Consider the following 57,671-nt stretch of genomic DNA (forward strand, 5'->3'; position numbering starts at 1 on the left):
AATGGGCGACTTCAATAACCTTATAGGCGATGCTCCTTTGAACTTATTGGAGCAAAATGGAATGCAAAATATATGGAACGATTTGAATATAAATGTGCAACATAGGAGTACGCATCAACATATTGAAACTGGGATTGAAAGTGGAGTAATTGATCATATCTATTACAATACAAAGATTAAGGCAAAGGTTTACGACGGTGGAATTATTATGGATGCTAAAAATCCGAAGGATGAGGATAAATCAATGCCGAGATATAAGTTAGAATGGGAAAAATATGGTAAGCCTCTTTCCGATCATCGACCAATTTGGGCTGCTATAAAGTGGTGATTTAACTTTATCAAAAACAAGCAATTTTACAGGCTCTGTTTCATGCGACTGGATTAGGAGAGATGATATTAGCGTACTGCAATAGTATTTGAGACAAAAGATTACGGCAATACATTTGACCAAATAAAACAAAAATTAGATAGTAACAATGGTAAAGCAAAAGCTCAACAAATTGCATTTGAAGTAAGCTATTCAGACTTTGAAAAATACATAAAGCGTATTGACTTTGTAGTTGCAACGAAATTAACTGAACATATAAGCGAACTAAGAATAAAAGAAATCCAATAATTAATTCTAAAATAATTCAAGAGCAAGTATCTGATGTCACAAAAACTTGAAGTCAAATAATTTTCAAGAAATCTAAAGGATTTCAAAAAAAGTAAGTTGACTATTTTAATACCCTAAACATATTTAAAAGAAAAAGCAAGTGGTAAAGGTGTCATTTTAAATAGGCTATAAACGAACCGAAGTATCCATCACAAAAGCACAATGCGCCCTAATTCGATTTTATATAACGCTTATCCGCCCGAACACTATAAAATCGAATCAGGATCCATGCGCAGTTAAGTTATGGTAAGATTTGGGATCTTTTGATCTTACTCCTTGCCTCCCTTTTCTCTCTTTCTTTTCAAAAGCTCTGTGATTCTCCCTTTCCTTAAACCTTAGCAAAAGGTTACCGATATCCTCGCTTATCTTGGTTTCCACTACCCTAGCATATATCTGGGTGGTCGATAATTTGGTATGGCCCAAAAGTTTTGAGACCGTTTCAATGGGTACCCCGTTGGACAACATGACAGTCGTGGCAAAGGTATGCCGGGCCACATGGAAGGTAATGTTCTTATGGACCCCGCATGCCCCTGCTATTTCCTTGAGATACGTATTCACCTTCTGGTTGGAACAAATGGGCAGCAATCCGTTATGGGTAGGGTAATCCCTGTACTTTTCCAAAATCTCCCAAGCCTGGGGAAGAATAGGAATTTTGACCAGCTCGTCCGTTTTTTCCCGTTTGGTATAGATCCAATTCCTATCGTCTATCCCCTTGGTGATCTTATCCCAAGTAAGTTCCTTCACATCCACATAGGAAAGTCCGGTATAACAGGAAAATACAAAACAGTCCTTTACATGTTGCAATCTGTCCTGTTTAAATTCCGTTTCCTCTACAAGCCTTAATTCCCTTTGGGTCAGGAACACGCGATCGAATTTGTGGAACTTCAATTGGAATCTATCAAAAGGGTTTTTATTTACCCATTCCAGTTTCACGGCAAGGTTTACCATCTTTTTGAACCGTTCCAAATGTTTCATAACTCCATTATTGTTGAGGCACAGCTGTTTCTTTTTGTCCGTGCACTTCCTTAAATAATGTTCCAGGTCCAGTATAAAACGATAGTTGAGCTGCTTTAGATGGATATCCTTTTGTTTGAACTTCTCCTTTAAAAATCGTTTAAGATATTTTTCCGTGGTATAATAGTTCTTCATAGTACCGGGCTTGAGGACATGGACCATATTCCCGTTGTGGTATTCGATAAGGTCCAGCAAGGTCCTGCTTACCTTATCTTCCCCAAGGAAACGCATTTTTATGGCGTTGGAGGACACTACCCTGTCCTCTTGGACAAGTTGGGCGTGACACTGTAGAAGTTTGGCCTGTACCTGGTCCAGATAGGCATTTAGGTTCCGGATCTCTTCCGACCTGCCCTTGCCCCTGCCTTTGACACAGTCCCATTGCCCTGCATCGATCTTTCGCTTTAAACTGATTTCCGCACGTTTGCCCAAAATGGTGATACGGACATAAATGGATAGGAGGTTTTTTACGCTCCTGGATTTTCTTGTAAAAAAGATTACCGTAAAGGTCTGGTTTGTTTTCATTTGAAACGGCTTTAGTTAGACAATGATCACTAAGGAAAAAAGTCAAATACTACCCTAAAGTTCTTTCAATTTACTACAATTCCAGTGAACCGTTGCACACCGATTTGCACACCGAATTAGGTGTGCACAAATGATATCAATTGATATCAAAAAAAATGTGTAAAAACAAAAAACACTGAAAATCAATTGATTAACAGTGTTTTTGTCGTTACCTATTTCTAGGTTCGTCGGGGTGGCAGGATTATACCCTTTCCCCATAATATTATATATATCAACCAGTTACAGATTCCGAAACTTTACTGTTAGCCGATTTGTTGACGATATTATAAATGAAATTAAAGTAAAATGCTTTACTTTCTGATGGTGCAAATATATAATTTGTATTAATTCAAACCAATATAAAAAGTCATTTATTTTATGACAATAAATACTTCTTCAAATTACGTTTTTTTTAACCTTATTATCCTCATAATATCTTTTCAGATTTGCATTAGTAATACACCAAAGACCAAGTAATTAACTATTAATCATAGGTCTATTTCACGGCTAACTTCTATACATATTTAGAGGAAGAGAGTATTCATACAATATTACCGAAATATAAACGTCGCAAAATATTTTTCGGAAAAGGGACGGCATAAAGCCAACGCTTCTTCCCAGGCTCATTTATTCCGTTTCCTTTCCACTCTAAAATTTTGTCTTCCGTTTGGGTTGTGCTCAAATATTGTTTAATCTAAAATCATTTAATTATGGAAACAAAAGTAAAATCGAACGGAACAGCAAAAAAAGTAAATGCAACCGTTAAAAAGGAAGTTCAAAAAAAGTTAACTGAAGAAGCTATCGGAAAGACCGTAGTACCTGAAAAGACTAAAACGGTTGAGAAACCTACAATTAATTTGGATGACAGAATTCAAAAGTTTGAAAAATTGAGAGGTCTGGCCAATCAACGTGAAAGGCTGACTGAAACATTGAACGAGCTTACCAAGTTCAATTATAATCAGGATGGTTCGAGTTCATTTCAAATTAGGGACTCACGTAATCTGGAATTCAAGACGACCAATACGAATTTAATCAAGTTAGTCACTACACATTTACAGTCCACTTTGGAACAACGTAAATCAGAGATTGAAGAACAGATTGTACAATTTGAACTTTAAAGAAGCCAATGTCTTCAAATGTGAAAGCCTGCTCGCAAGAGTAGGCTTTCTTTTATTAATCATATCTGTCATTCGACAGGTCTAAAATCAAATATTATGTATTTAAATCGTTTACACCAAGATGAAATTTTCGTTTCAAACGAAATGAAATCGTTAAAAAACATTACCGGAATGGATTCTCGAAGAGGACTTGAAAACGCTATTATTTCAAATGGAAAAATTGTGAATGTGGTCTCGAACAGTTATGGCCATATTCCAAATGAACTGTTTTTCAAAAAAGCCGAACAGCTATTACTGGATGCCAATCTGAAATATCATAAACGCACGATTAACAGAAATGACAGGTCTTTCATTACCGACTTTATAATCGAGGACCATAATCAGTTTTCGTTGAAGAATGAACAGGATAAGATATTACCGATGTTGCGTTTCAAAAATTCCTATGACGGAAGCGAAAAGACTTCCGGGCATTTTGGATTTTATAGAGAAGTATGCACCAATGGCTTGCACGTTGCTCAATCAGAAATAGCATTTTCAATAAAGCACAGCAAAAACAATACAAATTTAATAATGCCGAAATTGAATTTTCTATTCGAGAAGTTCTTGGATAACGAATACTACGAAATCACAAGAAAATTCAGGGAAATGGAAGAAATCGTACTTATCGATACCAAAGCATTCGTAAAGGAAATATTGGAAAAAACGAAACTGTTCCGATATGAATGTAGCGACAAAAACGATAATCCTTCAAAGAAATCCAGGGAATTATTGGATATGATAGCCGAAGAAGGACACGATTATTATACAACGCCCACATTATGGGATGGGTATAACGCCTTTAATTGGATGCTTCACAATACCTTGAAAAAAACTTTTTCACAACAGGAAAAGTTGGACAAGGTATTGTTTGATGAAATTTATGCAATGGCTTAAAGAATCATTGTAATAGGTTTATCCAGTACCTCAAACTGGATTTATTTACTTACTAAAAGAGATTGAAGTATTATAAATTTTCCTAGACAAGAAATATTGCTATCTTTGCCAGCGATGCAAAAATCAAAAAAAATATCGGCATTTTTCTTTTTGGGCTTATTTAGCCTAATGATGCTGCATCAGGTTTTTCCGCATTTACACCATCAGCACGAGGATTCTCATTCACATTTAGATATTGCCCATACTGGCGAGGACAATCATCACGATGATAGTTCCCAAGAGAAAGAAGATTCACCTTACGGGTTTTTTGGGTTCGTTATGGATATGCATACCCATTCCACGGTGTCCAGCGATATAGTCTTACTTGAAAGAAATACAATCGAGAAAAAGACCGTTGTTGACAAGGATGTTCTAAAGAGTGTTGTTGAAACTAAAGGATTTTTTTCAGTTGAATATAGGCAAAATAGTAAACAGCCTGTTTATTATCCGCCCAGTAATTATTTCAATTCTTATCTCTCATCCCTCGACTCACGAGGCCCACCTACCTGTTAACTCCACTTTAGTTTAATAAAATTAGACAGATACATTAATAGTATCTGCAAATTTATTATGCTTTGGTAATAGTAAGCTTCGCTTTAATTACCATTTTACCATATTTATTTTTTAAGAATTAATCCTTGGTTTGTATAGCTCAAATCCATAGATAACCTGTATGGTATTTTCATTTTTATTATTTACGACTTAAAAATATTTTAAACATAATGTTAGACAAAATCATTGCATTTTCGATAAACAATAAACTTGTTATCGGATTATTTACGCTGGCTCTAATTGGATGGGGCACATATTCGCTAACACAGCTACCCATTGATGCAGTTCCAGACATCACAGACAATCAAGTTATGGTTATTACCATATCACCCACTTTAGCGGCACAAGAAGTAGAACAATTAGTTACGTTTCCAGTAGAACAAACAATGGTTAGTATTCCTGGTATTAAGGATATGCGTTCCTTTTCTCGATTCGGGCTTTCTATAGTAACTATTGTTTTTGAGGAAAGTGTCGATTTATATTGGGCAAGGCAACAAGTTCAAGAGCGATTAACGCAGGCTGCCAAAGATATTCCTGAAGGCATCGGAAAACCAGAAATGGGACCCGTAACTACTGGATTGGGTGAAATTTATCAATATGTAATTCACACCGAAAAAGGATATGAAGATAAATATGATGCCACCGAATTAAGAACTATACAGGATTGGATTATCAAAAGACAACTATTAGGAACACCAGGTGTTGCAGAAGTGAGTGGTTTTGGTGGTTTGGTCAAACAATATGAAATTGCCATAGACCCAGATAAACTTCAAAGTATGAATGTTACTATTGAAGATATTTTTACCGCTCTGGAAAAAAACAATCAAAACACGGGTGGCGCTTATATAGATAAAGGTCCTAATGCCTATTTTATTCGGAGCGAAGGACTTGTGAACAATTTACAAGAATTGGAAAAAATAGCTGTTAAAGTTAATAACGGAACACCAGTACTTGTAAGGGATGTTGCCAAAGTACAATTTGGTCACGGCGTGCGCTATGGAGCGGCTACGCGAAATGGAGAAGGCGAAGTTGTTACAGGAATTGTAATGATGCTAAAGGGAGCAAACTCTTCCGCAGTTATCAATGATGTAAAAGCTAAAATTGAACAGATTAAAGAAACTTTACCCGAAGGCGTAACCATTGAGCCCTATCTGGATAGGAAAGGTTTGGTGGACCGTGCAATAGGGACTGTAACAACTAATCTTACGGAAGGTGCTTTGATAGTAATTTTTGTACTAATCCTCTTTCTTGGAAATTTAAGAGGTGGTTTGATAGTGGCTTCGGTCATTCCGCTCTCAATGCTTTTCGCAATCGCGATGATGAACCTCTTTGGGGTATCTGGAAACCTAATGAGTTTGGGTGCCATAGATTTTGGTCTTATTGTAGATGGGGCGGTAATAGTTGTTGAATCTGTAATGTTTGGAATTCATACCAGTAAAAAGAAGTACGCAGGCGTTGAAAAGCTAACATCTAAACAAATGGATTCCGAGGTAAAATTATCTGCTGGGAAAATGATGAATTCCGCTGCTTTTGGACAAATCATTATATTAATTGTTTACGTGCCTATTTTGGCTTTGAGCGGGGTTGCAGGAAAAATGTTCCATCCAATGGCACAAACGGTAATGTTCGCTATTCTTGGAGCATTGATATTATCGCTTACCTATGTTCCAATGATGTCTGCCCTTGCACTGGGTCGCAAAACGGAACATAAACGGAATTTTTCCGATAAAATGATGGATTTCTTTCAGCGTATGTACCAACCTATTTTAGAAGCTGCCTTGCGCACAAAACTATTGGTACTTGGATTGGCAATAGGATTTTTTGTTATAACACTAATAGTTTTTGCCAATATGGGTGGTGAGTTTATTCCCCAATTAGACGAAGGGGATTTTGCGGTTGAAACACGAGTCCCTGTAGGAAGTTCCATCGACCAGATGATTGATGTTTCTCAAAAGGCGCAGACCATATTATTACGTGAATATCCAGATGAAGTGAAGCAAGTTGTAAACAAGATTGGTTCAGGGGAAATACCAACAGACCCTATGCCTATTGAAGCAGGAGATATGATGGTTATTTTAAGTCCAAAAGCGGAATGGACAAAAGCTAGCGGAAGAGAAGAACTGGCAGCAGTGATGAAAGAATCCCTTTCCATTATCCCGAATGCTACTTTTAGTTTTCAACAACCCATACAAATGCGTTTCAACGAGCTTTTGACAGGAGCAAAACAAGATGTTGTAATAAAAATTTATGGCGAAGACCTCAATGTACTTTCAGATTTGGCTGGTAATGTTGGGAGCAAAATAAAATCGGTAGAAGGAGTTGAAGATTTATATGTTGAAGAAGTGACTGGACTACCACAGATTAATATCCAAATGAACCGTGATAAGATTTCTCAATACGGAATGAACATCGAGGATGTAAACAATGCTATCGAAACTGCGTTTGCGGGTACTTCGGCAGGACTTGTTTATGAAGGGGAACGTAGATTTGACCTTGTTGTGCGGTTGGACAAGAACTATCGAACCGATATTACCGATGTACAAAATTTGTATGTGAGTACACCACAGGGAAATCAAATTCCATTAAGTCAGGTGGCGAACATTTCATTTGAACCAGGTCCTGTGCAAATTCAGCGTGACAATGCAAAGCGTCGAATTATTGTTGGCTTCAATGTACGTGACAGGGATGTACAAAGTATTATTGAGGACATTAAGCAAATTATGAATTCGAAGGTCTATATGCCAGCAGGTTACTATGTAACTTATGGCGGTCAATTTCAGAACTTGCAAGAAGCTAATCAACGTTTAATGATTGCTTTACCTGTCGCTTTGTTGCTGATTTTGGTGCTGCTTTATTTCACTTTTGGTTCAATGAAACAAAGTTTGCTCATTTTTACGGCAATCCCTTTATCAGCCATTGGTGGTGTTTTTGCACTAATCATAAGAGACTTACCTTTCAGTATTTCAGCTGGAATTGGATTTATTGCCCTATTTGGTGTGGCCGTTCTAAATGGAATCGTACTGGTGGCAGAATTCAACAGGCTTGATAAAGAAGGTGTAAGCGATATTTATGAACGCGTCATTAAAGGAACTCGTGTGAGATTGAGACCTGTGTTAATGACAGCTACCGTAGCTGCTTTAGGTTTTTTACCTATGGCATTGTCAAATTCATCAGGTGCAGAGGTACAGCGACCATTGGCTACCGTTGTTATTGGAGGATTGATTACGGCGACTGCATTAACACTTATTGTCTTGCCAGTCTTGTATATCTATTTTACTGAAGGAAAAGTAAAATTGAATTTAGGAAGAAAAAAAATAGCTACTACTTTAATCGTGATTGGCGGTCTATTCTTTCCAGCAATGCAGCTACAAGCACAAGAAACAAGTATGGTGCAAGAACGTGAAGTTACTTTGCAGCAGGCTATTGAAATGGCACTTCAGAACAATAACCGTATTAAGATTGCTCAATATGAAATAGAGGTTGAAGAAAAAGGGAAATACGGTGCTATAACTATTCCGAGAACTGAATTTACATATCAAAATGGCGAATTTAATACGCCTACGGTAAAGGATAACCAATACGGAGTTACACAGCGAATCAATTTTCCAACAGTTTATACCAGTCAGTTTAAACTCGCAAAAGCAAGAGTTAGTAGCAGTGAGCAACTAAAGGTTATAGAAGAAAATGACCTGATTGCGGATGTTAAAGCTGCCTATTTCAGAGTTGTGTTTTTAATGCAGAATAAACAATTGTTGCAGCGTCAAGATAGTCTATATGGCAATCTCAACCGTTCAAGTTCGATGCGTTATGAATCTGGCGAATCCACAAAATTGGAAAGTGTAACCTCGGCAACGCAATCGATGCAAATAAAAAACAAGCTTCAACAAAACGAAGCCGATATGAGAATCGCTAAAAAGCGGCTTCAGGTAGTTTTGAACACAAACGATGACATTCGCATTACAGATAGTGAACTGGTTCGTCGTGAGATAGATTTAGATATTGAAAACCAGTCTGTGGAGCAAAGTCCGTTTTACGTTTATTTAAAACAACAGTTGGAATTAAGGAAAAGGGAGACCAATGTAGAAAGGAATAAAGTGTTACCCGATATTATGTTCGGTTATAATAGCCAAACATTTATTGGGGCTCAAAATAGCGGTATAGCAAACCAAAATTTTAGTGACAATGACCGATTTTCATTCTTTCAGTTAGGTATTTCAATTCCTCTTTTTCCTGGTGGACATCGTGCCAAAATTCAAACTGCCAAAATCGAAGAGTACATCGTCCAATCTCAAATTGAGTTAAATAAGACGCAATTACAAGGGGAACTACAAAATTTATTGCAAGAATATTACAAACTTCAAGGTACTTTAGATTACTATCAAAATGAAGCTCTGCCACAAGCGGAACTTATCATTGATAATTCAGAAAAGAGCTTTAAAAGCGGTGATGTTTCCTATACGCAATACTTGCAAAACCTCACTTTGGCGAACAGTATTCAAACAGAGTATCTAAACACACTATATCAATATAACCAGTCCATCATAGTAATCGAAGCCTTATTGGGCTTGTAAAAAACTTGTGATATCACATTAAAACATAAAAAAGATGAAAATTAAATTCAATACAAAAATTTCGCTGCTCATTTTATCCACCCTATTTATGGTGGCTTGTGGCAATAAGGATTCCGAAAAAATGGAATCTTCCGAAGAATCTTCGATGAAAGAAGAACAACCAGTTTCAACTGGAATCAAACAAATCACTTTTACCAAAGACCAATACAATCTCGCCGGAATTGAAACCGGTGCGATTGAAATGCGGAATTTAAGTAATATCATAAAACTAAATGGAACCATAGATGTTGAGCCTGAAAGTATGGCTTCTGTATCTGCACCTTTAGGAGGTTATTTAAAAACGGCTGGCAGGTTGCCCGGTGAAGCAATTCAAAAAGGGCAAGTCTTGGCAACCATTGAGAATCCTGAATTTATCCAAATCCAACAGGGCTATTTGGAAAGTTTAAGCAGACTTCAATTTCTTGAAGAGGAATTTAATCGACAAAAAAAATTGAGAGAGGAGGACATCAATTCTGCAAAAACATTTCAGCAGGTTTCTTCGGATTATAAAATAACACAAGGAAGAGTGAAGGCATACGAACAGCAGCTTGCGCTTGCGGGAATAAGTAGAAGTTCTGTCCAAAATGGCAATATAACACGAACCGCAAATCTTTATGCACCAATTTCAGGTTTTATAAAAGCGAGTAATGTAAATATCGGTGATTATGTTTCCCCACAGGATGTGCTATTTGAACTGGTCGATTTAAACGATATTCATTTGGCATTGAATGCCTTTGAGAGAGATTTAGAAAAGTTAGAGATTGGCCAAACCGTTAAATTTTCGCTTTCTGATGACAATACCTTCAATCGTACTGCCGAGATTTTCTTAATTGGAAAAGCGACTGGTAATGACCGTATGACGCCAGTTTATAGCCATTTAAACAAAGAAGACAAAAAAGGATTATTACCAGGAATGTACGTAAAGGCTTGGGTAGAAAGCGGCACAAATAAGCAAAATGCAATCCCTTCAGAAGCTTTAGTTCAATATGAAGGAAAAGATTTTGTAGTTCTTCAAACCGAAGAAACCGAAGGTGGTTATACATTCAAATTAGAACAGGTTAAAAAAGGAATTGAGCAGGAAGGGTACACGGCTATAACATTTGCTGATGGTGCTACTGTTCAAAATTTTAAACCTGTTGTTAAAAACGCATATTCCATCTTGTCTGCATTAAGAAATTCTGAAGAGGAAGAATAATTTAAAAATCAATAACAATATAAATTAAACATTATGAAAAAAGTACTTTTTATCGCAATCATTAGCTTAACGCTATTAGCATCTTGCAGAGAAACCAATAAAAATAAGGACGTAGAAACTCAAAATACTGAAATAACCTTAAGCCCAGAAGAAATGAGCCAAAGAGAAGATAGCTTGAAAATGGTAAGGGAAGAAAATCGCAGATTGGACAGCATCCAACAAGTCAAATCCCACGGGCACGCCCATTAATAATCAAAGTCCCATTGTGCTGCAATGTGCAATGGGATTTAAATAAGTAAACTATGAAAATCAAAAAAATATATGCCTTTCTCATTCTTTTTCTATGTGGAGCATTTGGTTCAATGGCGTATGCTCACGGAGTAGATGAAGACACACAAACATTTTTATTAGGAAACAGTGGCGTGGCATTCGGCCCCTTTCTTTATATAGGAGCTAAACATATGATTACAGGTTATGACCATCTGTTATTTTTGGTCGGCGTTATTTTCTTCCTGTATAAACCGAAAGAAGTGCTTTTATATGTTAGCTTTTTTACCATTGGCCATAGTACAACGTTACTGTTAGGTGTTTTAGCCGATATAAATATTAATGCATATTTAATAGATGCTATCATTGCGCTATCCATTGTTTATAAAGGATTCGACAATTTGGGTGGCTTTAAACGTTTCTTTGGCAAACAACCTAACACGAAAGCAGCAGTTTTGATATTCGGTCTGTTTCACGGTTTTGGTCTTGCCAGTAAACTGCAAGAATTTAAATTTGATAAAGACGGCCTTTTTACTAATCTAATTGGTTTCAATATAGGTGTAGAAATAGGACAATTTATTGCTTTGGCAGTTGTGTTAATCCTTATTACAATTTGGAGAAGACAACCCAGTTTTATGAAATTTTCAACAATTACAAATACAGCACTTATGGCAGCAGGGTTTTTATTGCTCGGCTTCCAATTAACAGGCTATTTTACATCTTAAAAAAAAATTATTATGTCAGAAATGAAACATCCAATCTTGGAAAAAAGTAAAATTATAAAGGCAACCGTCATAGCATTAGTTGTTGGAGCACTTCTTTTGGTTGTAGCAGTATTACCTGCGGAATATGGTATAGACCCAACAGGAGCAGGTAAAGTTTTAGGGTTTAGCAAACTCTATATGCCTGAAAGCAATCAAACTGATGATTTGGGAATGATGGTCTCAACATCAAATCTTCCATTAATAAAACTCGAAAAAGCTGGGTCGGGACCCGATGTCGCTCGACCCGTTGAGGCAGATTTTCCAGCACCCGAAGAGCAATTAGCTGCACGCGAGGATGAAACTACAGTGATAGTTCCGGCAGGAAAAGGCATTGAATTTAAAATAAATATGCTCAAATACGGAACAATGAAATATGAATGGACAACAACCAATAACGAAGTTCTTTACTTTGATTTTCACGGCGAGGTAAAACAAAAAGAGGAGGTTAAAGAAGTTTATTTTGAAAGTTATACGATTTCAAATTCCCATAATATGGTTGGCACTTTTTTAGCCCCTTATGAAGGCAAACACGGTTGGTTTTTCAGAAATACGAGTAATGAAGATGTAACAGTAAACTTGAGGCTCAAAGGTCAGTATACATTATAACCTAAAGTCCTGCAATGGAAGGTCAATTTCTACGCCCAATTGAAATACCCTTCCATTCAGCAGGCACAAATTAAACTTTTGAACTCAATTAATATTTAGAGAATTAATGAAACTGTCAAAACTATTAGAGCCATTCCAAGCTTTAAGTAATCGTTTATTCGCAAAACTTTATTTGGCACAGACCATCAGTTTATTGGGCGATGCCTTTACGTGGGTCGGATTGGCTCTTTTGGCATATCAGTTTGGCGAAGAAAGGGCTGCGGTCATATTGGCAACAGCTCTTACTTTACGAGTTACTGCATTCATTATATTTTCGCCTTTTGCAGGTGTATTGGCAGATAGGGTAAGCCGAAAGAAAATTCTTTACATTACACACTTCATCAGAATGGCCATCGTAGGCTGCTTGCCTTTTGTAACTGAAGAATGGCAAATTTATGTGCTTATTTTTTTGATGAATATTTTCAATGCGTTTTTTAGCCCCACATACAGGTCTATCATTCCACAAATCGTTGATAAATCAATTTATAGACAAGCCATAGGCTTGTCGGCAGCCACGTATCAGCTTTTAGGTGTGTTGGGTCCCGGATTGGCAGGAATTTTAGCCATTTGGTTAGGTGCAAGGGAAATATTTTTTGTTGATGCTGCCACATTTGTTATCGCAGGTATTTTATTGTTAAGCCTTCCAAAAAGTAAGTTGGATGTTGTTCCAGACGAAATCGAGGGTAAGATAAAGCCAACCACTTGGCAAGATGTTTTAAAGGGAATGAAGTTATTATTTTCCAATCAATATGTGCGTTTCGCACTATTTATAGAATTGGTTTCTGCGGTTGCAGGTGCTCTTATTCTGGTCAACACTATAGTATTGGTAAAAGGCGGTTTGCAACTAACAGATAAGGATTACGGAATCATTATGGCAGCTTTCGGAATAGGTGCAACCGTAGCGGCATTTGTTTCCGGAGCAATTGATAAATCCAAATCAAGACGCATCTCACTTATTATTGGCGCACTTGTATTAGGAGTTGCTATTAGTGCTGCCAACTATTTGAATTTTTCAATGCTCTTCATAGTGTGGATTGTCGCAGGACTTGGTCAAAGCCTCGCAGAAATACCGTCCGAAACACTTATAGGCGAAACAGTTCCAGTTGAAGAACAAGGCAAGGTTTATGGTTCTCATTTTGCATTTTCCCATCTATGGTGGGCGTTTGCATATCCACTTGCAGGATTTTTAGGAACTACATTTCCCAATCAAAGTTTTTTATATGGTGGTATAATTACATTAGCAATATTAGTGCTGGTGGTTATTTTTTTAAGACCTAAAAACATTCATCGTAAACAATAAAATTATGGCAGATTCTAAAAATAACAAAATCATCATATATCGATGTGACGGCGTAAATTGCCGAAAGAAAAAAGGAAAGCTTTTAGATTATTATATAAAGAAATACAAGTTAAAAAATAAAATTGAGGTTGACGATATGGACTGCAACAACAAGTGCGAACAAGCACCCGTTATGCACCTTCATCCAGAGAATATATGGTTTTCGGAGAAAGATTTAGGAACAATAGTTAAAAGGCATATTTTAAATAAATAATCGGTTTAAATTCTGGAGCAAAAACATCTTCTTACTCTGGTAGGGAGGTTTTTTTTATGCTATCAAATTCAAAAACCCATTCAGCCCATTCCCCTGCATTTCGCGAAAAAGCTTCATTTCGGAAAATGAGCTGCTCTCAAAAAAGGTCTTGGACACAACTTCAAAGATTCCGATTTCCATTCCACTTGCCCACTCATTCCCGAGAAAATTCGGGAAGTGGTCAAACTCTATTCCAATCTACATCTTTAAAGTCAAGTCCGCTTTAAATCCTACTTCAAAAGAATAATTTGGTTCTATAAACCGTTCAGCACTTTACCGCTACATTTCGCGAAAAGCTACATTTCGGGCAAAGAGCTTCTCTATAAAAAATCTTGGACCCAATCCACGGTTTTGGTTTTTCATTCCGCTTCCCCTTCCCGCTTCGCTGGGAAGGAACGCTACATTCCCAAACCAAAACCGTGAATCCAGTCCGCTTGTAATCGGAAAGTCAAAGCATCAATTTTCTTAACAGAATTAACGGCAAAGCCTACTTTGGTCTTTGCTCGATAATTCTTAAAAACCGAACCTTTGCCTTACACATTTTAAGGGGTTTATAATAGATGAAGCCTTTATTGTTTTTCGGGACAGCGAAAAACAGGTATGGCATAACCAATTCTAAAATAAAGCCATTTGCTCTGTTCGCTTAACTGTCGGTACGCTCTCGCCACAAATGGCTTTATAAGAATTGCTAATACCATTATGGAACTTGTCAAGACTGTACAAGTTTTAGGCAAAAATAAGGTTTCTACTTCCTTGAAAATCCAAGGATTTTACTACGTCGCAAACACACCAGATTTATTCCCTAAAAGTCTTGACAAAACCCACTTCATCCATTGTGCGGAGCACGAAAGAAATCATACAAACACCCCTTAAAATTTAATTAAGTTTAAATCCAAAAGGGAAATATTAATCTTTTAAATCTTTTATTATGAGTACTATTAAAAATCACGTACAGTTAATCGGAAATGTTGGGCAAGAACCAACTATTACGAACCTTGAAAGCGGTAAGAAAGTAGCACGTTTATCATTGGCAACCAATGAATACTACAAAAACGGCAAGGGCGAAAAGCAAACGGACACCAATTGGCACACCGTTGTCGCTTGGGGAAAGACTGCTGAAATTATCGAAAAGTATGCCGAAAAGGGAAAAGAAATCGGAGTTGTTGGAAAACTAAAGACCCGAACCTATACCACGGACGATGGCAACCAACGCTATGTTACCGAAGTGGTAGCCGATGAAATCCTATTGATGGGTAGTAAGTAAAAAGTAAAGAGGGCACTAATACCAGTTTTCAATTAGTTTGTGCCCTCTTCTTTTCATCATTAAATCTAAAAAAGACATTACAATGAAAGCACAAGTTAACGAAATAAAAGAAGGATTGCAACATTTTCAAGGTTCTGAAATGTTATATCAAATCCCATTGATACGCACCCGATTTACAAACGGATTGAAATATTTAGCCAATGTGGCGGAATGCTTTTGGTTGATTACCGATACTTCTGTAATTGCCAAAAGTTTGCTGAACCGAAGCCATTTTATCACAATAGATTTTAAAAGGCTATCGGAAGATGAACAAGATTATACAGGCTATGAAGCTGAAATAATTTACAGCGATGGAAATGGAAATGTTTTTGAAACGCATCAATACAACTTTACTGATTTTCCTTTAGATGAATTGCGTTTATATTTTGTGGATAATACGCTGATGTTACCAAGTGAATACTAAAAACAAAGGCGATGATTTATCTAAATTATAACAATCTCGATGACGAAACCCAACAGCATCTACTTTCCGTTTCAAAAGAAGATATAGAAAGTAAATTTGGGAACGACCTTAAAGCCTACGCCAATAAACACCACATAGATTATGATAAAATATTGGACGAAGAAGCGATAAAAAACCTATACACTTATACCTATGTTTTTAATATCTAAATTGAAAACAAGAAATTGGACCTTTGAACTTTCAGAGGTCTATTTTTGTGCCTTATTTTTTCAAAATTTCAAGAGCCAATATTCCAAAACTCGACGTCCTAAATTTACATTTTCATAAAAATCCTATTTTTTGGTATCAAAACCTACCATTTGAAAACAATCCGTATTTGAATATTATTTGCAAATAGAATATCTTTAAAAGGCTTTTAAGCAGTACCATTTTAAGTATCGTTATCCCATTTTGATTTGACTTTCGCAGATAATGATACCCATCAAAAATTAAACATATCGGAATTTTTTATTCCGAAAAAAAGCAACTGACTTTTTAGTCAGGTTGTTTGAAAAATTTTGTCCCTGCGGGATGAATTTGGAGAAGCAAGAGGGTAACACGCCAAGGCGGTGTTAACGATTGGTTTTTAGTTGTAATTATTTGATATTCAAATAATTACTGTTTATATGAAATAGAGAAACAATAAAGTTTTACAGTAAATCCTTTTGAAACCCCTATAAAACGGCAATTTTTTACAGTAAATGAGTTCAAACCATCAAAAGAAATACAGTTTTTCTGCCATTAGTATCAAACCTAATGTGGCAACTCGTTTTCGGAAATTTTCCAAAAGAATTTCACGTTCGCATACCGATACGCTGGAAACAATGATGAACTTTTTTGATGTGAACGAGCTATCCCCAAATGAATCTTTGGGTGCGAATATGAGAACTTTGGAGAATAGCTTAAAAAAACGAATCAATGCCCTTGTAGCCATTATTAGGGATATTGAAAAAAACCAGACCAAGCCCACCAATGCAATGTTGGAATTGCTTTTCCAAGAAAACCCAAATGAGGAAGAACCCCAAGAAGAACTATATGAATTTGAGCAACAGGAACTGATTACGGAAAACGAGGAACTGAACCATTACCGAAATCGGTACGAAGAAGTTCGGCAACAATTCCATTCGGTAAAATATGATTTAGAAAAAATCATCAGTAAGACCACTTATGTAAAAGGCAGTTTTGGAGGAGGCTATTTAAAAGTGGATTTGAGCAAAGATGAATTTGAAAACATTAAACAAAAAATATAAAATGTATATCACGGTAACCAAACAGACATTAGACGGTAATTATGCACAGAGCGCTTCCGATTTTGTCGCATATCTCGAAAAAGAGAATGACGGAAAATCCATTGATGAAATGGAACATTTTTTCAATCAATATGGCGAAGAAATATCAGGAAAGGAAGTCGTCAAAGAAATCGACGGAAATACCGCTAAACTCAAAAAGACCGAACCCAAGTTTTATTCCATCACGGTTAATCCAAGTGCTTATGAATTGAAGCGATTGCAAAATCATTCCGAAGAACTAAAACAGTACACCCGAGAATTGATGAAAGAGTACGCTAAATCTTTTAATCGGGAAATAAACGGACGAGCTGTAACCGTAGATGACATTAAATATTACGCGAAGATTGAACATCAACGCACCTATAAAGGAACGGACAAGAAAATTCAGGAGAACCAACCTTATGCCACCAAGATACTTCAAATTAAGAACGATATCCGAAAAATTGAAAGTGGCGAATTAGAGGGAAATATTAAAAAATTACAGCAAACGATGTCCCGATTGGAGAAAGAAGCACCACATCAACAAGACGGAAAACGCATTGTTAGAGGGATGCCAAAAGATGGCTCTCAAAGCCATATTCATATTATTGTGAGCAGAAAGGATATGTCTAATAAATACAGTTTATCCCCAGGAAGCAGGTACAAGGCTTCGGAAACAGTTTTTAATGGCAAACCTGTAAAACGTGGTTTTGATAGGGACAAATTCTTTAAGGCATCCGAAAAGACCTTTGACACTTTATTTCAATACAAAAGAAATTATGTTGAAACCTATAAGGCACGCAAAACATTCCTTAAAAATCCAAAATTGTATTTCTCAATTCTTTCGGGATTGCCAACAAATGAAAAAGCTACAGCCTATAAAATACTTGCTAAAGCAGGTGTGCCCATAATGAATATTCCAACGAACAAAGTACAGTTAGCATTGAAGATAATTAACAAGTTTAAAAAAGGGATTGACCGAGCCATACAGTCGGGTTCTATTGGGATATGAGTATGTCAATACCACATATCATCCTTTTTATTGTTGTTCCGGTATTGTTTATCAGTACGGTTTTATATGTGTTTCTTCATCAAGAAGAGCCCAAAAACGGAGATAAGAAATATCAGGTACGCTTTAAACTTCGTCGTGGAAAATTTCAAATCGAAAATATCAAGCGAGGTGCATCGATTATTGGCTCTGCGGGAAGCGGTAAAACAGAAAGTGTTATCTATAATTTTTTACAGCATTTTAGTACCCATCAATTTTGTGGTATCATACACGATTACAAGGATTTTGAGCTTACGGAAATTGCCTATCCATTATTTAAAGAAAAGGATATTAAATTCTACACCATTGCCTTTGACCAAATCCATTATCGTGTAAACCCAATTGCCCCAAGATATTTGCCCAATGAGGAAAGTGTGAATGAATTATCCAAGGTACTCATTGAAAATCTTTTGGAGTTTAACGAATCCGATACAAACAGTACCACAAAATTCTTTAGTGATGCTGTTGAAGGTTTGATGGGTGGAATGATTTGGAAACTTAAAACGTCCTATCCTCAATATTGCACTCTGCCCCATTTGATTGCTATTTTTCAATCGATGACCACCAAGCAATTGATTTCTTTTTTGAGCTCAAATATCACATCCAAAAGTATGGCAAGTGCTTTTATCAATGGAATGGACTCTGACAAGCAAACAGCAGGTGTAAAAAGCACATTGGCCAATGCTTTTAAAAAAATAAGTTCACAGCAGTTGTTTATGGCGTTGTCAAAAGATGAAGTACCATTAAATATAAATAATCAGGAAAATTCAGCGGTAATTTCGATTGTAAATCATCCCAAATATGAATCGGCTTATTCGCCTATAATCGCAGCAATTATGCACACAGTCATCAAACAAATGAGCGTCAGAGATCAGCAGTCGTCATTTTTAATGATGGAAGAAGCCCCAACCATTAAACTACTCAATATGCATCGCATTCCAGCAACTTTACGAAGCTATGATATTGCCACAATTTACGTGATGCAAGATAAAATCCAGAATGATATGCTATATGGCGATAAAGCGAGTAAGGCTATTTTAAGCAATCTTTCCTATCAGTTTTTTGGTAAAGTTAATGACCCAGATACCGCCAAATACTATGAACGATTTTTTGAGATTGTCCGCAAGGAAACAACAAGTATCAACCGTGGCCATAACCTGAATTTTGATACAAGGATTACTACAGGCGAAAAAGAGGTTTCCAAACGTAGAGCAGATGTATTTTTCCGTTTAAAACAGGGCGAATTTATCACTTTTGCAGATGGTAAGGATAAAAGAGTTCAATTTAAACTACAGTATATTAAAAGGGAGATTCCTAAAATACAGCAACAATACACAGAGAATGAATTGAAACTGAACTTTGAAAGAATCTATCGAGAAGTTAAATCCCATTTCAAACTGAACTAAATTTCGATTTAACAAATTTTTTAACATAAATTATTTGAATTTATTTAACTTTGCAAAATTGATGAAACAAGCATTTTATAAAATATCATCCTTTTTAATGGCGATTGTAGTCCTGTTTTCTACGTTGTCATTTACTGTTGATATGCATTATTGTGGAGACACTTTAGTTGATACTTCAATTTTCCATAAAACAAAAGGTTGTGGAATGGAAATGCAAAACCCTTCCACCGAAGATTGTTCAGTTAAGGTAAAAGATTGTTGTTCGGATGAACAGCTTGTTGTTCAAGGTCAGGACGATTTGAAACTATCTTTTGACAAACTTACGTTTGACCAACAATTGTTTGTTGCATCATTTGTTTACACTTATATTAACCTTTTTGAAGGTTTAGAAGAAAATGTAACTTCATACAGAGATTACGTCCCCCCACTCGTCATAAGGCAAATCTACAAACTTGACGAGAGTTATTTAATTTGATTTTTAAACAGTAAAATTTTTGCCCTGCGGTACTTCCGTGTTGGGCTTGTTTTGTTGTGTTCAATTTCTTGAATTCAAGCTAAACAATCATTTTCATAACTGTTTAATTATCATAGTTTATGCTAAATAAAAGCATCAAATTTCTTATAGAGAACAAACTCGTTGCCGTTATATTGCTCGTCGTATTTGTGGGTTTTGGAACGGTGTACGCACCTTTTAAATGGGACACTGGATTTTTACCGACGGACCCCGTGGCAGTTGATGCCATTCCCGATATTGGCGAGAACCAACAAATCGTTTTTACCAAATGGGACGGTAGGTCGCCACAGGATATTGAGGACCAAATAACATATCCGCTAACTACGACCTTATTAGGTATTCCAGGAGTTAAAACTATCCGCAGTTCTTCAATGTTTGGCTTTTCGAGCATTTACATCATTTTTGATGAGGATATTGAATTTTACTGGAGCCGAAGTCGGATTCTGGAAAAACTCAATTCCTTGCCAAGTGGTCTTTTACCTGAAGGTGTTAACCCAGCTTTGGGTCCCGATGCTACGGGATTGGGTCAAATATTTTGGTACACGCTTGAAGGTCGCGATAAGGACGGCAACGTCACGGGCGGATGGGATTTGCAAGAACTACGAAGCATTCAGGATTATTACGTGAAATATGCCCTTGCTTCTGCGAGTGGCGTTTCCGAGGTGGCATCGATTGGTGGTTATGTAAAGGAATATCAAATAGATGTAAATCCAGAATTGATGCGCCAGTACAACATAGGTCTCAATCAAGTTGTAAAGGCGGTTAAGGAAAGTAATAAGGATATTGGTGCACAGACTTTGGAAATCAACCAAGCGGAATATCTCGTGCGTGGCTTGGGTTACGTAAAGTCCATTGAAGATATTGAAAATGCCGTAGTTACTTCCGAAAATTATACATCCATTAGATTAAAGGACATAGGAAAAGTGTCTTTGGGCCCAGCCACACGCAGGGGAATTTTGGACAAGGAAGGTGCGGAAGTAGTGGGCGCAGTTGTGGTCGCCCGATATGGCGCAAATCCATTAGAGGTCATAAATAATGTGAAGGAAAAAATTGCCGAGTTGAGCAAAGGGCTACCTTCCAAAGTGTTGAGTGATGGCAGGACTTCGCAATTGACAATCGTCCCTTTTTATGACCGAACAGAACTGATACAAGAAACCTTGGGAACGCTCAACGAGGCGTTAACCTTGGAAATCCTTATTACCATTTTGGTCATTATCGTAATGGTATTTAATCTTCGGGCATCCATACTTATATCTGGGTTATTGCCAGTTGCGGTGCTGATGGTCTTTATTGCAATGAAATTTTTTGGTGTGGATGCCAACATCGTGGCACTTTCGGGAATTGCAATTGCCATTGGTACTATGGTAGATGTGGGTATCATACTTGCCGAGAACATCATCAGGCATTTGGACGAAGACGATAAAAAAACACCAATAAATACCGTAGTGTACAATGCCACTGCGGAAGTTTCGGGGGCAATTGTTACCGCAGTAATGACCACCATCATCAGCTTTATACCTGTATTTACAATGATAGGTGCAGAAGGCAAATTGTTCAGACCCTTGGCGTTTACAAAAACCTTCGCATTGACGGCATCCATAATTATAGCTCTTTTCTTAATTCCACCGTTTGCGGCATTTTTCTTTAAAAACAGAAATATCCGAAAATCCACAAATTATGGTATCAGCAGTTTGTTGATTTTAGCTGGTTTTATTGCAGTCATTTTTGGCCATTGGATTGGTCTTATCCTTATTGGCTTTGGTTTTGTGGCTTTGGCGGTACTTAAGGAAAAACTTTCAAAAGAAAGGTCAAACAAATTCAATATTTATCTTTCCGCAGCTGCCATTGTCTTTCTATTAGCAGAATATTGGCGACCATTAGGTGTTGATAAAAGCGTTATCTGGAACCTTATTTTTGTGGGCATAATCTGTTTTGGCTTATTGGCAAGTTTTTCTCTTTTCAAAAACTATTACACCCAAATATTAAAATGGGCATTGGCAAATAAACTTCTGTTTTTGACCATTCCCACAGCCTTGCTAATTTCAGGTTTCATCATCTATAAAAATACCGGCAAGGAATTTATGCCTTCGTTGAATGAAGGCTCATTCCTCTTGATGCCCACTTCAATGCCACACGCTGGTATTGAGGAAAACAAAAGAGTGTTGCAACAGCTGGATATGGCCGTGGCAAGTATTCCCGAAATAGAAACTGTAGTCGGAAAATCAGGTAGAACGGAATCTGCCTTGGACCCAGCGCCACTTTCAATGTATGAAAATGTCATTCAGTATAAATCTGAATATATGTTGAACAGCGATGGAAAACGGCAACGCTTTCAAGTTGATGACAATGGATTTTTTATTCGGAAGGATAGCACGTATATCGCTAATCCAAGTACAGAAATAAGTTCAAGCACCATCGAGAACTACCGTGAAGATGGTAAAAAAGTTGTAGAAACCGTGGATGTTCCTTCCGAAAAATTAATTCCCAATGATGATGGCGAATTTTTTAGGAACTGGCGACCCGAAGTCAATTCGCCCGACGATATTTGGAACGAAATCGTAAAGGTTACCAAATTGCCTGGCGTTACCTCTGCCCCAAAATTGCAGCCCATTGAAACCCGTTTGGTTATGTTACAAACCGGAATGCGCGCACCAATGGGCATCAAGGTCAAAGGTCAGGATTTAAAACAGATTGAGGCGTTTGGCGTAGAATTGGAAACCATTCTAAAACAAGCGGAAGGCGTAAAACAGGAAGCCGTTTTTGCTGACCGAATTGTGGGAAAACCTTATTTGCTTATTGATATCAATAGGGAAAAATTGGCACGTTATGGCGTGACCATTGAGGAAGTTCAAAATGTACTGAAAGTGGCCGTGGGCGGAATGGTGTTGACCCAAACCGTTGAAGGTAGGGAACGTTATGGCGTTCGGGTACGCTATCCAAGGGAATTGCGGGGCGACCCATCCGATTTACAGAATATTTATGTTCCAGTTGAAAAAGGCAGTCCTGTACCATTGAGCGAGCTGGCAACCATTCGTTACGAACAAGGCCCGCAAGTGATAAAAAGCGAGGACACCTTTTTGGTGGGCTATGTATTGTTCGATAAGCTTGACGGTTTTGCAGAAGTGAATGTGGTGGAAAACGCACAAGCACTGATTCAACAAAAAATAGACAATGGCGAATTGGCAGTTCCCAAAGGTATCAGCTACAAATTTACGGGAACCTATGAAAATCAATTACGTGCTGAAAAAACGCTATCCATCATTGTCCCTTTGGCTTTGTTGGTCATTTTCCTGATTCTATACTTCCAGTTCCGTTCTGTGTCCACAACGTTTATGGTATTTACGGGAATTGCCGTTGCCTTTGCAGGTGGTTTTGTAATGATTTGGCTGTATGGCCAAGATTGGTTCTTGAATTTCAGCTTCTTTGGCGAAAACCTGCGAGACCTATTTAATATGCGGACGGTCAATTTGAGCGTTGCGGTTTGGGTGGGTTTCATCGCACTCTTTGGTATTGCAACGGACGATGGCGTTGTAATGGCAACCTATCTCACACAAACATTCGATAAAAATGACCCAACGGATATAAAGGAAATCCGCAAATCAACTTTAGAAGCTGCATCCAAAAGAATCCGTCCTTGTTTGATGACTACGGTTACGACTATTTTGGCATTGTTGCCAGTATTGACATCCACTGGAAAAGGAAGTGATATTATGATACCAATGTCCATTCCAATCTTTGGAGGAATGTTGCTCGATACAACTTCCTATTTCCTCGTTCCCGTGCTTTACAGTTGGCGAAAAGAACGACTTGCAAAAAGAAGGTTAAAGCAAAAATCACAAACCAAAACTATTGAGCAATGAAAAAACAAAAATCAGTTATAAAATATATCGTTTTTGTTGGGATTTACATCTTAAGTGTCAGCAGTTATGGCCAGGATTTACAGACCTATATTGACGAAGCCATTTCCAATAGTCCTGAAATACAGAAATTTCAATTGCGATATGATATTTCTTCTGAAAAGGTCAATGAAGCCAATTGGATTCCCAACACAGAAATCAGCGCAGGTTACTTTGTGAGCGAAACCGAAACCCGTGTTGGGGCACAAAGAGCTCGGTTTTCAGTAAAACAAATGTTGCCTTGGTTTGGCACCATCACGGCAAGGGAAAATTATGCAAGTTCAATGGCGGAAGCGGACTATGTTGAAGTTACCATCGCAAAGCGCAAACTTGCACTTTCAGTTTCACAATTCTATTATCAACTATATGAAATCAACGCAAAACAACTCGTGCTTGACCAAAACATTGAGTTGTTGAAAACCTACGAACGTCTTGCCCTCACTTCCGTGGAAGTTGGTAAGGCATCAGCTGTGGATGTGCTTCGGTTGCAGATTAGACAGAATGAATTGCAACAGGAAAAAGAAGTATTGACACAACAATCAAAGGGTTTCCAAGCTGCCGTGAACAGTTTATTGAATCGTGATTATGATAATGACATTGTAGTGGTTGACACTTTGGAAATGCCCATTGAAGATATTCAGTTTTCTTATGATGCGCTTTCACTAAATCCTGAATTGTTGAAATATGATAAGCTCTACGAATCGGTAACGCAATCTGAACTGCTAAATCTTCGCGAAGCCCAGCCAATGTTTGGCTTTGGTTTGGATTATATTCCCGTTTCCGCACGAACCGATATGAATGTTTTAGACAGTGGCAAGGATATTTTAATGCCGATGGTTTCAATCTCAATACCAATTTTTAACAACCGCTATAAGTCCATTACCAAACAGAACGATTTGCGTCAACAGGAAATCCAATCCCAAAAAGACGAACGCTTGAATTTTTTGGAATCAGAATTGGCAAAAGCCATTTCACAACGTAACCAAGCACGAATCAAATTCAATACGCAACAGAAAAATCTTGAACAGGCCGAAGATGCCGAGGAAATCCTGATAAAAAATTACGAAACGGGAACGATTGATTTCAATGATGTGCTGGACATTCAGGAACTGCAATTAAAATTCCAGATGAGCCAAATAGAATCGGTCAAAAGTTATTATGTACAATCGGCATTAATCAATTATCTAATCAATTAACGATGGAAAAAACTTTCTTCATAAAAAATATGGTCTGTGATAGGTGTATCAAAGTAGTGACGGACGAATTAAAAGATAAGAATATCGATTTGTTCGAAATTGAATTGGGTAGAATAAAACTGAATATTCAAGATACCGACTACCGAGAAACCTTGGTTTCGATTTTAGAGAAAAACGGATTTTCCGTGATAGAAAGCCCTGAAAAACAATTGGTGGAACAAGTAAAAATTGAGTTGATTAAGCTTTTGAAAAATCTACCGTTGGATATAAACAGGAAACTTTCCAAGTATCTCGAAGAAAAACTAAATAGGGAATATTCCAAAACGAGCAAATTGTTCTCAATAATGGAAGGTATTACAATAGAAAAATATTTTATCAAATTGAAAATCGAAAAAGTAAAAGAGCTCATTCAAAATCAAGAATTCAATTTCACTGAAATTGGCCAGATTCTTAATTATAGCAACATAAACCATTTAAGCAGGCAATTTAAAACCGAAACAGGAATGAGCCTTACCATTTATAAATCACAACAAATAAATGACCGCACATCGTTAGACCGAATTATATAACTATAAACCAAGATTATGACACAAGCTGCTGAATATCAATATTAATTTTGAAAGAAATGAATAATCCAATGAAGAAAATATGTTATGCTTTTATGCTCGTATTATTTTACGTCAATACAGCATTTACACAAAATGAAGGAAATACAAATAATTTGCCAGTTCACGAATACACATTGACCATCAAGGAAGAAATGGTCAATAAGGCTGGTAAAGAGGTTGAGGGAATGACCGTAAACGGAACGATTCCAGGACCAACTCTGGAATTTACCGAAGGCGAATATGCCGTCATTTACGTAAAAAATGAAATGAGCGTTGAGACTTCCGTCCATTGGCACGGAATCTTATTGCCCAATTTTCAGGATGGCGTTCCTTATTTATCCACGCCACCCATTAAGCCAGGAACCACTTTCAAATATGAATTCCCCATCAGGCAATCTGGAACTTATTGGTACCATTCCCATACAATGTTACAAGAGCAAAGCGGTGTTTTTGGCTCAATTGTTATAAATCCAAAAGAAAAAACCTTGGATTATGATACAGATTTGGTTTTGATGCTTTCCGATTGGACAAACGAAAAACCGATGAATGTATTACGCAATCTAAAGCGAGGTAACGAATGGTATGGAATAAAAAAAGGAACATCCACACCATTAAACCAAGTGATTGCACGCGGCGCATTTGGCGCACAGCTCGATTTTTGGCGGCAACGGATGGAAGGTGCCGATATAGCCGACATCTATTATCCCGCGTTTTTGGTAAACGGTCAGCAAAATCCCGAATATCCCAATTTTAAGGCAGGCGAAAAAGTGAGGTTACGCATCATTAATGGTTCAGCCTCTACCCAATTTTGGATGACTTTTGGTGGCGAAATGCCCACCTTGGTAGCTGCGGATGGACTGGATGTGACACCTGTCCAAAAAAACAAAACCTTCATTGCCATCGCCGAAACCTATGATTTTATAGTAACCATCCCCGAAAACGGCAAAATTGAGTTCCGCGCAATGGCACAGGATGGGTCGGGCACGGCAACTGCCTTTATTGGAAATGGTAAAGTGATACCTGCGGAAGTAGTTTCAAGGCCCGATAAAATCAAGATGATGCAGCAAATGGCAAAAATGGATATGAAAATGGGAGCTCACGCCTTAAAATTCCAGCCTAAAAAAGATGAACGTTTTGAGATGAAAGAGGAATACGGGATGCAAATGGATGCAATGAAAATGGACCATTCCAAAATGGACCACTCAAAAATGGAAATGAAAGATGAAAATATGAATATGTCCATAGATTCCACAATGAAGGATAAAATGGACCATTCCAAAATGGATATGGGTGGAAAGAAAATAGACAATATGCAAATGGCCGATATGGATGGAATGCAAATGTTTTCGGAGTACAATTATAATTACCTCAAATCACCAGCAAAAACTAATTATTCCAAAGATATTCCAGTAAAGGAAATCCTTCTGAACCTTACCGGAAATATGAACCGCTATATCTGGAGTATGAACGGTGTGCCACTTTCGGAAACTGACCAAATTAAGATAAACCATAAAGAAGTGACCCGAATTACCCTAAACAACCTCACGATGATGCACCACCCGATGCACCTTCACGGTCACTTTTTTAGGGTTATCAATGAGAATGGCGAATATTCGCCCTTGAAGCATTCCGTCAATGTACCGCCAATGGGAGAAGTGACGATAGAGTTTTATGGTAATGAGTATGGCGATTGGTTTTTTCACTGCCACATCCTATACCATATGATGAGCGGAATGGCAAGGGTTATGAGCTATGATACTACAAGGGATGACCGCTTAAAAGGATATCCCATAAGTGGCTTGATTTCCGAAGCCGATAAATACTATACGTTGGCAATGGTAGATGCCGCTTCGCATATGACGGAATTTAATTTTATAACCTCAAACATTCGCAATCAATTTAATGTGATGGCAGAATACGGCTGGAACAAGAACCTTGAAGCCGAAGTTACCTACGAACGCTACCTGCACGATTATTTAAGGGTTTTTGGTGGTGTAAATATCGAAAATGAAATGGAAGATAGTTTGGATGAAATTTCTACCACAGCCATTGCGGGTGTACGATTCTTAACCCCATATTTATTCAATCTCGATGTGCGAATGGATAGCAAATTACGGCCGCAAATAAGTTTGAGCCGTGAAATCCTGATTTTCCCAAGAACGGCAATTTTCGGGATGTACGAGTACCAAGCAGATTTCGGGTGGGTAGATGACCTTCCAATGGGAGATAATTTCAGCAAGGAAGTCACTTGGAACGCAGGAATCGAATATTTTTTATCAAGAAACTTCTCATTGATGGCAAGCTACGACAACCGTTTTGGTGCAGGTGGTGGGCTTTCTGTGAGATTTTAAAAATAAATTAAACACAAATATTAATCTTAAATGTAAATCAAAATGAAAAAAGCACGAGTAACCACAGCAATTATGGCAATGGCTTTGGTGAGCCTAACAGCAATGTCCTGCAAGGACAGTAAAAACGAGGAATCGGCAGCACCGATGTCCAGTGAAATGCACCAAGAAAACGTTTCGGATAAATCTGACGAAACGGCAATGAACGATGAACAAAATTCTGATGCAAAACAAGTATTGGCAGATTATATGGCACTTAAAAATGCATTAGTGGCAACCAATAAGGAAGATGCGGCAAAAGCCGGAAAGAAATTGGAAAGTTCTTTAAACAGTTTTGATGTAAGCAGCTATACTTCCGAAGAGCAAACCGAACTGAAAGATATTATCGCAGATGCAAAGGAGCACGCAGAACACATAGGCAAAAGCGAAATGGACCACCAGCGCGAACATTTCAAAACCTTGAGCAAGGATATTCTGGATATGGTGGCCATTACTGGAACAGAAACTACTTTGTACCAACAATTTTGCCCAATGTACGATGGCGGCAGTGCGTGGTTAAGTATGGAAAAAGAAATCAAAAATCCTTATTATGGAAGCAAAATGATGGCTTGCGGAAAAGTGCAAAAGGAAATCAACTAAATGAAAATTGTGAAAATCATAGCATTGATTTTATTGGTGGTCTTTGTGGTCATACAATTTGTGCCCACAGAGCGCAACCAAAGTGATGTCATACCAAAATCAGATTTTGTGATGGTCAACAAACCACCAAAAAATGTCAGTATGATATTGCAAGAATCCTGTTATGATTGCCACAGTAACAATACAGATTATCCTTGGTACAATAAAATTCAACCTGTTGCTTGGTTTTTGGAAGACCACATTAAAGAAGGCAAGGCCGAACTTAATTTTAACGAATGGGACTCGCTTTCAAGCCGAAGAAAATCAAGTAAACTTCGTTCAATTATCAAACAGATAGAAAGCGGAGAAATGCCTTTGTATTCTTACACTTTGATTCACAGGGATGCCATTTTATCAACATCTGAAAAAGAATTGGTTATAAACTATATGAAGCAAATAAAAGACAGTTTACAATAAAGTCCTGATGTGGGAAGGGAATGATTTTTTTTTCATTGATTGGTTAGTTAAAACCCTTCCCAAGTCAGGCACAAATAAATATAACGATATGGACAATTTTCTCAAACAATGGGCAGAAGCTGCATTTACCACCACAGGCTTTTTTTGGATGGCACTTTGGGCATTTGCACTTGGTTACATTATTAGTAGTATGATTCAGGTTTTTGTAATCGAAAAAAAGATGCAGGAAACAATGGGAGAAAATGAAGGCAAGGGTGTTTTGCTCGGTACATTTTTTGGCTTTATAAGCAGTTCGTGCAGTTTTGCTGCACTGGCATCCACAAAATCCCTATTTAAAAAAGGAGCAAGCTTTGTATCTTCCATTGCCTTTCTTTTGGCGTCAACAAATTTGGTCATCGAACTCGGAATTATCATTTCAATTTTCCTCGGATGGCAGTTTGTGGTTGGCGAATACGTTGGTGGCATTTTGTTGATACTGTTTTCTTGGCTATTGATACGGTTGATAAATCCAAAAAAACTCATAGAAAAAGCAAGAAAGAATTTAAAGGACAAGGATGATGATGAAATGGACGATTCCAAATCGTGGAAAAAGAAAATCCAATCTGAAAAAGGCTGGGCAAAGGTTTCCAAACAATACGGTATGGAATGGAAAATGGTGTGGAAGGACGTAACGGTAGGTTTTACAATTGCCGGAATTGTGGCAGCGTTTGTGCCAGATTCCTTCTTTCAAACCTTGTTCATCAATAGCGGTAACGGCAATACAGATTTCACTTTTTTTGAAATCCTCGAACATATAATCGTTGGACCTATCGCAGCATTTTTGACCTTTATTGGCTCAATGGGTAACATCCCGTTGGCAGCTTTGCTTTTTGGGAAAGGCGTAAGTTTTGCAGGTGTAATGGCATTTATCTTTAGCGATTTGGTCGTCTTTCCAATCCTACGTATCAATGCAAAATATTACGGCTGGAAAATGTCACTATTTATCCTCTTTTTGCTTTTTACGGCACTTATAGGAGCATCCTTGATTTTGCATTATTCTTTTGATTTGTTGAGCATTCTGCCAGACCCATCACAGGTAAAAATTCAGGATAGCGAATACTTTAAGTTGGACTATACATTCTATTTGAACATTGCCTTTTTAGCACTTTCTGGGTTTTTGATTTACCTCGGATTTTTCAAAAGAAAGGATGTAAAACAAATGAAGGAAATGGCACCAAAAAGCCAACTGTTGGAAAACATTTTAAAATACGCTGCATTGACGTGTTATGTTTGGCTTGCTGGCGGATTGATTGTTAAATTTTTTGTGAATTAATAACATAAAAAATGAAAAATTATGATACGCTTTCAGAAGCAATCACAGGATTACAGGCTGATGGCTACGTTTACGATTTTAACCTAAAATCGCATTGTTTGGAATGTGCAACATTAAAGCTGGAATTGAATCCAGAAGATTTTGAGGTCGATGGTATGTTTCGTTTTGAAGGAATGAGTAGCACAGATGACAATAGTGTACTATATGCCATTTCTTCCAAAAACGGAATAAAAGGTTTATTGGTGGATGCTTACGGAGTTTACGCCGAAAATATTTCTGAAGCAATGCGAAAAAAATTAAGATAAAATGAAACACACATATCATATTCACGGAATGACCTGCAACGGATGTCGCAGTCACGTAGAAGCCACACTTTCTAAAGTTGAAGGTGTACAGAATGCATCTGTAGATTTGGAAAAAGCCAACGCAGCTATTGAGATGAAAACCCATATTCCCATAGAAAAATTTCAAGAAGCCTTAAAAAAGGATGGTGGAAATTATAGCATCCACAATATGGGCGAACATCATCACGATTCAGAGGTAAAAGTAAAAGAAAAGCCTAAAGGGAAAGGAACTGGCACTTTCTATTGCCCAATGCACTGTGAAGGCGACAAGACCTACGACAAACCCGGCGATTGCCCAGTTTGCGGTATGGATTTGGTTGAGGAACAAAGTATTTCTTCGGGAGCATCACACCAATGGACTTGCCCAATGCACCCAGAAATTGTTCGCGATGAAGCTGGAAGCTGTCCCATCTGCGGAATGGATTTGGTGCCTATGCAACCAGACCTATCCGCAGAGGAAAAAACATATAAAAAACTATTAAAGAAGTTTTGGATAGCGGTTGCCTTTACCTTGCCCATTTTCCTGATGGCAATGAGCGAGATGATTCCGAACAATCCGTTGTACACTTTGATGGAACAAAAATATTGGAATTGGGTACAGTTTGCACTTTCAATTCCCGTTGTTTTTTATGCTACTTGGATGTTTTTTGAACGTGCCTACCGTAGCATCAAAACTTGGAACCTTAATATGTTCACACTTATCGGAATAGGTGCAGGTGCAGCGTGGCTTTTCAGTGTATTTGGAATGTTTTTCCCTGATTTTTTTCCACAGCAGTTTAAAACAGAATCAGGTGCTGTGCACGTTTATTTTGAAGCTGCCACAGTAATCCTAACTTTGGTTTTATTGGGACAAGTATTGGAAGCGCGTGCCCACAGCAAAACAAATTCCGCAGTTAAGGAATTGTTGAAGCTCGCACCCAATAAAGCAATTCTTGTAAAGGATGGCAAAGAGGAAGAAGTAATGATTGATACAATTCAAAAAGGCGATATACTTCGTGTAAAACCCGGCGATAAAATTCCCGTCGATGGAATAATAACCGACGGCCAAACTACTGTTGATGAATCGATGATTACTGGAGAACCCATTCCTGTAAATAAAAGTATGAATGACAAAGTAAGCAGCGGAACAATCAACGGCAATCAATCCTTTTTAATGAAAGCCGAAAAGGTAGGTTCAGACACCTTGCTGTCGCAAATCATCCAAATGGTCAACAATGCGAGCCGCAGTCGTGCGCCAATTCAAAAGTTGGCCGATACTGTTTCGGGTTATTTCGTTCCCATTGTAGTGCTTGTTTCTGTAATCACATTTATTGTATGGGCTATTTTTGGCCCAGAACCCGTTTATGTATATGCCTTTGTAAACGCCATTGCAGTCTTGATTATCGCCTGTCCGTGCGCCTTGGGATTGGCAACGCCAATGTCCGTGATGGTAGGTGTTGGCAAAGGCGCGCAAAATGGTGTGCTAATCAAAAATGCAGAGGCTTTGGAAAAAATGGATAAAGTGGACACACTTATTATTGATAAGACAGGTACAATAACCGAAGGAAAACCAACGGTTGAAAAAGTTGGTGCTTTTGGTACTGATTTTTCTGAAAATGAGGTTCTGCAATATATAGTGTCCCTAAACAAATCAAGCGAGCATCCACTTGCCGAAGCGACCGTTAAATATGGTAAAGAGCAAAAAGCAGATTTTTTGGATACTAAAAATTTTAGTGCCGTAACAGGAAAGGGTGTTGAAGGAACTATCAACGGAAAAAAAGTGGATTTGGGTAACGCCAAAATGATGGAATATGCCAAGGCTAAATTGACTTCAGAAATGGAAACTGAAGCACAAGCTTTTCAAAAGCAAGGGAAAACAGTTTCCTATTTATCCATCGATTCAAAAGTTGCAGGCTATGTTGTAATTGGCGATAAAATAAAAGCCACAAGTGCTAAAGCAATTAGAGAACTTCAAGATAAAGGTATCGCAGTGATTATGCTTACAGGCGATAATCACGACACCGCCCAAGCGGTAGCAAAGGAACTTAACCTTGCCGATTTCAAAGCAGGAATGTTGCCCGAAAACAAACTTCAGGAAGTAGAAAAATTACAGAACAGCGGAAAAGTTGTGGCAATGGCTGGCGATGGCATCAATGATGCACCAGCTTTGGCAAAAAGTGATGTGGGTATCGCAATGGGAACAGGAACTGATGTCGCCATAGAAAGTGCAATGATAACCTTGGTAAAAGGCGATTTGCACGGTATTGTAAAAGCTCGAAATTTAAGTGATGACGTAATGAAAAATATTAAGCAAAATTTATTTTTTGCTTTGGCATACAATGTTCTGGGAATACCAATAGCTGCGGGAGTATTATTTCCCGTTTTCGGATTGTTATTATCCCCAATGATTGCAGCCTTGGCAATGAGTTTTAGTTCCGTTTCAGTAATTATGAACTCATTAAGATTAAGAAATGTAAAAATTTAACCAACAAAAAATAAAAAAAATGGAACATTCAAATCAACACACAGGAAAAGGCAATTACACAAAATTTATTTTGATGCTCGCCGCATCATTTATTGCAATGTACATCACGATGTACCTCAATACATATTCAATCGACCACGTATATTTCAGTTTAACACGGTTTTATATGAGTTGTTTGGGCATCGCAGCAATGGCAGTAATAATGTGGTTTTTTATGCGAAAAATGTATCAGAATAAGAAAAAGAACATCGCCATTTTATTGGGAAGTTTGGTGCTTTTTGTTAGTGCACTTGGTTTGGTTAGGGCGCAAAGCCCAATCATTGGCGACATACTTTGGATGAAAGCAATGATTCCACACCATTCTATTGCTATTCTAACAAGTGAAAGAGCCGATATAAAAGACCCGGAAGTACGAAAATTAGCTGATGATATTATCGAAGCACAACGAAAAGAAATCGGCGAAATGAAAGAAATGATAAAGCGTTTGGAAGCAGCTAAATAATATTGAAAATCAATCCTGCAAGGTGTTTCCGCCGCAGCGGACACTTTGTAGGTTTAAACAAGTTAATTATGAAAAAATATATCATCTATATCGCCATATTGGTATTGGGCTTAATCTTGGGCTACGTGTTTTTCGGCAGTTCTACTGATAGTCTCGAAAACACCAAAAACGTTTCCGATATGAGCGAGAATTCAGCGACCCAAAAACAAATGTGGACCTGCTCAATGCATCCACAGATTATGCAACCCGAACCAGGCGATTGCCCTATTTGTGGTATGGATTTGATTCCTGCGGAAACAGGCGCAGACGGATTGGCAATGAACGAAATAAAAATGTCCGAAAACGCAATGGCATTGGCAAATATCCAAACAACAATCGTTGGGAATGTTTCCGGAACAGATGACAATACAATGCAACTTTCAGGAAAGATTATGGCAAACGAAGAAGCCAACGCAGTACAGGCAAGTTATTTTGAAGGCCGTATTGAAAAGCTGAATGTCAATTTCACGGGAGAAGAAGTTCGCAAAGGGCAATTGTTGGCAACTATTTATGCACCCACACTTGTTGCTGCACAACAAGAATTATTGACGGCAGCCTCAATGAAGGAATCCCAACCTGCACTTTACAATGCTGTTAGGAATAAGTTGAAACTATGGAAACTCTCTGAAAGCCAAATCAACCAAATTGAAAGCTCTGGGAAAGTGCGGGAAAATTTTCCCATTTACGCCACAGTTTCGGGCACGGTTTCGCAAAAAATGGCAGAGGAAGGTGACTACGTAAAGCAAGGACAACCCATCGTAAAAGTAAGCGATTTGGGAACGGTATGGGCAATGTTCGATGCCTATGAAAACCAAATTTCACAACTCAAGGAAGGTCAAAAAATAAAAGTGGCCACCAATGCCTACCTTAATAAAGAATTTGAGGCAACGGTATCGTTTATAGACCCAACCTTAAACACAAAATCAAGAACAGTTGCGGTTCGTGCCACATTGAACAACAAAGAAGATTTGTTGAAACCCGGAATGTTCGTTACTGCGAAAGTGCAGATGTCAAAAGGCAATGCCAACCAATCACAGATAACAGTTCCAGCCACAGCGGTTATGTGGACAGGCGAACGTTCATTGGTGTACGTAAAGACCAATCCCAACGAACCCGTTTTCGAAATGCGAGAAGTAACCTTGGGAACAAAAAACGGAAATGTTTACACCATTGATGAAGGATTGAACAACGGCGAAGAAGTAGTGACCAATGGTACATTTACAGTGGATGCAGCTGCACAGTTACAGGGCAAAAAAAGTATGATGAATGCCAGTGGTGGCAAGACAATGACAGGCCACGAAGGGCATTTGGGTATGGAAAATACAAATGACAGTACATCAAAAGACCATTCCTCAATGAACAAAAGACTGGAAGTTTCCAAAAAATTCAAGGAACAGCTCAACACTGTTTTTGAAAACTATGTTTTAATTGACCAAGCACTTGTAAATGATGATGCAGAAAAAGCGAAAAAATCTGCAAATGGGTTGCAGAAAAGTTTGGAAAAAATGGATATGAAGTTATTAAAGGGCGATGCGCACAACCATTGGATGACCCTTGAAAAGGAATTAAAAGCATCCACAAACGCAATGGCCAACACTTCTGACATCAAAAAACAACGGGGACATTTTGTCCATCTTTCGGCACATTTCATTAACACATTAAAAACTTTTGGCATCAACGAAAAAGTGTATGTGAATTTCTGCCCAATGGCAAACAATAATGTAGGAGCTTATTGGTTGAGCAAAGAAAGGGAAATTCGCAATCCGTATTTTGGAAAAGAAATGCTCGATTGTGGGAGTGTAACTGATGAAATTGAATAGACCTATCTTTGCACAACCTGTGCATCGATTAATTTGTATCTTTGTGAAACTTTATGAAAATATTCTTTTCCATATCAATGTCGTTTCTATCCTTTTTTCAAGGAATTAGCATTGATATGGATTTTTGTGGGCCAATTAAAGAAATTTCAAGCATTATTACCCATTATCAAGACCATAAAGTTTATGGAGACTCTTTCCTTGAATATGTAGTTGAAGATTACATTGACAATGATGCAAAAAATGAAGGGCATCATAATAACCCAGATAAGGAGAATACACCAGTCCATTCCCATCATCAATGTTGTCACCCTCTAGTATTAATTATTGCGAACAACAATTCGGCTTTAACCAATCAACTAAAGTTTGAAGGGAAAAAACAGTTTACCTTACATAAAGTAAACTTCACTTCCAGATATCTGGAATCGCTTTTCCAACCCCCTAAAGTATAATTCAGTTTTTTAAGGATAGCTATATCCTTACGTGATGCTTTTCAAAGTAAGCATCCCATTATAAACGCATTGCATCTAATTGCATTGCGAGGTTTAAACTGAATTAATACTTTTTCTATGATTAACAAAATCATTTCATTTTCCATTAATAACAAGTTTATTATTGGGCTCTTTATAGTGGCACTTGTAGGTACGGGCATTTGGTCTATGGCCACTATAAATCTGGGTTCTGTACCCGATATTACCAACAACCAAGTACAGGTTATTACAGTTGCCCCAAATTTAGGTACTGAAGATATTGAGCAATTTGTTACCTATCCGGTAGAATTGGCAATGGCAAACCTTCCTGATGTTATCGAGCTGCGTTCAGTATCCCGTTTTGGGCTGTCCGTGGTTACCATTGTATTTAAGGACGAGGCAGGCACATATCTTCCCCGGCAATTGGTACAAGAGAAATTAACCGAAGTTGCTGGAGAAATCCCCGAAGGCTTCGGCACGCCATTTATGGCACCAATAACTACAGGGCTTGGCGAAATCTACCAATACACCTTAAAATTAAAAGAGGGCTACGAAGATAAGTACGATGCAATGGAGCTTCGTACCATCCAAGATTGGATTGTAAAACGTCAAATGGCATTAGTCCCCGGAGTGGTCGAGGTCAATGCTTTTGGAGGTTATGTAAAACAGTATGAAGTTGCAATAAATCCTAATAAGCTGAAAAGTTTCGGTATTACAATGAATCAGGTCTTTGAAGCCTTGAAAGTCAACAATGCCAATACTGGTGGTGCTTACATTGAAAAAAACCACCAAGCCAATTTTATCCGTGGCGAAGGATTGGCACGAAGTATCGAGGATTTGGAAAACACAGTTGTGACGACTCAAAATGGAAGTCCTGTTTTAGTCCGGGATGTCGCCGAAAAAGTAGGCTTTGGTAATCAGGTACGTTATGGTGCGTTTACCCAAGATGGACACGAAACTGTTGGTGGACAAATTTTAATGCTGAAAGGCGAAAGCCCAGGCAACGTAGTCGAAAATGTGGAGAAGCGCATTGTAGAAATACAAAAATCCCTACCCGAAGGCGTTTACATAGATACATTTTTAAGCCGAAGTGAACTCATTGGAAGAACCACAAGCACCGTTGAAAAAAACCTTATTGAAGGTTCATTGATTGTGATTTTTGTGCTTGTCTTGCTTTTGGGAAGTTTCCGTGGTGGCTTGATTACCGCTTCGGTAATCCCTTTATCATTACTCTTTGCATTTATCTTGATGAAACAATTTGGTGTATGGGCAAACTTAATGTCCTTGGGTGCAATCGATTTTGGAATCATCGTGGATGGTGCTGTAATCATTGTAGAAGGAATGGTATTCCACATTCATCAACGGATGAAAAAAACCACAACCGCCATAGACCAGTCTGAAATGGATGAAATAGCCTATGAATCGGCAAGTACGATGATGAATTCGGCATTTTTCGGACAGCTTATTATCCTTATCGTCTTTACACCAATTCTCTTTTTAACGGGTGTAGAAGGAAAAATGTTCCGTCCAATGGCATTTACCTTTGGATTTGCAGTTTTAGGAGCGATTATCCTTTGTCTTACGTATGTTCCAATGATTTCTGCAATGTTCCTAAAACCTGCTAAAAATCAGAATAGTTGGTTTGCCAAATTTGAAAACAAGATTGATAGGTTTAGTGATAGAATAATGTCCGGTTTAAACAGAGGTTATGTACCATTGCTCAATTTTGCACTTCGCTTTAGGGCTGGAGTCGTTATGGGCGCTGTTGCCCTGCTATTGATTGCGGGATTTATTTTCAGCAATATGGGTGGCGAATTTATTCCAAAATTTGATGAGGGCGATATTGCGTTTCAAGCGTTGATAAAACCGGGGAGCAGTCTAACAGAGTCCATTGAAGCTTCAAAAAAACTTCAAAATCTAATTAATGAATTTCCAGAAGTAAAAACGGTAGTTTCAAGGATTGGTGTGGCCGAAATACCAACAGACCCAATGCCTATGGACATTGCCGATAGTTACATTATTCTTGAAAAAGATAAGAGTAAATGGACTTCCGCAGATAGCAAAGAAGAACTCATAGAAAAAATACAGGAAAAAATTTCAGTCGTTCCCGGCGTAAATTTCGTATTTACCCAACCCGTAGAACTTCGTTTTAATGAATTGCTTACCGGTGTTCGTGAGGACGTGGCAATTAAATTGTACGGCGAGGATTTAGAAGTGTTAGCCGACAAGGTACAGGAAATCGCAGCGGTCATCAGAACCGTTCCCGGAGCGGCTGACCTCAATGTGGAAGCTACAAGCGGTTTACCTCAAATGACGGTGGAATATAACCGTGCAAAAATGGCCCAATATGGTGTAACCGTTGACAAGTTGAACGATTATGTAAGTGCATCATTTGCAGGCGAACAGGCAAGTGTGATTTTTGAGGGCGAAAAACGATTCGATGTGGTCATTCGTTTGGCAAAGGAATTTAGACAGGACATCAACAGCCTTAAAAATCTTTATATCGATTTGCCAAACGGAGCGCAAGTGCCTTTAAAGGAAGTGGCAGATATCAGCTACAAACCCGGGCCAATGCAGATTTCAAGGGACAATACCTCTCGTCGTATTTCGGTTGGTGTAAATGTTCGTGGGCGCGATGTGAAATCGATGGTCGAGGAAATACAGCAAAAATTGGAAACGGACGTGAAACTACCGCCAGGTTATTTTGTAACCTACGGAGGTTCGTTTGAAAACCTTCAACGTGCTTCAGACCGATTGATGATTGTAGTGCCTATTGCACTTTTCCTAATATTCATATTGCTCTATTTTGCATTGAGTTCGTTCTCACAATCCCTAATGATTTATATGGCAGTGCCCTTGGCGGCTATTGGTGGCGTGTTTGCCCTTTGGATAAGGGGAATGCCTTTTAGTATTTCTGCCGGAGTAGGTTTTATTGTGCTCTTTGGAGTTGCGGTTTTAAACGGGTTGGTACTGATAAACAAATTCAATGAACTAAAAGAAAGTGGAATGACAGACTTAAAAAAACGAATATACGAAGCAACGCACGAACGTTTACGACCAATTCTGCTGACGGCAACAGCGGCCATTATGGGCTTTATCCCGATGGCGATTTCTACCTCTGGCGGTGCGGAAGTGCAACGGCCTTTGGCAACAGTGGTTATTGGCGGTTTGATAACCGCAACATTTTTAACGCTTGTGGTCCTTCCTGTATTGTATTATTGGCTCGAATCGAGAAAGAAACGAAACAATAACGATGGAGATGTAAGTTATGTCAACAAATCAACGAACATTGTAACTGTATTATTGATGGTTGGAGGTTTGATGGCTTCTGGAACTGCGTTTGCCCAAGACATTAATCAAGATGGTACAATTCCAAAGACATTGACCATTGATGAGGCCATTGCTCTGGCAAAACAGAATTATCCATCCCTTAAAGAGAGCCAAGCTTTTATTGAACGGGAAAAAGCACTAAAGGGAACGAGTTTTGACCTTGGTAGCACCCAAGTTTTCACAGGCAAAGAAGAATATGGTAATAATCTTCCTGGAGTACAAACAACCGTTGGTGTGCAACAGGGCAATATTGATTTGCTATCCGGATTTTCAAAATCGAAGTTTTATAAGGAGCGTATTGCCTTGGGAGAAAAGTTTTATGTGGCCAGTGAACAACAATTGGTGCGTAATGTGATGCAAGCGTATGACCAAATAAATTATTATAAGGCGCAGTTGCGCTTTGCAGACCAACTGGACAGTATTTATGCCAATTTTAAGACCGCTGCCCAACTTCGGTATGATACGGGAGAAACAGGCAAATTGGAATTTATTTCAGCCTCTTCCGAATTTCAACAGATTCAAGTATTAAGGCAACAAGCCTTTGATGATATTGAAATAGCCAAACGTGCCTTAAAACAATATTTGGGAACGGATGAATCCATTGAAACGATTAGTGAACCATACAAAACATTGGATTTTATGGCGACATTAGATTCCACTTCGGTAGCGAATAACCCAATGTTGCAATATGCCTTGCAAAATGCCGAAGTAAGTAAAGCAAACGTGGGCGTTGAGAAATCACAATTCCTACCGAAATTCAGCTTATCGTATGGCAGACAGGTTGTGGATGAAGTGTCAGGCTTCAACACCTATCAGGCAGGTATTAGCATTCCGTTATGGTTTTTTCCCCAGAAGTCGAGGGTCAAGGCAGCCAAGGCAGACGCAATGGTAGCAGAGAATCAATATTTGGAACAAAAGGCGGTCACGGAAAGTCGTGTGTCGCAATTGACCAAATCCCTTGAAAAAACAAAGAAGATTTTGCAATATTACGAAGAAGGCGCACTACTCTTGGCAGAAGAACAAATTACCACCGCACAATTGGCATCTAAAGAAGGCGAAATAGATTACGTCAATTACATCACGATTCTCAATAGTGCCATCCGCATTAAACAAAACCATTTACAATACATCAATCAGTTTAACCAGCAGACCATTGATATGCAATATCAATTGGGCAATTTATAACCTTAAAAAAAGAGAAATGAAGAATATACTATTAGTAAGTACCGTATTATTTACACTTATGTTTATGAGTTGTAATGATGCCCCAAAATCTGAACTTGGGCATAACGAAGCCGAAGGCGTATCAAAAACCAATGAAGCTGGAGAAGATGCACACGGCGAGGAAGGCCACAGTGAAGGAGAAGAAGAAGGTCACAGCGAGGAAGAAGGCGTTGTGGAACTCACAAAGCAACAGGCCGAAACCATAGGTTTGGAAATGAAACTTTTGGAGGAACGCAATTTAGGGAACAACATTAAGGTAACAGGAACGCTGGAACTTTTCCCACAGGACAAGGCGAACATAAGTCCTTTTGTTGGTGGAAATGTGAGTTCCATAAAAGTAATACCCGGAGATAACGTAAGCAAAGGACAGGTGTTGGCATATATAGAACACCCTGATATCATTGCAATGCAACAAGATTATCAGGAAAAAAATGATGAATTGGTCTTTTTGAAACAGGATTTTGAGCGCAAGCAGACTCTTTATGATAAAGGTGTTTCTTCTGGCAAGGAATTTCAAATGGCACAGTCAAAATTTCGTTCTACAACATCCAGCGTCAATGGTTTGCGGTCCCAATTGAGACTGTTGAGCATTAACCCGGACAAAGTGGCGGAAGGACAGATATATTCCGCTGTTCCCATTACCTCGCCTATAAGTGGGTATGTGGATGAAGTAATGATTAGCCTTGGCGATTACGTGGCACAACAATCCAAAATGTTCTCGATAAGCGACAACTCAAAAATTTATGTCAACTTCAAAGTATATGAGAAGGACATAAAGCAAATCAAGCAAGGGCAACAGATATATTTTTCCACGGCCTCTCGTCCAGATGAACTGCTTAAAGCAACCGTTCGGTCTGTTGGTAAAACCTTCAATACAGACCCAAAAGCTTTGGAAGTTCTGGCAGATATTGAAAACAAGGATAAAAACCTATTGCCGGGTATGTATGTGGAAGGGCGCATAGTGCAGGGCGAGAAAAAGGGTTTTGCCGTACCGGAAGCTGCCATTATAAAAGAAGGCGAGCAATCCTTCATTTTCATTTTGGATGAAGATGAAGAAATGGAAGCGGGCAAAATGAAATTCAAAATGATACCCGTAACGGTCGGTATTACTGATTTAGGCTTTGTTGAAGTCAATCTTCCTGCCGAAGTTTCAAAGGATGCCAAAGTCGTGATAAACGGAGCTTATAACCTGTCTTCGGAAATGGTCAAGGGCGAACTGGAACACGGACATTAATTCAATAACAATCAAAGATTTTGATTCCGAGTTTGTTTATCGTCTTAATTAATTAGTTAAAAATTAAAAAACAGGCTCGGTTCAAAATCGATTAAAAATTTAAAAATATGAAATGAGCTATAACAATGTGGATACCAACCACAATGTTGATTGGGGAATTACATATGACCATTAAAAAACAAATAAATATCAACAGATGAAAGAAATAAAAGCATTTATAAAACCAAACCGAATCCAAAGAGTCATTGAAGCACTTTCTGACAATGGATTTGAAAGTATGACCCTTTCACAAGCAGAAGGCACGGGCGCATTCAAGGCAAAAGGTGCAAGACCGTCGCTAGATTTTCACGTAACAGATAGTCCTGTGGTAAAATTGGAATTGGTCTGTCAAAATGAGGAAGCCCAAGCGGCCATTGAAACAATTATAGCCAACGCCAAAACCGACGGGCCTGGAGATGGTATTATTTATATAGCAAATATTGAAGATGCCTTTCAGATTAAAACAGGAGATTCCTTAAAACGGCACGACCTGTAAATCTCTTTTTAAACAAATGGAAAAAATAGTTCAATTTTTAGAAAGCAAAGGGATACGACCTACGGCTATGCGCCTTATGACTTATAAACGTTTGGTGGAATTAAAGGTAGCCATCAGTCTTGGCGATTTGGAAAAGGATTTTAAGGTCAGTGAAAGAAGCACCCTATTTAGGACTATGAAAGCGTTTGAAGAAAAAGGTATTGTGCATCAAATCGAGGATGGAACAGGAGTCATAAAATACGCCCTTTGCGAAGAAAATTGTGAGTGCGAGGTCGGCAACGACCTTCATTTGCACTTTCATTGCAACAATTGTAATGAAACTGTCTGTTTAACAGAGCATAAAATCCCTCATATCAACTTACCTGATGGCTATATTACCGAGGATATCAACTTGGTGGTAAAGGGCATTTGCGAAAAATGCAGTGGCAATTTGGATTAAACGTTTGGTTTTTAAATTTAATTATCATTTATAAATAATTAGCAATGATAACAATCTATAAAAAAGAGGCTACTGTATATATGGTGGCAGAGAAAAAGCTGGATGCCAAGGATTATGAAAACTTGATACCAGTCTTAACCGAGCATATAACTGTTCATCCCGAAGTTTTCTGGTACATCGAGATGGAAAATTTTGAAGGTTGGACGGCAGAGGCACATTGGAAGGGAATTGAATTAAACCTTCCGAATGAAAAGCATTTAAAGCGTGTTGCTTTGGTGGGTAGCGTTAAATGGCAGGAGCAATTTACCGAGGTATTGCTTCCTTTTTCAGAAGCTCATATAAAATTTTATAAGACCGAAGAAAAAGACGATGCCAAAGAGTGGATAAAATAAAAATAAAAAATGGAAAAACTACAACTAAAAATACCGGTCATCCTTCCGCAAGTTCCTAACGAAAAAGATTCTTGTGTTGAAAGGCTTATTCAAAAACTACAAGCTAAAGAGGGCATCGAAAAAGTGCACATTGCCGATGCAAACGGAGATGATGTGCCGCAGCTCTGTTTTCATTATGACCCAGATATCATTTCCATTGACCGCATTCAATCCCTCGCCGAAAGTACTGGTGCCGAGATTACCGAAAAATACGGGCATTTGCTCATTGAAGTTAAAGGAATCAGACACACAAGGCAGGCTCGTTCCATAGAGAAAAGCCTTTTGACAATCAATGGAGTTTTGGAAGTTTCCGTTTCAGGCTCTGGAATGGTACGACTTGAATTTGATAAAAAGCAAACAAATTTTGATGAAATAAGTAAACAAATTGAAAAAGAAAACCTTCAGATTCAGCGGAGTGCTTCAAACGAAAATGATTACACCAAAGCATCCAAAAAACAGGAGCGTTCAAAGAAGGAAGATACTAAAGAACAAACTTCCACAGAGGGCGAGACCCACGATGAAGGAGAAGAGCACGCCCACGGTGGTATTTTCGGTAAAAATACGGAGCTCATTTTTTCCATTATCTGTGGGGCACTTCTCGGAATAGGTTTCGGGCTTTCCTATGTAGAATCCATCCCAGATTGGGTCAGTCTTACTTTATATATTGGTGCTTACTTTTTCGGTGGTTTCTTTACGGCCAAGGAAGCAGTACAGACCGTCGCCAAAGGCGGTTTTGAAATTGACTTCTTAATGCTTGTTGCAGCCATTGGGGCAGCCATTTTGGGAGAATGGGCAGAAGGTGCCTTGTTGCTGTTCCTGTTTAGTTTGGGTCACGCCCTTGAACATTATGCAATGGAAAAGGCCCGAAAGTCCATTGCGGCACTGGCAGATTTAGCACCAAAAACGGCATTGCTCAAAAAAGATGGCAAGACCGAAGAAGTTGGAATTGAGGAATTGAGTATTGGCGATATTATAGTGGTCAAGCCCAATAGTAAAATATCCGCAGATGGCGTCGTGGTCAATGGAAAAAGCAGCGTCAACCAGGCACCTATTACCGGGGAAAGTGTACCCGTGGACAAAATTCCCGTGGAAGATACGAGCAGGGACTATTCCGCAGATGATGATATAAATGATGAAAACCGCGTGTTCGCCGGAACTATCAACGGTAATAACACGCTGGAAATAAAGGTAATCAAAGAAGCCAAAGACTCTACGCTGTCCCGACTGGTCAAATTGGTCAACGAGGCACAGACCCAGAAATCCCCAACCCAACTGTTGACCGACAAGTTTGAAAAATACTTTGTACCATCCGTACTGATATTGGTGGGTATCCTACTCTTTGCCTTTTTGGTCATCGACGAGCCATTTAGTGCCAGCTTTTATAGGGCGATGGCGGTATTGGTCGCAGCAAGTCCCTGTGCATTGGCCATTTCAACACCAAGCGCCGTATTGAGCGGTGTGGCACGGGCAGCACGGGGCGGTGTACTTATTAAAGGTGGGCGACCTCTGGAAGACTTGGGCGAATTGACCGCCCTTGCTTTTGACAAAACAGGCACGCTTACCGAAGGAAAGCCTAAACTTACCCAAGTTGTTCCACTTGGGGATATAGAAGAAAATGAACTTATAAAAATAGCCGTAGCTGTTGAAAATTTGAGCGACCACCCTTTGGCAAAAGCCGTTGTAAGGGATGGAAAAGAACGTCTGGAAGGCACTTCAATACCCGATGCGACCGATTTGGAAGCTGTTCTTGGAAAAGGTATCAAAGCTTCTTTGGGCAAGGATAAAATCTATATTGGAAACCTTGACTTGTACGAAGACCTCGATGAAGCAAAACCACCCGAAGAAATATCGAATAAAGTAAAAGAACTTGAAGGTGGTGGAAATACCACAATGCTCATAAGAAGGAACAAAGAATATATCGGTATCATCGCCCTGATGGATACCCCACGGGAAGCGGCCAAGGAAACACTGAAAAAATTAAAGGAAATCGGCATCAAACGGATGATAATGCTAACCGGGGATAATCAAAAGGTTGCCGATGCCGTTGCTAAAGAAATTGGGTTGACCGATGCCTGGGGAAGCCTGTTGCCAGAGGAAAAGGTTGATGCCATTAAAAAATTAAAAGAACAGGAATCCAAAGTCGCAATGGTAGGCGACGGTGTGAACGATGCCCCTGCAATGGCAAACAGCACCGTAGGAATCGCAATGGGTGCTGCGGGCAGTGATGTAGCATTGGAAACAGCTGACATTGCCCTAATGGCCGATAAACTGGAAACCCTGCCCTTTGCCATAGGTTTGAGCAGGAAGGCAAAAACCATTATTAAGCAAAACCTTTGGGTAAGCCTCGGTATTGTGGCATTGCTCATACCATCGACCATTATGGGTTGGGCCAATATCGGTATTGCAGTGGTCATCCACGAAGGCTCAACGTTACTTGTGGTTTTTAATGCGTTAAGGCTTTTGGCTTATAAAAAATAAATTTAATAAAAAAGGGTTGCTTTTGAAAAGGTTAAAATGACCAAAACGGAAAAGATACTATCATATCACGGGATTCGACCTACTAAAATGAGGTCGAAGATATACAAGTTCCTAAAAAGGAAACAAAGTGCCGTGTCCTTTTCCGATTTGAAAAAGGCCTTTGTTCAAAAGAGCGAAACCAATAAAACAGCAAACAGAACGACCTTTTATCGCAATCTCAAGATTTTTGAGGATAAAGGGTTGATTCATCAGATTAATGATGGGGTCGGAGTGGCAAAATATGCGATTTCTGATGAAAACGCCAAAGGTAAATACGGTACAGATTTACATATGCACTTTCATTGTACCGATTGTAGGAAAACAATCTGTTTACCAAATAAAATATCGGAAGAGAGCTTGCCAGACGATTATGAAGTGAACGATGTGAACCTAGTATTGAAAGGAATATGTGAAAAATGCAGGAAAAAATAACAGGTGGGAGTACTTGAACCTTGAACCTTTGCGCCCAATGGTCCAGTTCAGGTTTTTTCCACCCTCTTTAACTAAAAAATATGGCAGAACTAAAAAAATCTTTGGGTACGCTTCGACTTACCTTTTATGGCGTTGGCACGATTGTGGGTGCAGGAATCTATACCGTGATTGGTGCAGCTGCTGGACAAGCGGGCACAGACCTTTGGTTGAGTTTTATTTTTGCAGCAATTGCGGCTAGTGTCTCTGCAATGTCCTATGCAGAGTTGTCCTCTACCTATCCCAATGCTGGTGCGGAATTTATTTTTGTACGCAAGGCATTTCCAAAAATTGATATTCCGTCTTTTCTCACGGGTTGGACGATTGCGTTTCATAGTTCGGCCACCATTGCAGCCGTGTTACTTGCCTTTTCGGGGTATTTCAATACGTTTTTTAATATGCCCTCTCTTCTAATAAGTTATGGCATTTTATTGGTGTTGTCATTAATTAGTATTACAGGCATCACAAAATCGTCGACAGCAAATATTATTATGGTCAGCATTCAACTTTTGGGATTGTTATTATTGATAGTATTTGGACTTTTGGAAACTGGTCCACCCAAAGCAGAATTTTTTAAAATTGAATCGATTTCTGGAACTTTGGCGGCCACAGCTACACTGTTCTTTATCTATACTGGTTTTGAACATATGGCAGCTTTGGGTTCGGAAGTTAAGAACCCAGGGAAAACAATTCCCCGTGCATTTTTAATGACTATGGTAATAACTACAATAATTTATTTATTTATTGCTTTTACGGTTTTGAATATTGCAGACCCTTCCGCTTTGGCAAACGTGGATTCGCCACTTTCTCTTGCAGCTTCCAATCTCAACAATTGGTTGCCTGTGGTATTGGCTATCGCTGCACTTTTTGCTACGGCTAATGCTGCTTTTAGTGGTATCATATCCATAAGTAGGCTGCTTTTTGGAATGGCCAGTGTCGGAGAACTTCCAAAGTTTATGACCAAAACCAATGCACAGAAAGTACCGTGGGTTACTACTATTGTAGTTATGGCAGCAGTTGCGGGATTTTTATTGTTGGGCGATATTAAGATTGTAGCAGGTATGTCTTCTTTAGGCGCTTTACTTGTTTTTGTTGCCGTAAATGTCGCACTTATCGTGCTTCGGTTTAAAGCACCAGAGCAAGAACGACCATTTAAAGTTCCTTTGGCTATAGGACGAGTGCCGATTTTACCCATTTTGGCGATACTTATAAGTCTATCATTGATAATCCAATTTAATTGGCAGGTTTATTCAGCGTTCGTAGGTGCTGTTATCGTGGGTATTGTGCTTGATTATTTTTTGGACAAAAAGTCAAAAGATGAAATAGACCCTGAAAAAGAAAAGGAACTTTTTAACCATTAAAATGAAGCTATGGACTGGATGTTTGAAGATTTTAAAACTGACCTAGATACCTTAAATCCTATTGTACGAGAAAAAGCCCTGTCCATAGCAAAAGAACTAATTGAAAAAAAAGATATTTCAGCAAAAGAAGCTTTATCAGAAGGCATCATAAGGGCGGAAGAATGGTTTTACGATTTAGAAGGATAATTATTAATTAAAAACTATATAAAATGTTACAGATAATCGAATTAAAAGAAAAAAATATTGTTGCAACAAAAGCTTCGGGCAAATTGAGAAAAGAAGATATAGAAAAAATCCATCCACTTATCCACGCCATACTGGACAAAGGAATGAAAGTCCGGTGGTATTTTGAGATGGTCAACTTTACAGGTTGGGATTTACCTGGTTTATGGGAAGACCTAAAAATGGACACAGCCCACGCCACGGACTATGAAAAAATAGCAATGGTAGGAGATAAAAAATGGCAGAATTGGATAACCCAATTTATGAAGCCTTTTACCAATGCCGATATTAAGTATTTCAATATAGACCAAAAGGAAGATGCCAAAAATTGGATTGAGAGCCAGTAAGCTTACTTCCGTAAAAGACAGACGATGAATAAAAAAAGCATTCTTATTACCATTTTAATTGGGTTTGCCATAGGTGTTTTTATCCTTCAACCTTTTGGGATAACAATTTTCACGTTTAGCAGCCAGAATTACGAAATCAATTGATGGCAATATTTAATAAATAATTTCATTGAAATTTTAAATATCAATGGGAATCAAATTTTTGAGAACACTCTGTTTGGCTTATTAGGTGCAAGTGTTGCGCTAATTTATTATTTCGGTAAACGAGAAAAGGATATAGATAACAAGTAGCGGTAAATCGTTATAGGAATGAGCGAAATTTTTTATTTAAATAAGTTAAGTGAAAACTTAATTAATAGCAGGCAGCTTTTATGATGCTTTTTAAAGCAAAATGATTAATAGTATTAAAAGCAAAAGTAGAAGCTGCTTTTTTAAATTATACAAGTAAAGATGCGCATTATGAATATTAAACATTGTTTTTTAATAATCTTGTTGGTTAGTTATTATAAGGTAAATGCCCAAAAAGTTTATACAACTGAAGAAGGTCATATTATGATGATGACTTTGGTTGATGATAAACCCATCAAGGCAGAAAGCCATAAATTGGCACTATATCTTGATTATGATTCCAAAGTGGTCAATGGTGTACTCGACCTTAAGACTTTATCAACATATAGTCCTAAAATCAATGCCCTTTTAGAACAGCGGGAAGACCCTTTAATACTTCGGTTTACTGGCACTATTCCATCACAGGATTTTTTATCAAAACGGCACGACCCTATCAACTTTAATTGGCTGATAGATGTTACTTATCAAGGGAAATCCTTTAAATCACAATTTAAAGCAACCATTACCCATATAGAACAAGGAGTAAGTATGTCCTGCCTGATAAGTGCAACCGGACAATTATTGGTTTCAAATACTGGTTTGGATTCCTTAATAGAGGGTATCGATGATACCATAGAGGTGCAGTTTGCCCAATTGGTGTTGAGATTGGAATGACTGTGAATTTAAATAAAATTATAATTGATATAAATGAAAAAAAAGAAACTGAATTTAAGAGATTTAAATAAAACTTCATCCGATAATCACAAGCGCAATGATGGCCACAACCATAGCAGTCCGGAAAGTATAGGGAAATTTAAAATTTATGTACCAGCAATTTTCAGCTTTGTAATGCTGATTATTGGTATTGCGATGGATTATTTTGACGTAGCTTTTTTTAAAGATTGGATACGTATTGTCTGGTATGCAGTCGCATATCTTCCAGTAGGTTTTCCTGTGATAAAGGAAGGTTGGAACAGCATCAAAAATGGCGATTTCTTTACCGAGTTTTTATTGATGTCCATCGCAACCATAGGTGCATTCGCCATTGGCGAATATCCCGAAGGTGTGGCAGTAATGTTGTTTTATGCGGTAGGCGAATTGTTCCAAAGTGCCGCCGTTAAAAGAGCCAAGAGAAGCATCAAGGCATTACTAGATGTAAGACCTAATGAAGCCTTGGTCTATAGGAACAACAATTATGTTTCTGTAAATCCCGAAATCGTTGCTATTGGCGAAAAAGTGCAAGTCCGTGTGGGCGAAAAAATTCCTTTGGATGGTATTTTATTGTCCGAAAAAGGCTCGTTCAATACCGCAGCATTAACGGGCGAAAGCAAACCTGACACCATTGCAAAAGGAGAAAAAGTATTTGCAGGAAGCATCAACCTTGATGGCGTTATTGAAATCGAAACCACCAAGGAATTTAAAGACAGTTCCATTGCCCGAATCCTTGATATGGTCCAGAATGCCACGGCTCGTAAATCAAAAACCGAATTGTTCATTAGAAAATTTGCAAGAATCTATACACCTATTGTGGTATTCTTGGCGATTGGATTAACATTTTTGCCCTACTTTTTTGTGGATGATTATGTGTTTAACGATTGGTTATATAGAGCATTGATATTCTTGGTAATTTCCTGTCCGTGTGCCTTGGTTATCTCTATTCCGTTGGGTTATTTTGGTGGATTGGGAGCAGCTTCAAAAAATGGAATTCTCTTTAAGGGAGCATCTTTTTTAGATGAAATGACAAGGATAACCACAGTGGTAATGGACAAAACCGGAACCGTGACCAAAGGTGTTTTCAAAATCAAGGAAATAAAAACCATTGATTGGGATGAACCCGAATTTATGAAATACCTAATGGCAATGGAAGAACAATCCACCCATCCCATTGCCAAGGCCATAATGGAATATAAAGCCGATGGCGAAGATTTTCAGGCAAAAGAAGTAACCGAAGTCGCAGGAAAAGGATTAAGGGGAATGGTCAATGGCAAAACTGTTTTAGTTGGGAATAAACCATTGATGACTTCAAATAATATCGAAGTTCCATCTGAAACCGACAACATTGTAGAATCCATCGTAATGGTTTCCATTGATGGTAAATTCGCTGGCTATGTCATCATTGCAGACGAATTGAAAGAAGATGCCCACGAAGCCATCAAACAAATTAGAGAATCTGGAATTTCCAAAATCATAATGCTTTCCGGCGATAAGGATTCCATAACCCAACAAGTGGCAAAAGAAATGGGTATTGATACTGCAAAAGGCGGTTTGTTACCAGAAGATAAGCTCAACGAAGTTGAGCATTTGAAAAAACAATTTAATACTAAAGTAGCCTTTATAGGCGATGGCATCAACGATGCACCGGTTTTGGCAGCGAGCGATGTTGGCATTGCAATGGGTGGTTTGGGCAGCGATGTGGCGATAGAGACCGCAGATGTAATCATCCAAACAGACCAACCAAGTAAAATAGCTAGAGCCATAAAAATAGGACGTTCTACAAGACGCATCGTTTGGCAGAATATTGGGTTGGCCTTTGGTGTAAAAGCAGTGGTTTTGGTTTTGGGCGCAGGTGGTCTGGCAACGATGTGGGAAGCAGTTTTTGCCGATGTAGGCGTGGCCTTGTTAGCCATTCTGAATGCGGTTCGATTACAGAAGATGAATTGGAAATAGTATAAAAGAATGTCTCAAAAAAGAAGAAATAGAAGAAACAAAAAAAATCGGAAATCATCGAATACCGACATCACAAAAAGAGATAAGGTCAAAGGTATTCTTATGATAATCCTTATGGTAATAGCCGCATTTCTGCTTTATTTTTTTGTGCTAAAAGGAAATATTCATAAGCATTAATGAATTAAGATAATAAAATATTCCAAGTGGTTTGTGTGGCTACAAAAATTGAAGTGGAAATGATTGATATATAGTAAAAATGATATTCTATGTCGGAAAATAGACGGAATAGACGAAATAAAAAAAGCAATAAAGTACCCTCTGTAAAAAATAGTATTACCAAAAAAGATAAAATAATTTGGATTAGTATTCTAATCGTTGTTATTGTGTTAATCTTCTTTGTACTGTTCTTGCAATTCCTAAAGTACTTTATATCTATTTAATTAATTACAATTTTAAATGCAACGCTATTGCAGAAGATTAAGTGAAAATAATGATACCCAGAATGAATGACGACAAATTACGACGATATATTAAAAAAATTAGACAATAAATTAGATATTCTTGAAATAGAAGAACAAGATATTTTACTCAAAGCTGAAAAAGGGATTAAACTTGCAAAACAGACCCTTAAATCAGTTAGAAGTATCGTAGTTGATTATGAATTTGAAACCAAATTAGAGGAAATTCATTTCTTTAAATGTACTAAACCAAAAATTTATAGCAAACTTATTTATTACGTAAAATTATTTAACATTGAAAGTAAAAGACCCAGGGGAAGCAATAAATCGCAAGTAAAGTATTTGAACAATTATATTGAGAAACTTCAAACCTACTTTAACGACAATCTTGATTTTTACCATTATTACCGCAGGGAAGCTACTGTATTTGATGAGCAATATTTTTTAAGAGGCAAGGCAGATATTCGGTTGTTCCCAGACTCATTTCACTTTTTTGTTGATGAAGAATTTGCAACAAGCCACGATAGTACCGTGGCCTCAATTTTAGCCTACGACCTTTTGATTGTACACTTAAAACGGGAAATTGATAAATTGGAGAATAATGGAAATTATGCAAGTTTAAGATTGTTACAAAGTAAAACCAAAATTACCTGGACAGCCCACAAAATATATTTAATTGAACTGATATACGCTTTGCACAGTACAGATGTCATTAATAATGGTACTGTTGACATTAAAGATATTGCCTATTTTGTTGAAAAAACATTTAAAGTGGACTTGGGCGATTATTACAGAGCTTTTTTGGAAATACGGATGCGTAAAAATGGCAGAACCAAATTTTTGGATATTCTGAAAAAGCAGTTGACCAAACGGATGGATGATACTGATAACGTAAAATAAAACACCCAAGATGCTTCAACTTGGGTGTTTCTTGTTTTATGGAAAATCTCATTTTATTTGGTGGTTTTTAGATAGGGTATTTTTTCTGAAGAAGTACCAAAACCCTCTATTGTATTACATTGAAAATGAGAGAAGAAAAACACCCAAGTAGGCCTAACTTGTGAATAAAATCCAGCAAACTACCCCAATTTTGTAGAACGAAAGTCAAATCAGGTCAGGGGCTATCATTTTAGATGAAAGCAAAACGGTAGTCCCTTTCTTTTAATCCGTTCTATTATGCCCACAAGTATTATTACCACAGACGACCTTCGAGAATTCAAAATGGAACTGCTCGATGATATCAAGGAACTACTCAATAGCCAATCTGGTCATATTACCAAAAGGTGGCTAAAATCCCCTGAAGTAAAAAAGCTTTTGGGAATCTCTTCTGGCACGTTACAGAATTTAAGAATTAATGGCACATTGCCCTACACCAAAGTAGGGGGTGTACTCTATTACGATTACGAAGAAATAATTAGCGTAATGGAAAATAATAAAGTTCATAACAAATTCTAAATCGTTTTGGAGCAGGTCAATTACATTAAGCACCTAAACGCTGTATTCTTACAATTCTCAAAGGATAGCCGTTTAAATCCCACGCACATAAGTTTGTACGTGGCATTGTTTCAATTATGGAACAACTATCACTTTCCGACAGAATTCTATATCAATCGAGAAGAAGCGATGCGGTTTTCCAAGATTGGTTCAAAAACTACCTACCATCGCTGCATCAAAGAACTACATCATTGGAAATACCTATTATACGAACCCTCACATAATCCATTTAAAGGCAGCAGAATCAAGATGTTCAATTTTGGGACAAGTGATGGACAAGCTCTGTACCCAAACCCTACCAATATCGGGACAAGCAATGGACAAGCGGTGGTATCTATAAACAAACATATACAAACAGGAAAAAACAAAGCAAATGATACTAAACTTGACAAGCCAAAAAATGAAAATGAAGTCATTGATTTTTTTGAAAAGGAAAATTGGCCAGAATTGGAAGCCAAAAAATTTTACAACCACTACCAAGGCATCGGTTGGAAAGTAGGTGGAAAAACAAAAATTGTCGATTGGCACGCCACAGCTCGAAACTGGATGATAAAGGCCGAAGAGCTAAAAGAAGAAAAAACAATGGTTGCAGTTAGCCAAAATACGGACAACCTAAAGACAAGTTCCAACAAAAATTATAATGAACCATTATGAATCCCCACAAACCACATATCATTACCGAGGGTAGCGTTCAATACACCTTGGGAGAACTGAAAGACAATCAAATGCTTTATGATTTTGATAAAATGCTAATTTATCTCAATGCCAAAGGAAAACTACTTTTTGGCAAGAAATTCAAAATTTTTGAAGAAGACCGTGATATTATATTCAAGCTCTGTAATTATTTTATCAGGGATGAAGCTAATTGCAAAAAATTAGACATCGACCGCGATAAAGGGATTTTGCTTTCTGGTCCTGTTGGTTGTGGAAAAACCAGTTTAATGAAACTGTTACGCCATATTGTGCCACATCAGAAATCGTATGAGGTTATACCCACACGAAACATTGCCTTTGCCTTTAATAATATTGGGTACACCATCATTGAAAATTACGGCGACAAAAAGTTTTATTGTTTTGATGATTTGGGTGTAGAACCCACCGGAAGGCATTTTGGAAAAGATTGTAATGTAATGGGCGAAATCTTACTTTCACGTTATGATTTATTTTTAAGTCATAAAACTAAAACACACGCAACTACAAACCTCAATGCTAAAGAACTGGAGGAACGTTATGGGAATAGGGTACGTTCAAGGATGCGACAACTGTTCAATTTAATTGCCTTTGATAAAAGCAGTCGTGATAAAAGGGATTAAATCTAATTTTGGTTTTCTTCCTCTAAAAGAAGTAGTTCGTGTATCATATCGCTTTCATCCAAATATTGAGCCAACCATTCTTGTTGGGAAAGCCAATTGATATACTCTTTATCAGATTCCCAAATAGCTTCAACATATTCCCCTCTATATTTACCGAAACTAAATTTCGTTCCAGAATCTTGTCCCTCAACTTCAGTATCGAACAATTTGTAATAGGTTTCTAATAAACCTTCTTCTCTACACCTGTAATACAGCCATTGTTTTTTATAGCCTTTGTATTGCCTTCTTTTTTCAAGATATTTTACCATTTCAACATCAGATAAGGCCTTAAATGAATTTCGTTTGGTTTTTGGTTTAAACAACCATCCAAAAGTCATCCCCAAAGTATTTTGAAGTACGTTCAAAAAGAAAATTGCAATTGCTCTCATTTTATTTGCACTAGAGTTTATAACACTCTAATTAGGCTTAATTTACGAAAAAAAACCAAAATTTTGACTTCCAGAAGTAAAGATATATTCTTAATAAAATTTTAACAATTTGTAGGAAACCGTAAGAATTTAAAAAGACATTTCAGTATATTTATAGGCGATTACGCTTAAAATATTAATGTTTAAAAAGCTAATGGGAAATCATTGGCTTTTTTATTGTTTCAAAATAATTATTATGCATATAAGTTCACTATCCATTAGGAATTTTAGAAATTTCTATAAATCAAAATTCATTTTTAAAAAAGGTATAAATACTATTTTAGGAGAAAACGGTTCAGGTAAAACCAATCTCTTTTTTGCTTTACGAGTTTTAATTGATGATAAACTTCCAAGATATATAAGATTTAATGAGTCTGACTTTAACCGAGGTCTGGGTAAATGGGCTGGACATTGGATAATTTTATCGGTTACTTTTGACGAACTGGATGCGAGTGAAGAAGCACAGGTACTGGCAGTACAATCTTCGGGAGATATGGAAGGCAGCAAAAAGACTGGAAGTTACTCGGTGTACTTTAGACCAAAATATCAGTTTAGAAAAGAATTATATGATTATTCACAAACCGCAGGTAAAAGTGTAGCAGGGCTTCAGCTTTTTTTTGATAAACTTACGATTGATGATTATGAAACGTCTTACTTATGCAGAGGCTCTGGAGATTTTAGTGATGACACTACCTATAAAAAGTATGTTGGCGATTTTGATGCTGTTGAATTCCCAAACCCAGATGATAAAGAAGAATTGATTTTTGGAACGTTTCTGCCGAGGGAAATAAGTGTGCACAACGAGGTTTCTTGTACGTTCATTAAAGCACTTCGAGATGTCGAAAGCGACTTACGTTCCTATTCTACTAATCCATTGATTAATTTATTACGAGGAAAGGAAAAAACTATTGAAGTTTCAAAACAAACGGACATCATTGATAGCGTTAACAAACTTAACGACCAAATTAGTTCTCTCAAAGAAGTAAAGGATGTGAAAGATGGAATTGACAAAAGTATTAAGGAAGCTGTGGGTACTACTTACGGCCCTAATATAGATGTCAAATCAGAACTTCCAAATGATATGGAAAAACTACTGCAATCACTCAAACTATGGGTTGGCGACCCAGATGAAGAAGGTTATATGGGTAAAATATGGGAGTTGAGTTTGGGAGGTGCAAATATGATTTACCTATCACTAAAGCTATTGGAGTATGAAAAAATCAGAACGGATAGAATTGCAAATTTTCTTTTAATAGAAGAACCAGAAGCACATATTCATACGCATATTCAAAAAACCCTTTTTGATAATGTGCAAACCAATAAAACACAGGTTATTATTTCAACGCATTCTACTCACATTTCATCTGTAAGCCGAATAAGTTCAGTAAATATTTTAAGCCGAGGAAATATGCAGACTTTGGTATATCAACCATCTAACAATCTTGATGATGATTATATAACAAGAGCCGAAAGGTACTTGGACGCCATAAGAAGCAACTTGCTTTTCGCGAAAGGCGTTGTTTTGGTTGAAGGCGATGCAGAACAGATTCTCATTCCTCAAATGTTTAAAAAAGTCTTTGGAATTTCGCTCGATGAAATTGGGATAAGTCTCGTAAACATTGGAAGTACAGGTTTTAAAAATGTTGCAAGGCTTTTCCATAAGGATAGAATTCAGAAAAACTGTGCCATACTAACTGACTTGGATGCCAGTATTGTCAATTTACCTGCAAATGAAGTTGATGATTCTGCTTATGAAAAACATTGTAGGGCATCGCAAATTAGTGGAGCTGAAAGAAAAAAGGAATTGGATAAATTTTGTGACAAAAACGACTTCTTGATTCCTTTTTACTCTAAATACACCTTTGAAGTTGATTTCCTTTTGAATGGGAATAGCCACGAATACGTACAATCACTTCCTGAAATTTTCAAACAACAAGCAGCTATTGATTCTTCAAAGAAAAAGTTAGAAGAAAAATCAGTTTCGATTGCAGGTGTAGAAGTTTTACGATTGGCTGATAAAAAAGGCAAAGGTTGGCTGGCGTTGGTTGTTGCAGATAATTTAGTTTACAATACTTATATTCCTGAATATATTTTGAAAGCCGTTGCTTTTGCATCTTCGCATTTAAATAATGCCTCTAAAGCTAAAACCGCTAAATACAGGTTACGAAAAATTAGTCGTAGTAAAAATGATAGTTATTACGATGTAGCAACAAAAATTAGTTTTAAGGATAAAGAAGACCAACAGGTTATTGATGACTATATAGCCAACTTTCCTAATGACCAATTTACTAAATTTTTATCGTTTATATGATTTTAGATACTTTAAGCGACCAACAAAAAGATGCCGTTGTTAAAGATGGAAATGTACTTCTTACAGCTTGCCCAGGAAGTGGAAAAACACGAGTGATTATTCATAAACTCGCTTATGCTCTAAAAAATATTGATGTAAACAGTAAACAAAGGATTGTCGCTCTAACTTTTACCGTAAGGGCTTCCGAAGAAATATATCGCAGATTAAACGCAATGGGAATTAATAGTAATCGGGTTTGGTCTGGCACTTTGCATTCATTTTGTCTCGAATGGATTATAAAACCCTATTCCTGTTATTTACCTGAACTTGAAAACGGCTATTTAATTGCCGATGAAACTTATGCCTCGGATATCATAAGTGAACTTAAAGAAAAGCATAAGTTAAAACCTATTGACCCGATTAATTTCAGATTCAATAGGGACGGCACATTTGCCGAACCAAAAACAATTCAAAAAAGAGTCCTTAAGGATTATCACGAAAGGCTACAA

At 37.9% G+C, this 57,671-nt stretch carries 50 protein-coding genes (1 of these 50 running past the window's edge); 48 read left to right on the top strand and 2 right to left on the bottom strand.

Going from position 1 to position 57,671, the window contains the following annotated elements:
• Window positions 1–328 (top strand): hypothetical protein (locus C7972_RS23770; protein WP_181422845.1); only part of this gene is annotated, 328 nt, incomplete at its 5' end.
• Between the two features lie 546 nt (window positions 329–874).
• On the opposite strand, the gene C7972_RS08760 is transcribed toward C7972_RS23770, so the two are convergent.
• Window positions 875–2,191, bottom strand: a complete 1,317-nt coding sequence (locus tag C7972_RS08760) for a site-specific integrase (protein ID WP_110355847.1) — start codon at window positions 2,189–2,191, stop codon at window positions 875–877.
• 749 nt (window positions 2,192–2,940) lie between these two features.
• Here C7972_RS08760 and C7972_RS08765 point away from each other — a divergent pair.
• The 45 genes from C7972_RS08765 to C7972_RS08980 all read left to right on the top strand — a co-directional run bounded on the left by C7972_RS08765 (window position 2,941) and on the right by C7972_RS08980 (window position 54,405).
• Window positions 2,941–3,348: a hypothetical protein gene (locus C7972_RS08765; protein ID WP_044403697.1), complete on the top strand. Its 408-nt coding sequence runs from the start codon at window positions 2,941–2,943 to the stop codon at window positions 3,346–3,348.
• A gap of 96 nt (window positions 3,349–3,444) precedes the next feature.
• A complete protein-coding gene (locus C7972_RS08770; RefSeq protein ID WP_044403695.1) occupies window positions 3,445–4,281 on the top strand; it encodes a DUF932 domain-containing protein in 837 nt (278 codons plus the stop codon).
• A 114-nt stretch (window positions 4,282–4,395) separates the two neighbouring features.
• Entirely contained in the window at window positions 4,396–4,833 is a 438-nt protein-coding gene (locus C7972_RS08775) for a hypothetical protein (RefSeq protein ID WP_044403694.1), read from the top strand.
• Between the two features lie 209 nt (window positions 4,834–5,042).
• Window positions 5,043–9,443, top strand: a complete 4,401-nt coding sequence (locus C7972_RS08780) for a CusA/CzcA family heavy metal efflux RND transporter (protein ID WP_110355848.1) — start codon at window positions 5,043–5,045, stop codon at window positions 9,441–9,443.
• A 34-nt stretch (window positions 9,444–9,477) separates the two neighbouring features.
• Window positions 9,478–10,677, top strand: a complete 1,200-nt coding sequence (locus C7972_RS08785; RefSeq protein ID WP_044403690.1) for an efflux RND transporter periplasmic adaptor subunit — start codon at window positions 9,478–9,480, stop codon at window positions 10,675–10,677.
• 33 nt (window positions 10,678–10,710) lie between these two features.
• A complete protein-coding gene (locus C7972_RS08790) occupies window positions 10,711–10,926 on the top strand; it encodes a hypothetical protein (RefSeq protein ID WP_044403688.1) in 216 nt (71 codons plus the stop codon).
• 53 nt (window positions 10,927–10,979) lie between these two features.
• The gene (locus tag C7972_RS08795; RefSeq protein WP_044403686.1) at window positions 10,980–11,669 is read left to right on the top strand and encodes a HupE/UreJ family protein; all 690 of its coding nucleotides are present in this window, start codon (window positions 10,980–10,982) and stop codon (window positions 11,667–11,669) included.
• Window positions 11,670–11,681: 12 nt separating this feature from the next.
• Complete coding sequence (locus C7972_RS08800; RefSeq protein WP_044403684.1) at window positions 11,682–12,314, top strand: hypothetical protein; 633 nt, start codon at window positions 11,682–11,684, stop codon at window positions 12,312–12,314.
• A gap of 106 nt (window positions 12,315–12,420) precedes the next feature.
• Window positions 12,421–13,653 (top strand): MFS transporter, encoded by a 1,233-nt coding sequence (locus tag C7972_RS08805; RefSeq protein WP_044403682.1) that lies wholly within the window; start codon window positions 12,421–12,423, stop codon window positions 13,651–13,653.
• 4 nt (window positions 13,654–13,657) lie between these two features.
• On the top strand, window positions 13,658–13,906 hold the full coding sequence (locus C7972_RS08810; RefSeq protein WP_044403680.1) for a (2Fe-2S) ferredoxin domain-containing protein: 249 nt from the start codon (window positions 13,658–13,660) through the stop codon (window positions 13,904–13,906).
• Window positions 13,907–14,873: 967 nt separating this feature from the next.
• Entirely contained in the window at window positions 14,874–15,209 is a 336-nt protein-coding gene (locus C7972_RS08815) for a single-stranded DNA-binding protein (protein ID WP_044403678.1), read from the top strand.
• Window positions 15,210–15,291: 82 nt separating this feature from the next.
• On the top strand, window positions 15,292–15,672 hold the full coding sequence (locus C7972_RS08820; RefSeq protein WP_044403677.1) for a DUF6876 family protein: 381 nt from the start codon (window positions 15,292–15,294) through the stop codon (window positions 15,670–15,672).
• 11 nt (window positions 15,673–15,683) lie between these two features.
• The gene (locus tag C7972_RS08825; RefSeq protein WP_044403675.1) at window positions 15,684–15,881 is read left to right on the top strand and encodes a hypothetical protein; all 198 of its coding nucleotides are present in this window, start codon (window positions 15,684–15,686) and stop codon (window positions 15,879–15,881) included.
• Window positions 15,882–16,412: 531 nt separating this feature from the next.
• Window positions 16,413–16,961, top strand: coding sequence for a BfmA/BtgA family mobilization protein (locus C7972_RS08830; RefSeq protein WP_044403673.1), 549 nt, complete (start codon window positions 16,413–16,415; stop codon window positions 16,959–16,961).
• A 1-nt stretch (window position 16,962) separates the two neighbouring features.
• Window positions 16,963–17,991, top strand: a complete 1,029-nt coding sequence (gene mobB, locus C7972_RS08835; protein ID WP_044405205.1) for a MobB family relaxase — start codon at window positions 16,963–16,965, stop codon at window positions 17,989–17,991.
• A gap of 2 nt (window positions 17,992–17,993) precedes the next feature.
• Window positions 17,994–19,433, top strand: coding sequence for a type IV secretory system conjugative DNA transfer family protein (locus tag C7972_RS08840; protein WP_369793450.1), 1,440 nt, complete (start codon window positions 17,994–17,996; stop codon window positions 19,431–19,433).
• A gap of 61 nt (window positions 19,434–19,494) precedes the next feature.
• Window positions 19,495–19,908 carry a hypothetical protein gene (locus tag C7972_RS08845; RefSeq protein WP_044403669.1) on the top strand — a complete coding sequence of 138 codons (414 nt, stop codon included), beginning with the start codon at window positions 19,495–19,497 and terminating at the stop codon, window positions 19,906–19,908.
• A 119-nt stretch (window positions 19,909–20,027) separates the two neighbouring features.
• Entirely contained in the window at window positions 20,028–23,807 is a 3,780-nt protein-coding gene (locus C7972_RS08850; RefSeq protein ID WP_110355849.1) for an efflux RND transporter permease subunit, read from the top strand.
• Window positions 23,804–25,039, top strand: coding sequence for a TolC family protein (locus C7972_RS08855; protein WP_110355850.1), 1,236 nt, complete (start codon window positions 23,804–23,806; stop codon window positions 25,037–25,039). Before C7972_RS08850 ends, C7972_RS08855 begins: the two co-directional genes overlap by 4 nt.
• A 2-nt stretch (window positions 25,040–25,041) precedes the next feature.
• The gene (locus tag C7972_RS08860; protein ID WP_110355851.1) at window positions 25,042–25,608 is read left to right on the top strand and encodes an AraC family transcriptional regulator; all 567 of its coding nucleotides are present in this window, start codon (window positions 25,042–25,044) and stop codon (window positions 25,606–25,608) included.
• Between the two features lie 68 nt (window positions 25,609–25,676).
• Window positions 25,677–27,998, top strand: coding sequence for a multicopper oxidase domain-containing protein (locus tag C7972_RS08865; protein WP_110356058.1), 2,322 nt, complete (start codon window positions 25,677–25,679; stop codon window positions 27,996–27,998).
• Window positions 27,999–28,040: 42 nt separating this feature from the next.
• Window positions 28,041–28,634, top strand: a complete 594-nt coding sequence (locus tag C7972_RS08870) for a DUF3347 domain-containing protein (RefSeq protein WP_110355852.1) — start codon at window positions 28,041–28,043, stop codon at window positions 28,632–28,634.
• The gene (locus tag C7972_RS08875; RefSeq protein WP_110355853.1) at window positions 28,635–29,090 is read left to right on the top strand and encodes a heme-binding domain-containing protein; all 456 of its coding nucleotides are present in this window, start codon (window positions 28,635–28,637) and stop codon (window positions 29,088–29,090) included. It abuts the gene before it with no gap.
• Between the two features lie 88 nt (window positions 29,091–29,178).
• Complete coding sequence (locus C7972_RS08880) at window positions 29,179–30,402, top strand: permease (RefSeq protein WP_044405199.1); 1,224 nt, start codon at window positions 29,179–29,181, stop codon at window positions 30,400–30,402.
• An 11-nt stretch (window positions 30,403–30,413) separates the two neighbouring features.
• The gene (locus tag C7972_RS08885; protein WP_044403661.1) at window positions 30,414–30,707 is read left to right on the top strand and encodes a hypothetical protein; all 294 of its coding nucleotides are present in this window, start codon (window positions 30,414–30,416) and stop codon (window positions 30,705–30,707) included.
• A gap of 1 nt (window position 30,708) precedes the next feature.
• Window positions 30,709–33,210: a heavy metal translocating P-type ATPase gene (locus C7972_RS08890; protein ID WP_044403660.1), complete on the top strand. Its 2,502-nt coding sequence runs from the start codon at window positions 30,709–30,711 to the stop codon at window positions 33,208–33,210.
• 19 nt (window positions 33,211–33,229) lie between these two features.
• Entirely contained in the window at window positions 33,230–33,712 is a 483-nt protein-coding gene (locus C7972_RS08895; protein WP_044403659.1) for a DUF305 domain-containing protein, read from the top strand.
• 68 nt (window positions 33,713–33,780) lie between these two features.
• Complete coding sequence (locus C7972_RS08900; protein ID WP_044403658.1) at window positions 33,781–35,571, top strand: efflux RND transporter periplasmic adaptor subunit; 1,791 nt, start codon at window positions 33,781–33,783, stop codon at window positions 35,569–35,571.
• A gap of 53 nt (window positions 35,572–35,624) precedes the next feature.
• A complete protein-coding gene (locus C7972_RS08905) occupies window positions 35,625–36,020 on the top strand; it encodes a hypothetical protein (RefSeq protein WP_258364803.1) in 396 nt (131 codons plus the stop codon).
• Window positions 36,021–36,137: 117 nt separating this feature from the next.
• Entirely contained in the window at window positions 36,138–40,553 is a 4,416-nt protein-coding gene (locus C7972_RS08910; protein WP_110355854.1) for a CusA/CzcA family heavy metal efflux RND transporter, read from the top strand.
• Between the two features lie 16 nt (window positions 40,554–40,569).
• Complete coding sequence (locus tag C7972_RS08915; RefSeq protein WP_110356059.1) at window positions 40,570–41,826, top strand: efflux RND transporter periplasmic adaptor subunit; 1,257 nt, start codon at window positions 40,570–40,572, stop codon at window positions 41,824–41,826.
• 196 nt (window positions 41,827–42,022) lie between these two features.
• Window positions 42,023–42,361: a P-II family nitrogen regulator gene (locus C7972_RS08920; RefSeq protein ID WP_026775392.1), complete on the top strand. Its 339-nt coding sequence runs from the start codon at window positions 42,023–42,025 to the stop codon at window positions 42,359–42,361.
• Window positions 42,362–42,377: 16 nt separating this feature from the next.
• Complete coding sequence (locus tag C7972_RS08925; RefSeq protein ID WP_110355855.1) at window positions 42,378–42,800, top strand: Fur family transcriptional regulator; 423 nt, start codon at window positions 42,378–42,380, stop codon at window positions 42,798–42,800.
• Between the two features lie 44 nt (window positions 42,801–42,844).
• On the top strand, window positions 42,845–43,192 hold the full coding sequence (locus tag C7972_RS08930; protein WP_110355856.1) for an STAS/SEC14 domain-containing protein: 348 nt from the start codon (window positions 42,845–42,847) through the stop codon (window positions 43,190–43,192).
• 9 nt (window positions 43,193–43,201) lie between these two features.
• Entirely contained in the window at window positions 43,202–45,709 is a 2,508-nt protein-coding gene (locus C7972_RS08935; RefSeq protein ID WP_110355857.1) for a heavy metal translocating P-type ATPase, read from the top strand.
• 36 nt (window positions 45,710–45,745) lie between these two features.
• The gene (locus tag C7972_RS08940) at window positions 45,746–46,180 is read left to right on the top strand and encodes a Fur family transcriptional regulator (RefSeq protein ID WP_026753622.1); all 435 of its coding nucleotides are present in this window, start codon (window positions 45,746–45,748) and stop codon (window positions 46,178–46,180) included.
• 80 nt (window positions 46,181–46,260) lie between these two features.
• Window positions 46,261–47,577 carry an APC family permease gene (locus tag C7972_RS08945; RefSeq protein ID WP_027126743.1) on the top strand — a complete coding sequence of 439 codons (1,317 nt, stop codon included), beginning with the start codon at window positions 46,261–46,263 and terminating at the stop codon, window positions 47,575–47,577.
• Window positions 47,578–47,586: 9 nt separating this feature from the next.
• Window positions 47,587–47,763 (top strand): hypothetical protein, encoded by a 177-nt coding sequence (locus C7972_RS23775; RefSeq protein ID WP_164674149.1) that lies wholly within the window; start codon window positions 47,587–47,589, stop codon window positions 47,761–47,763.
• A gap of 23 nt (window positions 47,764–47,786) precedes the next feature.
• Window positions 47,787–48,146, top strand: coding sequence for an STAS/SEC14 domain-containing protein (locus C7972_RS08950; protein ID WP_027126742.1), 360 nt, complete (start codon window positions 47,787–47,789; stop codon window positions 48,144–48,146).
• A gap of 459 nt (window positions 48,147–48,605) precedes the next feature.
• On the top strand, window positions 48,606–49,148 hold the full coding sequence (locus C7972_RS08955; RefSeq protein ID WP_027126741.1) for a hypothetical protein: 543 nt from the start codon (window positions 48,606–48,608) through the stop codon (window positions 49,146–49,148).
• A gap of 33 nt (window positions 49,149–49,181) precedes the next feature.
• Complete coding sequence (locus C7972_RS08960; RefSeq protein ID WP_027126740.1) at window positions 49,182–51,140, top strand: heavy metal translocating P-type ATPase; 1,959 nt, start codon at window positions 49,182–49,184, stop codon at window positions 51,138–51,140.
• Between the two features lie 506 nt (window positions 51,141–51,646).
• Window positions 51,647–52,498, top strand: a complete 852-nt coding sequence (locus C7972_RS08965) for an RteC domain-containing protein (protein ID WP_027126739.1) — start codon at window positions 51,647–51,649, stop codon at window positions 52,496–52,498.
• A gap of 276 nt (window positions 52,499–52,774) precedes the next feature.
• A complete protein-coding gene (locus C7972_RS08970; protein ID WP_025743375.1) occupies window positions 52,775–53,053 on the top strand; it encodes a helix-turn-helix domain-containing protein in 279 nt (92 codons plus the stop codon).
• A gap of 6 nt (window positions 53,054–53,059) precedes the next feature.
• Window positions 53,060–53,746, top strand: coding sequence for a hypothetical protein (locus tag C7972_RS08975; protein ID WP_025743374.1), 687 nt, complete (start codon window positions 53,060–53,062; stop codon window positions 53,744–53,746).
• Complete coding sequence (locus tag C7972_RS08980; RefSeq protein ID WP_110355858.1) at window positions 53,743–54,405, top strand: ATPase; 663 nt, start codon at window positions 53,743–53,745, stop codon at window positions 54,403–54,405. Before C7972_RS08975 ends, C7972_RS08980 begins: the two co-directional genes overlap by 4 nt.
• Window positions 54,406–54,407: 2 nt before the next feature.
• On the opposite strand, the gene C7972_RS08985 is transcribed toward C7972_RS08980, so the two are convergent.
• A complete protein-coding gene (locus C7972_RS08985) occupies window positions 54,408–54,833 on the bottom strand; it encodes a hypothetical protein (protein WP_027126737.1) in 426 nt (141 codons plus the stop codon).
• A gap of 235 nt (window positions 54,834–55,068) precedes the next feature.
• Between C7972_RS08985 and C7972_RS08990 the strand changes: the two genes are divergently transcribed.
• Window positions 55,069–57,183: an ATP-dependent endonuclease gene (locus tag C7972_RS08990; RefSeq protein WP_027126736.1), complete on the top strand. Its 2,115-nt coding sequence runs from the start codon at window positions 55,069–55,071 to the stop codon at window positions 57,181–57,183.
• Window positions 57,180–57,671, top strand: partial view of an ATP-dependent helicase gene (locus C7972_RS08995; RefSeq protein ID WP_027126735.1) — the 5' portion only. The gene runs 1,284 nt beyond the window's last position; 492 of the gene's 1,776 nt are visible here — the first part of the coding sequence; its start codon is at window positions 57,180–57,182; its stop codon lies beyond the right edge, outside the window. Before C7972_RS08990 ends, C7972_RS08995 begins: the two co-directional genes overlap by 4 nt.

Origin of the sequence: Arenibacter sp. ARW7G5Y1, assembly GCF_003201775.1 — a bacterium.
Lineage (GTDB): Bacteria > Bacteroidota > Bacteroidia > Flavobacteriales > Flavobacteriaceae > Arenibacter.

Bases quoted from the DNA above. Each gene is read 5' to 3' on its own strand.
- C7972_RS08760 (WP_110355847.1), bottom strand. From the start codon at position 2,191: ATGAAAACAAACCAGACCTTTACGGTAATCTTTTTTACAAGAAAATCC.
- C7972_RS08765 (WP_044403697.1), top strand. From the start codon at position 2,941: ATGGAAACAAAAGTAAAATCGAACGGAACAGCAAAAAAAGTAAATGCA.
- C7972_RS08770 (WP_044403695.1), top strand. From the start codon at position 3,445: ATGTATTTAAATCGTTTACACCAAGATGAAATTTTCGTTTCAAACGAA.
- C7972_RS08775 (WP_044403694.1), top strand. From the start codon at position 4,396: ATGCAAAAATCAAAAAAAATATCGGCATTTTTCTTTTTGGGCTTATTT.
- C7972_RS08780 (WP_110355848.1), top strand. From the start codon at position 5,043: ATGTTAGACAAAATCATTGCATTTTCGATAAACAATAAACTTGTTATC.
- C7972_RS08785 (WP_044403690.1), top strand. From the start codon at position 9,478: ATGAAAATTAAATTCAATACAAAAATTTCGCTGCTCATTTTATCCACC.
- C7972_RS08790 (WP_044403688.1), top strand. From the start codon at position 10,711: ATGAAAAAAGTACTTTTTATCGCAATCATTAGCTTAACGCTATTAGCA.
- C7972_RS08795 (WP_044403686.1), top strand. From the start codon at position 10,980: ATGAAAATCAAAAAAATATATGCCTTTCTCATTCTTTTTCTATGTGGA.
- C7972_RS08800 (WP_044403684.1), top strand. From the start codon at position 11,682: ATGTCAGAAATGAAACATCCAATCTTGGAAAAAAGTAAAATTATAAAG.
- C7972_RS08805 (WP_044403682.1), top strand. From the start codon at position 12,421: ATGAAACTGTCAAAACTATTAGAGCCATTCCAAGCTTTAAGTAATCGT.
- C7972_RS08810 (WP_044403680.1), top strand. From the start codon at position 13,658: ATGGCAGATTCTAAAAATAACAAAATCATCATATATCGATGTGACGGC.
- C7972_RS08815 (WP_044403678.1), top strand. From the start codon at position 14,874: ATGAGTACTATTAAAAATCACGTACAGTTAATCGGAAATGTTGGGCAA.
- C7972_RS08820 (WP_044403677.1), top strand. From the start codon at position 15,292: ATGAAAGCACAAGTTAACGAAATAAAAGAAGGATTGCAACATTTTCAA.
- C7972_RS08825 (WP_044403675.1), top strand. From the start codon at position 15,684: ATGATTTATCTAAATTATAACAATCTCGATGACGAAACCCAACAGCAT.
- C7972_RS08830 (WP_044403673.1), top strand. From the start codon at position 16,413: ATGAGTTCAAACCATCAAAAGAAATACAGTTTTTCTGCCATTAGTATC.
- mobB (WP_044405205.1), top strand. From the start codon at position 16,963: ATGTATATCACGGTAACCAAACAGACATTAGACGGTAATTATGCACAG.
- C7972_RS08840 (WP_369793450.1), top strand. From the start codon at position 17,994: ATGTCAATACCACATATCATCCTTTTTATTGTTGTTCCGGTATTGTTT.
- C7972_RS08845 (WP_044403669.1), top strand. From the start codon at position 19,495: ATGAAACAAGCATTTTATAAAATATCATCCTTTTTAATGGCGATTGTA.
- C7972_RS08850 (WP_110355849.1), top strand. From the start codon at position 20,028: ATGCTAAATAAAAGCATCAAATTTCTTATAGAGAACAAACTCGTTGCC.
- C7972_RS08855 (WP_110355850.1), top strand. From the start codon at position 23,804: ATGAAAAAACAAAAATCAGTTATAAAATATATCGTTTTTGTTGGGATT.
- C7972_RS08860 (WP_110355851.1), top strand. From the start codon at position 25,042: ATGGAAAAAACTTTCTTCATAAAAAATATGGTCTGTGATAGGTGTATC.
- C7972_RS08865 (WP_110356058.1), top strand. From the start codon at position 25,677: ATGAAGAAAATATGTTATGCTTTTATGCTCGTATTATTTTACGTCAAT.
- C7972_RS08870 (WP_110355852.1), top strand. From the start codon at position 28,041: ATGAAAAAAGCACGAGTAACCACAGCAATTATGGCAATGGCTTTGGTG.
- C7972_RS08875 (WP_110355853.1), top strand. From the start codon at position 28,635: ATGAAAATTGTGAAAATCATAGCATTGATTTTATTGGTGGTCTTTGTG.
- C7972_RS08880 (WP_044405199.1), top strand. From the start codon at position 29,179: ATGGACAATTTTCTCAAACAATGGGCAGAAGCTGCATTTACCACCACA.
- C7972_RS08885 (WP_044403661.1), top strand. From the start codon at position 30,414: ATGAAAAATTATGATACGCTTTCAGAAGCAATCACAGGATTACAGGCT.
- C7972_RS08890 (WP_044403660.1), top strand. From the start codon at position 30,709: ATGAAACACACATATCATATTCACGGAATGACCTGCAACGGATGTCGC.
- C7972_RS08895 (WP_044403659.1), top strand. From the start codon at position 33,230: ATGGAACATTCAAATCAACACACAGGAAAAGGCAATTACACAAAATTT.
- C7972_RS08900 (WP_044403658.1), top strand. From the start codon at position 33,781: ATGAAAAAATATATCATCTATATCGCCATATTGGTATTGGGCTTAATC.
- C7972_RS08905 (WP_258364803.1), top strand. From the start codon at position 35,625: ATGAAAATATTCTTTTCCATATCAATGTCGTTTCTATCCTTTTTTCAA.
- C7972_RS08910 (WP_110355854.1), top strand. From the start codon at position 36,138: ATGATTAACAAAATCATTTCATTTTCCATTAATAACAAGTTTATTATT.
- C7972_RS08915 (WP_110356059.1), top strand. From the start codon at position 40,570: ATGAAGAATATACTATTAGTAAGTACCGTATTATTTACACTTATGTTT.
- C7972_RS08920 (WP_026775392.1), top strand. From the start codon at position 42,023: ATGAAAGAAATAAAAGCATTTATAAAACCAAACCGAATCCAAAGAGTC.
- C7972_RS08925 (WP_110355855.1), top strand. From the start codon at position 42,378: ATGGAAAAAATAGTTCAATTTTTAGAAAGCAAAGGGATACGACCTACG.
- C7972_RS08930 (WP_110355856.1), top strand. From the start codon at position 42,845: ATGATAACAATCTATAAAAAAGAGGCTACTGTATATATGGTGGCAGAG.
- C7972_RS08935 (WP_110355857.1), top strand. From the start codon at position 43,202: ATGGAAAAACTACAACTAAAAATACCGGTCATCCTTCCGCAAGTTCCT.
- C7972_RS08940 (WP_026753622.1), top strand. From the start codon at position 45,746: ATGACCAAAACGGAAAAGATACTATCATATCACGGGATTCGACCTACT.
- C7972_RS08945 (WP_027126743.1), top strand. From the start codon at position 46,261: ATGGCAGAACTAAAAAAATCTTTGGGTACGCTTCGACTTACCTTTTAT.
- C7972_RS23775 (WP_164674149.1), top strand. From the start codon at position 47,587: ATGGACTGGATGTTTGAAGATTTTAAAACTGACCTAGATACCTTAAAT.
- C7972_RS08950 (WP_027126742.1), top strand. From the start codon at position 47,787: ATGTTACAGATAATCGAATTAAAAGAAAAAAATATTGTTGCAACAAAA.
- C7972_RS08955 (WP_027126741.1), top strand. From the start codon at position 48,606: ATGAATATTAAACATTGTTTTTTAATAATCTTGTTGGTTAGTTATTAT.
- C7972_RS08960 (WP_027126740.1), top strand. From the start codon at position 49,182: ATGAAAAAAAAGAAACTGAATTTAAGAGATTTAAATAAAACTTCATCC.
- C7972_RS08965 (WP_027126739.1), top strand. From the start codon at position 51,647: ATGACGACAAATTACGACGATATATTAAAAAAATTAGACAATAAATTA.
- C7972_RS08970 (WP_025743375.1), top strand. From the start codon at position 52,775: ATGCCCACAAGTATTATTACCACAGACGACCTTCGAGAATTCAAAATG.
- C7972_RS08980 (WP_110355858.1), top strand. From the start codon at position 53,743: ATGAATCCCCACAAACCACATATCATTACCGAGGGTAGCGTTCAATAC.
- C7972_RS08985 (WP_027126737.1), bottom strand. From the start codon at position 54,833: ATGAGAGCAATTGCAATTTTCTTTTTGAACGTACTTCAAAATACTTTG.
- C7972_RS08990 (WP_027126736.1), top strand. From the start codon at position 55,069: ATGCATATAAGTTCACTATCCATTAGGAATTTTAGAAATTTCTATAAA.